Consider the following 57,671-nt stretch of genomic DNA (forward strand, 5'->3'; position numbering starts at 1 on the left):
CCGTGCTTATGGGCCGAGCCGTCGCGATCCACCCGGCGGGGCCTACCCGGCACATCGCAGGGACGTCTCAATAGAAAGCGCCCCCCATCAGCAAATACTGCCGGTGTTTACGCCACGGCTTTCAACGGTGCTTCATGCTTCGCACGCTGCAGTCGTGCCGCGGCGTCGCGCAGTGCGGTGCGCAGGCCTTCTTCGATGACGGGATGGTAGAACGGCATGTCGAGCATCTGCGCGACGGTGAGTTCTTGTTGGACGGCCCAGGCGAGTAAGTGGCCGATGTGTTCCGCAGCGGGGCCGACCATTTCGGCGCCGAGGAATCGACCGGTATCGACGGCGGCGTAGACGTGCAGCATGCCTTTGTTTTTAAGCATGACGCGTGAGCGGCCCTGGTCGCCAAAGTCGACTTCGCCGGTGACGTAATTGTTTTTGGGCAGGCGGGTATAGGGCGTACCGACGAGAGCAATCTGCGGGTCGGAGAAAACGACGCCAAGTGGGGCGCGACGCAGACCGGGTTGTACGTTGGGATATTGGGCGGCGTTTTGGCCTGCAATACGCCCTTCGTCAGCGGCTTCATGCAACAGGGGCACATCTGCGTTGGCGTCGCCGGCGATAAAGATCGACGAATTGCCTGCTTGCAGGGTGTTGCGGTCGAACTCGGGGATGCCACGGGCGTCTCGCACGAGGCTGGTATTTTGCAGGTCCAGATGATCGACGTTAGGACGGCGGCCGGTGGCGATGAGAGCGTAGTCGAAGCGCTCGGTGCGCTCCGTGTTGTCGAGGGCGATGTAGCGGATTTCGACTTGATCGCCAACGCGAGTGGTGGAGAGAACGCGAGCGTCGGGATCGAGGTAGAACTCGTCCTGGAAAGTGCGGCGTGCGCGTTGGCGTACGGCGGGATCGCTCAGGCCACCGAGGCTGCCGCTGACACCGAATACGCGGACGTTGACGCCCAGACGTGCGAGGGCCTGGCCGAGTTCGAGGCCGATCACGCCGGGGCCGAATACAGCGACGCTACGCGGCAGGTCGTCCCAGGAAAAGACATCGTCGTTGACGACAAGGCGGTCACCGAGGGCCAGGAATGGCTGCGGGATGGCCGGGCGCGAGCCGGTGGCGATGACGATGCTATGGGCGTGGATTTCGAGCGTGTCATCGACGCGCAAGACCGTGTCGGAGACGAATTTTGCGTAGCCGGGGATCTTGTCTTCGGCGGGGATATTTTCGACGCCTTCGAGTACGAAGCCAACAAAGCGATCACGTTCGCTGCGCACCCGGGCCATGACTTCGCGGCCGTCTACGCGGATGGCGCCGTCGACGTGAACGCCGAAGGGTGCTGTGTGGGCAGCGCTGTGGGCGGCTTCGGCGGCAGCGATCAGCAATTTGGAGGGCATGCATCCTACGCGGGCACATGTCGTACCGTAGGGGCCGCCTTCGATCAACAAGGCGCGTTTGCCGGCGGCGCGTGCCGCACGATAGGCCGCCAGCCCGGCGGTGCCAGCGCCAATGACGGCGATGTCGGTATGTTGAATTTTCATTTTTTCTCCTGCTACGAGACAGGCGCCGCACGCATGACGCAGGCGCGCCGAAAACAAACGCCCGCACAGCCGCCATGATGGGCAGCGCGGGCGTGGTGATACAGACGAATGGTGTCTTGGCCGTCTCGGGATATTTCCCCGAGACTCGCCGGCACGTTAGGCGAAGTGCGCCTTCAGGTCTTCCAGGCCGCCGATCAGTTGGCCGTTGATGAATACCTGGGGAGCGGTGGCTTTGCCAGCGACGGCGCCGATGACACGGCCACGAACTTTGTGTTCCAGGGGGATTTCAACTGCGTCGTAGCCCTTGGCGGTCAGCAGTTCCTTGGCTTCTATGCAGAAGGGGCAACCGGGCTTGGAAAACACCACGACCTGGTCGGGTTTCTTGGCGTCCGGGGCGAAGTAGGCCAGCATGGTGTCGGCGTCGGAGACTTCAAACGGATCGCCGTCTTTTTCCGGCTCGATGAACATCTTTTGAACCACGCCGTCCTTGACGAGCATGGAGTAGCGCCAGCTGCGCTTGCCAAAGCCAAGGTCGCGCTTGTCGACCAGCATGCCCATGCCTTCGGTGAAGTCGCCATTGCCGTCGGGCAGCAAGGTGATGTTGGCGGATTCTTGGTCCTTGGCCCATTCGTTCATGACGAAGGTATCGTTGACCGAGACACAAACGATGCTGTCGACGCCGGCGGCACGGAAGGCGGGAGCCAGTTCGTTATAACGCGGCAGGTGGGTGGACGAGCAGGTGGGCGTGAACGCGCCCGGCAGGGAGAAGACAACAACGGTCTTGTTCTTGAAGATATCATCGGTCGTCACTTGCTTCCATTCATTGCCTTCACGAACGGGAAAAGTGGCGTTAGGAACACGTTGGCCTTCACGATTTTGCAACATTCAATCATCTCCTGATGTAGTGGGTGGTCTCGAGCGACCATGTAAAGATGATAAATATTTACTATTAATAAGTCTAATTTAATTATTTTAATTGATTGATAGTTAAATTCAATCAAATTGAAATTTAGAAAATATAAAAACAATAGCCGAATAACACTCAGCCATTGTTTTGATGAAAAAGTTCACCAGGGACGGATCACTGGGATCTGATCGTATAGATTGGTCATTCGATCAGACCCGCAGGAGGCGGTCAGAGGGATCGGGTAACGTAGATCAGCCGACTTGCGCCTCGTAGCCAGCGTCGGCGATAGCCTGGCGCACGACTTCGAGGTCGGAGGTGCCCTCGACCATCACACGGTGGCCTGGTAGGTCGGTAGTCACGTTGGCGCCCGGCACGGCCTGCTGGATCGCTTTGGTGATCGTGCTTACGCAGTGACCACAAGTCATGTCGGGGACGTTGAATTGGATAGACATAGATGCTCCTGAGTCGTATGGGAAAAGAGATGCTGAGTTCACAGCATATGCGGTCTGTTGCGTCAGCAGTCTTTATAACCTGCTGAATTCACAGAACTTATGACCAGCATAAACCTTCCCATCATGGGAAAGTAAAGCCTACAATTAAGCTTGACCTTCCCATGATGTCAAGGATGAGACTATGGGCTGTGATCGATTTTGTCGGAGTTCGAGATGAGTGTCCCTGCCCTTACCCAAACTGAGTTCGCTATTAGCGGCATGACGTGTGCGTCGTGCGTCAAGCGTGTCGAGAAGGCATTGTCCGCCGTACCTGGCGTGAATGAGGCCAGTGTGAACCTGGCCACGGAGCGGGCGCGGGTGGCGTATGACTTGGGGTCGGCGGACGCACAGGCGTTGGTCGCGGCGGTGGCGCGTGTGGGCTATGAGGCGACGCCGATCACCGTGGATGATGGACATCAGGCGCGGCAGGCGCAGTCGCGTGCGGACGAGGCGCAGGCGCTGCGTCGTTCGTTTACGATCGCCCTCCTCCTGACGTTGCCGGTGTTTGTGCTGGAGATGGGCTCGCACATGATTCCGGCGTTTCATCATTGGATTACTGCCAATCTGGGCACGCAGAACAGTTGGTTACTGCAGTTCGTGTTGACGACGCTGGTACTGGCATGGCCAGGCCGAGTGTTTTTCGTGAAGGGACTGACAGCGTTGTGGCGGCGCGCGCCCGAGATGAATTCGCTGGTGGCCATGGGCGCGGGAACGGCGTGGGCGTACTCGACGGTCGCGACGTTTATGCCGGACTGGTTGCCCGAGAATGCGCGCTATGTGTATTTCGAGGCGGCGGCGGTCATCGTCACGCTGATCTTGTTGGGACGCATGCTGGAGGCCCGCGCCAAGGGACGTACGGGGGCCGCGATCAAACGCCTGATCGGCCTGCAACCGCGCACGGCGCGTGTGCTGCGCCAGGGCCAATTGCAAGACATCGCCATTGAGCAAGTCCAGGCCGGCGATCACGTGGTCGTGCGTCCCGGGGAAAAGATCCCCATTGATGGCGAGATCATTGAGGGCCGGTCGTTTGTGGACGAGTCGATGCTGACCGGCGAGCCCGTCCCCGTGGAAAAAACCGTGGGCATGCAAACCACCGGTGGCACGCTGAATACGTCGGGCAGTTTTACGTCGCGCGTGACGCACACGGGCGCCGACACGATGTTGGCGCGCATTATCAGTATGGTCGAGGCGGCCCAGGGTGCCCGTTTGCCGATACAGGCTCTCGTGGATCAAGTAACGGCGTGGTTTGTACCGGCAGTCATGGCGGCGGCGCTGCTGACTTTTGGGGCGTGGTTGATCTGGGGTAGTGCTCCGGTGTTGCCAATGGCGATTGTTCATGCTGTCGCGGTGTTGATTATTGCGTGCCCTTGCGCGATGGGCCTGGCCACGCCAACGTCGATCATGGTGGGTACTGGCCGCGCGGCGGAACTGGGCGTTCTCTTTCGTCAGGGCGATGCGTTGCAGGGACTGCGTGATGTCGACGTTGTCGCGTTCGACAAGACGGGTACGTTGACGCTGGGCAAACCCGCGCTGACGGATAGCCATGCGGTGGCGCCATTTGAAGAGACGCAGGTTTTGCGCTGGCTGGCCGCCGTACAAACACGTTCAGAACACCCTATCGCGCTAGCGATTGTCGCCGCGGCGAACGAACGCGGCCTGAACATCCCTTCGGCAGAGAATTTCGACGCCATTACGGGCGCGGGCGTGCAAGCCATGGTCGAGGGACACGCGATCCTGGCCGGCAGCGGTCGCCTGATGGCCCAACACGGCGTGGACGTCGCGGCATTGAGTGATCGCGTCACGGCGTGGGGTGAAGCGGGCAAGACACCCGTGTATGTGGCAATAGACGGCAAGGCCGCCGCCATCATGGCGGTGAGCGATCCGATCAAGCCGTCGGCCATCCATGCCATCGAAGCATTGCATCGCCAGGGCATCGAAACCGCGATGATTACCGGCGACAACCCGCACACGGCGCGGGGTGTGGCACGCCAACTCGGGATCGCCGAAGTCCGCGCGGAGGTGCTGCCCGATGGCAAGGTGGCGGCGATCCATGACTTGCGCAAAGGGGGACGCCGGCTGGCGTTTGTGGGCGATGGCATTAACGATGCGCCCGCCCTCGCCGCGGCGGACGTCGGGATTGCGATTGGGACGGGCACGGACGTGGCGATCGAAGCCGCCTCAGTCGTTCTCATGGCGGACGATCTGCATGCCGTGGCCGACGCGATGGCACTCAGCCGCGCGACGTTGACCAATATTCGCCAGAACCTGTTTTGGGCTTTCGCTTATAACGTCGCGCTGATTCCGCTGGCGGCCGGGGCGCTATATCCCGCATTCGGGATTTCGCTGTCGCCCATTTTTGCAGCAGCCGCGATGGCCATGTCGAGCGTGTTTGTGTTGGGCAATGCGCTACGCTTGCGGCGTTTTCATCCGACCCCGCGCTTGGCCAATGCCTAGGAGATTTTCATCATGAATATTGGAGAAGCCGCCCGCGCGACGGGCATCTCGGCCAAGATGATTCGCTATTACGAAAGTATTGGCTTGATCGATTCGGCCACGCGCACCGAGGCGGGTTACCGCGTCTATGGCGACAAGGAATTGCACACGCTGCGCTTTGTCCGCCGGGCACGTGATCTGGGGTTTTCGGTCGAGAAAATGCATGAGTTGCTGGCTCTCTGGCGCGACCGTGATCGCGCCAGCGCCGACGTCAAACGCATCGCGCTCAGCCACGTCGAGGGGTTGGAACGCAAGGCGGCAGAGCTACAACAAATGGCGGATACGCTGCGGCATCTGGCGCAGCATTGCAAAGGGAATAACCGGCCCGATTGCCCGATTATTCAGGAGTTAGAGGGAGACGCGGTTCGGCAATAGGGATGAGAAACAGTGGCGGAAGTAAATCGCGGCGGGCCATGGTTCGTAGAGTCGTACGCGGATGCAGCGCTACTATAACGCCGCACTCGTCGATCGACTCAGGTGTCCAGGCCGCCCATCAGGACGTACTTCACTTCTACGTATTCCTCGATTCCGTAATAGCTGCCCTCGCGCCCATAGCCGGATTGTTTAACACCGCCGAATGGCACCGAGGCCGTGCCCACCGAACCGGCGTTCAGGATCACCATGCCTGCCTGGATATCGCGCGAGAGACGAAACGCCCGCCCGACATCTCGCGTATAAGCATAAGCCACCAACCCGTACTCGGTGTTGTTTGCTCTCTCCACTACCTCCGCCTCGTCACGGAAGCGGTAGATGGGAAAGACAGGCCCGAAGATTTCGGTCTTGGCGATCGCCATATCGTCGTTGAGTTCACTCAGGACGGTGGGCTCATAAAATAGCCCGCCCAGGGCGTGCGGTTTGCCTCCCAACAGCACCGACGCGCCCTGCCGTTTGGTGTCATCAACCAGCTGCACCACCTTGTCAAAGCCGGTCTGGTTAATGAGCGGGCCCACGACGAACGCCTGTTGCATTCCGTGATCCACGCGGACTTGAGCAACCTTTTCAACCACGGCGGCAACAAAGCGGTCGTATATGCCCTCTTGCACATAGATGCGGTTAGGCGAAATACACACTTGCCCGGAATTTCGCAACTTGGCGGCCAGCAGGCCTGCCACGGCCTGGTCCAAATCCGCATCATCGCAGACGATGAATGGCGCGTTGCCACCCAGCTCAAGCGTCATTTTCTTGAGCGCCCGGCCGCTGGCAGCGGCCAGCAACTTGCCCACCGCGGTCGACCCCGTGAAAGAGATCTTACGGATGCGGTCGTCTTGGGTGAACAGCGTTCCGATAGCCTGCGGATTGCCTGTCACCATCTCGAAAACCCCTTCAGGAATGCCCGCTTTGCGTGCGTATTCCAACAGCTTGTATGCCGTCAGCGGTGTTTCTTCAGACGGCTTGATCACCATCGTGCAACCCGCCGCCAACGCGGTTGCCACTTTGCGCGTGATCATCATGAAAGGAAAATTCCAGGGCGTGATGGCCGCGGTCGGACCGGCGGGCTCTTTCGTGACCAGAATGGCGGCGTTGCCCGCGTGCGACGGAATGGTGTCGCCATACACGCGTTTGGCTTCCTCGGCGTACCACTCGATGAAACCAAGCCCGTAGTCAATTTCGCCCAGCGCTTCGGCAAGGCACTTGCCGTTTTCGCTGACCATGATCTCAGCGAAGATTTGCTTGTCGGCTTTTACGAGATCGAACCAGCGGCGCAGTATGTCGCCGCGTTCCTTCGCCAGTTTGCGCGACCAAGCGGGAAAGGCGCTGCACGTCCTGTCTATCGCTGTCTTTACCTGAGCGGCGTCCATTTCGGGGGCTTGCCCGACGACGGATCCGTCGGCAGGATTAATGACGTTGATCATGATGAGGGTGACTCCTGTGGATTTTCATACTTGGGCCATCAGAAATGAGGCTGGGCCCGGTCATTGAATAATAGATATAATGTGACCGACGTATCCATGGCTACTAGCCTCATATTCTTGCCTGATCCTATGACCTGCCATAATCTGACGTGACACGAGTAAGCTGTCAGACGTTTCACACAAAGGATGTCGTCTTGGATGCCACTGACAATGATGCGGCGCGCAGCACGCGTGCGCTGAAAGGGCGAATGGTGCCAATCCTGGAACGCCTGGCGCCTTGCGAGGGATACAACCTGACTGCCCTACCCGACGTCAGGTTCTTGCGCTCGAACCGCCCGTTGTCCGCCGTCCCGGTGCTGTACGATCCCGGCATCGTGTTCGTTTGCCAGGGCAGAAAGCGCGGGTTTTTTGGTGACCAGCTTTACGTTTACGACGACCAGCACTATCTGGCGGTCTCCGTTCCTGTACCGTTCACCATGGAGACAGACGCCAGCGCCGACGAGCCACTGCTGGCGATCTATATGCACCTGGACTTCAAGCTGGCCGCGGATTTGATGTTGCAGATCGACCAGCATGGCGGGATGGAACCCGCCCAACCACGCGGCCTGATGTCCACGCCGATGGACGACCGGTTATGCGAATCTCTGGTTCGTTTTCTGGAGGCCATGAGCGACCCTCTCGAGGCCCAAGTACTCGGGCCGGCACTGGTTCGGGAAATCTATTTCCATGTGCTCACCGGAGAACAGGGCGCATCGATGCGGGCGGCGCTGGCCATGCACGGACAGTTTGGCAAAATTGCTCGTGCGCTTCGTCGCATTCATGCATCATTCAATGCCGATTTCAGTGTCGAGCAGTTGGCGCGGGAAGCCGGAATGAGCGTGCCCACATTCCATACGCACTTCAAGTCGGTCACGAAGGCATCCCCCGTGCAGTACGTGAAATCGATACGCCTGCACCAGGCACGCTTGCATATGGTGCGCAACGGCGTGACAGCCGCGGCGGCCAGTGCCGAAGTGGGCTATGACAGCCCGTCGCAATTCAGCCGGGAATTCAAGCGCCTCTTCGGACGCAGTCCGGTTGAAGAAGTGAGGCGGATGAAGGCGGAGTTCGCCGTGCCGCCCGCGCATGCAGCTTCTATTTATGTGTCTTCACACTGAGAACGTTGCAGGTGTGGCGCTGACAGATTAACTCCCGCGCCGCCAGTCTAACGCCCGCCTCGACCTTAAGCGCCGCATTCTCCTGTTTGCGATAACCATTAGCCGTTAGGTCGTCTCTGACGCGCTAGCCGCAGCCGCTGCCTGTTTAGCGCGCAACGCCGCCGCGGCCTCCTCGGCGGCCAGCGCTTTCGCCAGACGTGTTTGTTCTTGCGCCGCCAGCACTTGCTCGGCTGGCAGCGACTCAAACACCGCGATCGACTCCACATGCCCGGTGTGCGGGAACATATTGATGACGCCCGCGCTCTTGAGTACGTAACCGCCTTCCTGAGCCAGAATAGAAGCGTCGCGCGCCAACGTCGCGGGATTACAGGATACGTAGACGATGCGTTGCGGACGTTCCTCGGGCGTTAAGAGCGATAGTGCCTGGGACACGGCCTGCGCGCCCTCGCGAGGCGGATCGATCAACATGCGATCAAAGTATCCCAGGCCCCGCAACCACTGGACGTCGACCTCGAACAAGTTCAACGTCGCAAAGCTTGTGCGATCGGCCAGGCCGTGGCGCTCGGCGGCCTCGAGGGCGCGATCGGTCAGGGCCTTGCTGCCCTCCACGCCGACGGCCTCGCGGCCCTTGGTGGCCAGTGGCAGGGTGAAGTTGCCCAGTCCACAGAACAGGTCCGCGACACGATCGGTCGGCTGCACGTCCAGCAGCATCAATGCGCGCGACACCATGGCGCGATTGATGTCGTGGTTGACTTGGGTAAAGTCAGTGGGCCGATAAGGCATGCGCAGACCAAATTCGGGCAAGGTGTAGGCCAGCGCATCGGCATGCTCGGGCTCGAGCGTGTGGACGGTCTCGGGGCCCTTGGATTGCAACCACCATTGCACATCGTGTTTAGCGGCGAATTGCCGCAGGATCGCAATATCGCCGTCCGTCAAAGGCTCCATATGGCGCAGCACCAGCGCCGTCACGCCCTCGCCCAGCGCGACTTCGATTTGCGGCAAGCGCGTGGGCTGGGACATGGCGCCGATCATCTCGCGCAGGGGCAGCAACAAATCGCTGACATGACGGGGCAAGACATGGCACTCACGCATGTCGGCGACGTAACTGCTTTTGCGTTCGTGAAAGCCGACGAGGACCCCGCCCTTTTTGGGGACAACGCGCACTGACAGGCGCGCGCGGAATCGATAGCCCCAGGTGGGGCCATGCAGCGGGGGCAACACGCGTTGCGGCCGCTGCTTGCCCACATGCCATAGCGTGTCTTCCAATGAACGCTGTTTGATCGCGACCTGCGCGCTGGGCTCCAGGTGCTGCATGGCACAGCCGCCGCAGACGCCAAAATGCGGGCAGCGCGGCGTCACGCGCAGGGGCGACGGGTGCAAGATTTCTTCGACGCGAGCGATTTCATACGACGGTTTACGGCGCACAGTGTGCGCGGTCACGCGCTCGGCGGGCAATGCGCCCTCGACAAAGACGACTTTGCCGTCGCGGCGGGCGATTCCCCGGGCCTCTAGGTCCAGGGACTCGATATTCAGTACTTCGGCCATTTTTTAGCAATCCAGGCTGATACGGGCAACCGGGCATTGTAAAAGAGGAATGCAAAGCACGCCTGCCGTGCAGCCTCAGAATGCCCGCGCGACCGAGAAAACAGCCCCGAGGCGGCCGGACGGATGGCCATTTTTGGTGGGTAGCCAGTTGTCTTTCGAGGCCCCGACAGCCGCTATACCCAATACCCAGCCGCTCAGGTCCTTGGTCACGCCCAGTTTGTAATCCACGTAATGACCAATGTCATCGCCGTCCATGTCTACCTGCTTCTTGAGTTTTTGGTAACCCACGTGCGCCACCAGGCCCCAGCCGTCGCCCAGGTCAAAATTCGCGGTGCCGTCCAGGTACCAAGTACCTTTGCTGTCTGGCGTACTAAAGAAATCGCTGGGGGTATACGAATACTTCAGTGAATAACTGTCATAGCTCAGGCCAACGTAAAGGTCGGTATTGTTGTAGTTGCCGTCTTTGGGCGAATCCGAACCGGGATAGTAGTAATACAAGGCACCGACATCCAGGCCAAACCCACCGCCGATATCCCCTTTCCAACCACCGTAAAAGTCCATTTCCAGATTGCCTTCCGGAAAGACGAAGTCCGAAACATTCGAATTCCAGTTACCTAGATAAAAGCCGGACGTATGCGACAAGTCAAAGCCTACCTGGATGGCGGGCCGGAAGTTGGTTTGGGAGTACCCACGAAACCGGTAATCGCTGACGATGGCGGCATTGCCGCTCAGCGAGAACCCGGCCCCCAACTCCGTCGGTTCAGCCTGTGCAGTCGTGGTAAGAGCGGTAGACAACACGAGAGGCAAAGCAAGCAGCGTGCGTTTCATGATGAAAATCCTGTGCGGGAAAGGAACGATTAGGAGGACTGCCGGTGTGTCGAGCCGGGTCATTTCAAAAAGATGACAGCAGCGCACTTCTCATCAAGCACTTTTCGTGCCAAGATTTCCGAGGTGATGCCCAGCCGTTGATGTGCCCCGGTAGGGGCGGGATTCTGCACCGTTGATGTGCAGCCAATACGGACGTCGGCACACATTCGATGCAATGTCGGTTCAGGATGGCGCCAACTTGGGGCGCAATACCGTGCACCCGGATACACCTAAGCGTGCGTCACGCTCATCACGACTTTTTTTTACCGTTCGCTGGACAGAAATCGTAGTCCGACCCCGGGCTCCGTGATGATGTACCGTGGCGCAGCGGCGTCGTCGTCGAGTTTGCGTCTGAGCTTACCCACCAGGATGCGCAAGTAATGCGCGTCCTCCTCGTGGGTCGGTCCCCACATTTCTCGCAGGAGCTGCGTCTGTGTGATGAGGCGGCCGGGTTGCGTGACCAGCAACGACAACAGCGAAAACTCCTTGCGGGTGAGTTGCACCGGCGCGCCTTTCAGATGCACCGCTCGCTTTGCGAGGTCTATTCTGAGGACACCGTCATCGTAGATCGGCGTGGCTTCGCCGCTAAAACCCGCAGTACGAAGAATGACGCGGATGCGGGCCATCAGCTCTTCAATACCGAAAGGCTTCGTCACATAGTCGTTTGCCCCACAATCCAGTAGCGCGACCTTTTGCCGCTCGTCCGATCGGACGGTCAGCACAATGACCGGGACGCGGGACCATTGCCGCAATTCCTTCAGTACGTCCTGCCCATCTCGGTCGGGCAGACCCAGGTCCAGAATCACAAGATCGGCGCCCTGACTGGCCAGAATGGAGAGCCCCTGCTCTCCGTTTTCGGCCAAAAAGGTTCTATAACCTTGCGATCGCACGCTGATGTCGATGAATTTTCGGATCTGCGGCTCGTCATCAATGATGAGCACGCGCGCCGCTGGCGTTGTCACCGATGAGTCGTTCACGGGATGCATTTCAAGTGCTCTTCAATGTGGGCTGTTCTGCCAAAGGGAGAGTAAGGCGAATGGTGGTACCCCGGCCCATTGGCCCCGGCAAGGCATCGACTTTTCCCATGTGCGCACCGACGATGCCTTGTACGATGGTCAATCCCAAGCCGGTTCCATGCCGCCCACGGTCGCCACGTTCGACACTGTAGAACATGTCGAATATCCTGCGTCGCTCGTCTTCAGGAATACCCGGACCGTTGTCGGAGACATCGATTTGAAGCTGCCCCTCGCCGTTACGCCGGACAGCCACCCGAATGGCTTCGCCTTCGGGTGAGAACTTGACTGCGTTCTCCATGACATTGAAAAGCGCCTGCTCAATGAGAGCGGGATGCGCGTGTACCAGAGGAAAGTCTGGCGCAATGTCGACGTCGACCTTGGCATGTGATACGTAACGTTGCAGACGACGAGAGGCGGCCCCGATCAGTTCGTCGACGCCGATCCAGTCGCGTGTCAAGGTCAATCCTTGCTGGCCCAGGCGTGTCATGTCCAACAGATTCTGGATGTAGCGATCCAGTCGTTCACCCTCGAGACTGATGGTTTCCAACAGGCTTTGTCGATCTTCCTGGCTCATGTCCTTGCCATAGCTAGCCAGACTATCTGCCGCACCGATCATTGATGACAATGGGGAGCGCAGATCATGTGAGACCGAGGATAGCAGAGCTGAACGCAGACGCTCGGTCTCGCCGGTCACCCGCGCCACCTCGAGGTCGGAGACCAAACGCGTGCGCAGGGCGGCCTGTCCGATGTCCTCGACCATGCTTTCAGCCAAACGTCGCTGCTCAAAGGTCAGGCGTGTCATCGCCGACGGAAACCTCAAGGCCACGACACCGAATGAGTCCTGGCCCGAGAGCACAGGTAGAAACCACCAGGCCGACTGCGTGAGGGTGTCGGTATAGCGACCGCTGGGCTGGCCATGCCGTTGTGTCCAGTCGATCGCGGCCTTGTCCTTCTCACTGATGTTCCGCTCGCAAGCCTGCGGGCCGGATTCGCCGTTGATGCGTATCCACGCCTCTGCTTGCAACGTCGCTTGCAGGACAGCGGCCCCTGCCCCGATGACCTGCCCAAGATCGGCAGCCGTGGACAACTGCCTGCCCAGGTTCTGCATGGCCGTCGCGTGAGTGTTGGCCGCGCGCAGGGCCACCACCTGCATGCGTAGTCGAGACGCGAGCCGGCCCGCGATGAGGGCTGCCGCGAGGAACAAGAGAACCGTCGCCACACCGCGCTGCGCACCGATGAACAGCGTAAAAAAAGGTTCGATGAAAAAAAAGTCATACGCCAGGAAACAGAGCACCGCCGTCGCAAACGCCGTGATCATTCGAGTGCGGGAGGCAACCAACAGAACCGCGACCAAGAACACCATGGACAGGTCTTCCAGGTCAAGGAAGCGTTTGCCCAGCGCCGCGGCACCAATGGCTCCCGCCGTCGCGAGAAGCACTAGAGCAGGCTCTCGGCGCGCCAGGCGTTCACGGTTGAAATCAGGCAAATGCCATGACCGCTGCTTGATCTGAGGCGTGCTGACGATCGTCAGCTCGTAGCGCGCGCCACGTTGTAGCAGTTGCTGCGTGAGCGTGCGATTGAAAATGCGTGCGATCGGCCGCTCCCGAGTGCGGCCGATCACGATGGAGCGGGCTCCCCGTGCCGCCGCCGCGTCCAGCAGTGCCTGCGCAATGTCCGTGCCGTGCAGGATCTCGGTAGCCCCTCCTAAGCTGCGAGCCAGTGCGAACGCCTTATCCAACTCCATCTGGCGCGCCTGCGCGGCGCGTTTGGCCGTATTCCGACGGCTGGAAATCTGATCGAGGTCGCTGGGTTGTGTGGCTGCCACGGACTTGCCTGTCTCGACGTTGACCACCGACCACGGTGCGCCCCGCCGTTCCGCGATCCGCCAGCCGGCGCGTACCAGATATTCGGATTGGCCTCGACCGTCGATAGCCACCAGCACGTGACGCTGAATGGCAATGTCATCTAGCCCTCGGGCTGTGCGGGCTTCCCTCAGATCCAAATCAACGTGATCGGCCACGGTCTGCATAGCCAACTCTCGTAATGCAGTCAGATTGGACGGTGAAAAGAAGGACCGCAGTGCCTGATTGGCCTGCTCCGGCATATAGACTTTCCCCTGATTGAGGCGCTCAATCAGCTCACGCGGGGGCAGGTCCACCAACCGAATGTCGCGTAACCGCTCGAATACGGCGTCCGGCACGGTCTCGCTGACGCGGATGCCGGTGATCTGGTGCACCACATCGTTCAGACTCTCCAGATGCTGGACATTAACGGTGGTGTACACATCGATGCCGGCGTCGAGTAGTTCATCGACATCCTGCCATCGCCGCTCATGGCGACTGCCCGGCGCATTACGATGCGCCAACTCGTCCACCAGCGCCACGGCGGGCCTGCGGGCCAGCAGCGCGTCGAGGTCCATTTCGTCGAGAGGCCGGCCTTGATACTCGATCTGCCTTCTTGAAATCGAAGGCAAACCGTCGATCAATGCCTGGGTTTCACTGCGCCCATGCGTTTCGACGATCCCGATGACGACGTCCATGCCTTGGCGTTGCAATTCGCGCGCACGGGTCAACATGGCGTAGGTCTTCCCGACCCCGGGCGAAGCGCCGAGAAACACGGTAAGCCTGCCCGCCGCCTGTCGGCGCAACTCGCCGATCAAGGCATCCGCCTGTTCTGTACGTTCAGATCCCATCGCCTCTCACCCGTTGCCACTTGCACCTTGCTGCCGCGTTCCGGGGTTTTTTCACCGAACCCCTCATCACCCATAGATTACGCCTTGCCGACGATACGGGCCCCGAGGCAGGTCTTGCCGCCACAGGTGACGGCAAGTATGCGCTCAGCGGGCTCATTGGGTGCGTGCCGGTAACCGGACGGGCGTATTGGCCGGCAGGCTATCCAGTGCGATGTTGAGTTCGAGCACATTCACACGCGGCTGACCCAACACGCCAAGCTGGCGCGATTCGGTGTGCTGCCCGACCAGTTTCACGACCGTCGCAGGACTGATGCCTCGGGCACGTGCCACGCGGTCGATCTGGATGGCTGCGCCCTGCGGACTTACGTGCGGATCGATCCCGGCGCCGGACTGAGTGACCAGGTCGCTGGGGACGACGGACGGCGCCACGCCATCCCTTTGTGCAACGGCAGCCCGGGTCTCATCGAGTCGCTTGCGCATATCGGGGTTGGTGCGCGCCTGGTTGCTGCCCGCCAGCGACATGGCACTATAGCTGGAGGCGGAAGGACGAGGTTGAAAATAGCGATCGCTCGTGAATGGCTGCGCCACTAAAGCGGAGCCGATGACCTTGCCATTAAGTTCGATCAGGCTGCCGTTGGCGGCGTTGGGGAAAAATGCCTGGCCCAACCCTACACCCACGAGCGAATATACGAAACCGAATCCGACGAGGACAATCACCGTCAGCCCCATAGCGGCCCGAAGCACACCCTTGTCGCAAACGCCGGACGCCGCTGACGAAGCCGTGAACACGGTGGGAGTCGTTGAAGTCGTCATGACATTCTCCTTAGACATTGAACAGCGCCGACAGCACGACGTCGATCAGTTTGATGGCGATGAAGGGAAGCAGGATGCCACCCACACCGTAGACCAACATGTTGTTGCGCAGCAGCGCTGTTGCGCTCGCGGGCTTGAAGCGCACACCGCGTAGCGCCAGCGGAATCAGCAACGGAATGATCACGGCGTTGAAGATCAACGCGGATAACACTGCGCTGGTCGGACTGGAAAGGCGCATGACGTTCAGGACGGCCATTTGCGGAATCGCGACCGCGAACAAGGCAGGCAGGATCGCGAAGTACTTTGAGACATCATTGGCCAGCGAAAAGGTGGTCAACGCGCCGCGGGTAATTAGTTGCTGTTTGCCAATCTCGACCACCGCCAACAGCTTGGTCGGGTCGGAATCCAAGTCCACCATGTTGCCGGCCTCTTTGGCCGCCTGTGTGCCGGAGTTCATCGCTAAACCGATATCGGCCTGAGCGAGCGCCGGTGCATCATTGGTGCCGTCGCCCACCATGGCTACAAGTCGCCCGCTCGCTTGCTCGGCGCGAATACGGCCGAGCTTGTCCTCGGGCCGGGCCTCGGCGATATAGTCGTCCACCCCCGCCTCGGCGGCAATACTGGCCGCGGTCAGTTTATTGTCGCCGGTGATCATCACCGTCTTGATTCCCATCTCGCGTAATCGTGCAAAGCGCTCTTTGATGCCGTGTTTAATCACGTCGGACAGTTCGATGACGCCCAGTACGTGGCGACCATCGCTGACCACCAGCGGCGTGGCGCCGGTGCGGGCAACCTGCGTCACGCGAGCTTGCAGTTCGGCGGGAATGTGCCCATCCAGGGATTGCACATGTTGAGCAATCGCATCCAGAGAACCCTTGCGGATCACACGCTCACCCGGTAGGTCCACGCCTGACATGCGAGTCTGGGCCGAGAACGGCACGAAGCGGGCGTTGTCCGGATCCGCGATCTGCTCGCCCTGCTCGCGGGCGAGCTTAACGACGGACTTGCCCTCGGGCGTAGGGTCGGCCAGCGACGCCAGCAGCGCGGCCTGGCGCAATTGGGAAGCATCCGTTGCGGCCAATGCATGAAAGGCAACGGCCTGGCGGTCACCGTAGGTGATAGTGCCGGTCTTGTCCAGCAGCAGCACATCCACGTCGCCCGCGACTTCCACGGCTTTGCCTGACTTGGCCAGCACATTGGCCTTGAGGGCGCGGTTCATACCCGCAATGCCTATGGCCGGCAGCAGGCCCCCGATGGTCGTGGGTATCAGGCAGACGAGCAGCGCGATCAGCAACACGATGTTGACCTCCACGCCCACAAAACCACCGATGAACGGTAATGTCACTACCACGATCGTGAAAGTCAGCGTCATCACCATCAGCAGGATGCCCAACGCAATCTCGTTAGGCGTTTTTTGCCGATTAGAGCCTTCGACCAGCGCGATCATGCGATCGAGAAAACTGTTGCCAGGTTCGGCCGTGATACGCACGACGATGCGGTCCGATAGCACCGTGGTGCCGCCGATGACGCCCGAGCGATCGGTGCCAGCTTCGCGCAGCACCGGGGCGGATTCACCTGTCACGGCCGCTTCGTTGATCGTGGCCAGGCCTTCCACAATCTCGCCATCGGCCGGGATCAATTGCCCCGCTTCGATCAGCACCTGGTCGCCCGCGCGCAAGTCGGACGCCGGAATACTCGTTTCTTTGCCCGACTCGTCGATGCGGCGCGCCATCAAGTTTTTGCGCGCCCGTCGCAGCGATGCCGCCTGGCCTCGACCGCGAGCCTCGGCAACCGCTTCGGCAAAGTTGGCGAACAAGACCGTGATGAACAGAATGACCGTCACCGCCCAACCGAAACCGGGCGTCGCGAAACCCGCCAACGTCGCACCTGCCGTCAGCACCGTACCGGCCCAGACCAGGGCCATCACCGGATTTTTAACGATGTGCTGCGGGGCGAGTTTCACGAATGCGTCGATCAACGCCGGTTTGAGACTAGGCTCGATAGTTTTACCCGAACGATTGAAGCGTTCGTTATCGTTTGTCGTATTCAATTTGGGTTCCTTCAACGTGCCAGTAGCGGCATCAGGGCCAGATGGTCGGCAACGGGGCCAAGGACCAGCACGGGCATGAACTGCAACAGCGTAAGAATGACGACAATGCCAATCAGCGTGATGGCAAAGGTGGGCGTTTCCACCTGCAGGCTGCCCGAACTCTCGGGTGCGCGACGCTTGCGCGCCAGCATGGCGGCAATCGCCAGTGGAATGACCAGCGCGGGATAGCGCCCCGCGGCCAGCACAAAGGCGCAGGTGACGTTCCACCAGAGGGTCGCATCGCCGAGGCCTTCAAAGCCGGAGCCGTTGTTGGCAAAGGCAGAGGTGTATTCATAGAACACCTGGCTGATGCCATGGAACCCGGGGTTGGAATTGCCCGCCAGGCCGGGCACCGCCAGCGTGACGGCGGTAAAGCCCAGGATCACCAATGGCTGCCAGAGCACCAGGACGGCAAGGAGCTTGACTTCCGGTCCCTCGATTTTTCGACCGAACAACTCGGGCGTTCGGCCCGTCATCAACCCCGCGATGAACACACTCAGCAACAGATACACGATGAATTGCTGCAGCCCGCAACCGACACCGCCCCAAATGGCGTTGATCAACATATTGGACATCGCCACCATGCCCGTCAGCGGCGCCGCCGAATCCAGCATCAGGTTGACCGAGCCGTTGTTGACCTGGGTGGTGGCAGCGGCCCACAAAGCGGAGGCATCCGCCCCCAGGCGCACCTCCTTACCCTCCATCAGGGCACTGTCCGACGCGGTGTTGTAAGCCTCCGACCACAGCGACAATCCCATGGAGACCACGGATAGGGTCAACATCGTCCCGAAAACCATGGCGCCGAACTTCTTGCGACCGGTAAAGGCGCCGATCATGAAAATGATCGATACCGGAATGAGGGCGATGGCAAGCAGTTCCAGAAAATTCGATAGCGGCGTCGGGTTTTCCAGGGGAACCGTACTGTTTGGGCCGTACCATCCCCCGCCATTGCTACCCAACTGCTTGATAGCCACCATCGGCGCCACCGGACCGAGCGGGATTTTCTGTTCCTTGAACTCCGCGGGCGCATCGATCGGACTGGCCACGGGGCCCGCCTGCAGCGTGGCCGGCACGCCTTGGGAAGTGAGCAGCACCGACAGAATCAGGCACAGCGGTAACACGAAGCGCAGCGTCGCACGCGTCACATCTGTCCAGTAGTTGCCGACATCGATCGCGACAGTGGAATCACCCGTAACCTGTGACATGCCGGCTTGACGACCACCGAATAAACCACGCAAGGTAGCCGCGACCACCGCCAATCCCATCACGGGCGTGATGACCTGCAGGCCGACGATTCCCGTCATCTGCGAGAAGTAGGAGAGTTGGGCTTGACCAGAATAGTGCTGCTGATTGGTATTCGTCAGAAAGGACACCATCGTGTGCAGCGCCAAGTCCCAACTCATGTTGGGGATGCCGTCCGGATTCAACGGCAGCCAGGCTTGGGTCATGAAAATCACCCAGACCGCCAGCGCAAGCAACAAATTACTCAACAGAAAGGCGCTGGCATAGCCGCGCCAGCTCATGCCGGTCTCAGAGCGAGTGCCCAGCAGCCCATAAATGGGGCGCTCGATCCAGCGAAATAGGAAGTCACTGCGCATGGGTGCGCCGCGCATGACCGCCGCCAGGTAGCGGCCCAGAGGCCACCCCAGGACAATCACCAGCACCAGAAACAATAAGAACTCAATCATGATGGGAAACTCCGTCGACACCTATGTGCCGGATGGGCGTGCGCGGCGCAGCACATCGGCGCCGTGGGTGCCGCCGAGCCTCGCGCTGTTCATATGCCCCAGGGCCAACCGGCCGAGTATTCTTGAAAAGCATGCTTGTTCTTCGCTAATAAATGGCGAAATAGCCATGCTCAAGTATTCAACTAAGTCCCGTAAATTCTCTATTCAAGGAAGGGCTTTTTGCGTAAATTCTGCGTAAATCCCGCAGATCGCGCGGCCAATAACCGCGTCGGCGTGTATTCACTGCAAACCAGCACGAATAGCACCGCCTTGGGACGCAGTGCACGACGACAGTGGTAAAGTTTTCACCTCGAAGGCACGACCATAATCAACCTGAGCCTATACCGATATGACCCGGGCGCTTGATGCCGACCATGGCCACACAGCGGACTTTCCCACATTCGAATCCACGGATTTTGCGGGCGAAGGATCGTTTTATTTCGATTTGGTCAGACTGCAAAGCCGACCGGAGATCCCGCGCGGCTTTCCGCACCGCCACGCCTACTATCACATCTTGTGGATGACGCAGGCTCACGGTACGCACATGCTGGATTTTCAGCATCTCGATGTGCGTGATCGCTCGGTATTTTTCCTGGCGCCGGGACAACTGCACGCCTGGAGTTCGTCGGTGGCGCCGCAAGGCTATGTCTTGAATATCAGCACGGCGTTCTTTACGCATATGTTTCCGCGTGCCGACGATATCGCCAAGTTTCCCTTTTTCCACCCCACCAGCGGCCACCCGGTGCTGTATCTCAGCGCGGAACAACACGACGACATGTTGCCGCTGTTGCAGGCCATGGAGCAGGAAGTGCAAGCACGTCAATTGGGCCGCTATGACGTCGTGCGCTCGTACCTGCTTATCTTGCTGACTCAGTTGCGCCGCTTGTATCCGGTGGATGAACGCACGCTCACCGCCGGCCCCAGCTATTCGCTGGTCAAGCGATTCACCTTGCTGATCGAAGAACGTTATCTGACATTCGGCAGCATCCGCGATTATGCTGATGCCCTGTTTGTCAGCGAACGCCAGCTCAACGAAGCCGTCAAGCGTACGATGGGCCGCACTGCCGGCCAACTGATCCAGGATCGCGTGGTACTCGAGGCCAAGCGCTTGCTGAGCAATACCGAAGCCGGCATTGCCGAGGTCGCCTTTCATCTGAATTTCGAGGATCCGGCCTACTTCACCCGCTTCTTTAAAAAGCACACGTCGCTGACGCCGGGCGAGTTTCGCCGCACCTTTCTCAGCCTGCGCGACTGACGCCGCGAAAAAGTGCAATTCAAGCACTGATCCGTCCTAACGGTCATCTTCCTATCCTGCGTACAGTGTCTTCAAGCCGAATGCCTGCCGCCACGCGGCGTGGCATCCATGACCGCTTACCCACGGCCACCCTCGAATGGCCGGGCACAATCGGAGACATATATGAACCAGACCCTTGCGCGCCTGTTGCGCCCCTTGCTGGCGACGACGCTGGCGATGTCCTGCGGTGTTGCTGCCGCCGCCTTCCCTGAACGACCGCTTCGCATTATCGTCCCGTTCGCGGCCGGTGGCGCCACCGATGTCATTGCCCGGACCGTGGCCGACGAAATGGCCAACAAGCTCGGACAACCCGTTATTGTGGAAAACCGCGCGGGCGCCAACGGCAATATAGGTGCCAGTGCGGCAGCCCGTGCCGATGCGGACGGCTATACGCTACTGATGGCGACGTCCAGTCACGCCATCAATGCCACCCTGTACCGTAACCTGGACTACAGCCTGACCAAAGACCTGACTGGCCTGTCCAACCTGGCGTCCGTTCCCTTGCTGTTGGTGGTCAATACCCAGGTGCCCGCCGGCACCGCCGCCGAGATGTCGGCTTACGTGAAGTCCCAGGGCGACAAAATCGCCTACGCCTCGGGAGGCACCGGAACGGCTGCGCACCTGGCCGGCGCACAATTCAATTCGCTGTCCGATGGACACGCCATCCACGTTCCTTACAAGGGTGGCGCGCTCGCGCTCAATGATCTGATTGGCGGACAGGTCCAGTTCATGTTCGCCAACCTGCCCGAAGTCCTGTCGCAGGTACAGGGGGGACGCCTCAAGCCCATCGCCGTAACGGGCAAACAGCGGCACACCGCACTGCCTGACGTGCCCGCTTTCAGCGAAACGCCCTTCGCTGACATGACGGCGCGCTCGTGGTTTGGTCTGTTCGTGCGCGCCGGCACACCGCCCGATGTCGTCGAACGCCTATCCACCGCCATTACCGAAAGTGTGGCCGCACCCGCCGTGCAAGACAAACTCAAGAGCCTGGGCGCCGATCCCATCGGTGACGGCCATGCCGCGTTCCAACCCTATGTGGAACAGGAAGTGGAGCGCTGGCGCGCGCTGGTAGAAGCCTCTGGCGCTTCGGTCAACTGACGGATAAATAATGAGCGACCATTCCAGACTGCGCACCGGCGGACAACTGATTGTCGATGCCCTGCTTGCACAACATACCGATACGGTCTTCTGCGTGCCGGGCGAGAGCTATCTCGATGTCCTGAACGCGCTGTATTCCCATCAGGACGCGATACGTGTCGTCGCCTGCCGCCACGAAGGCGCCGCCGCCTTCATGGCCGAGGCACACGGAAAACTGACGGGCCGGCCCGGCGTCTGCATGGTGACCCGGGGACCGGGCGCCACGAACGCCAGCATCGGCGTGCACACCGCTTTCCAGGACTCTACGCCGATGATCCTGCTCGTGGGCCAGGTCGGCCGCGATATGATTGAACGCGAGGCCTTTCAGGAAATCGACTATCGGCGCATGTTCGGCCCCTTTGTGAAGTGGGTGGCCCAGATAGACGATGCGGCGCGCGTCCCTGAATTGATGGCCCGCGCATTCGCGGTCGCGCAGTCCGGTCGGCCCGGGCCTGTCGTGCTGGCGTTGCCCGAAGACATGCTGACGGAATCGGCATTCCCGATCGACACCGCGGTGGCCATCGTACCGCAGGCACATCCGGCGCCCGACGCCATGCAACGCCTGCACGCCTGCCTGGCGCAGGCCCAGCGCCCATTACTGCTGCTCGGTGGCACAGGCTGGGATCTGTCCGGGCGCGAAGCCATCACGCAATTTGCCATACGGAACGATCTGCCCGTGGCCTGCGCATTCCGTCGACAAGACCTGTTTGACAACCGTCATTCCCATTACGTCGGCGAGGTTGGCATCGGCGTCAATCCGGCGCTGGCCAATGCCGTGCGCGAGGCCGATGTCCTGATCGCCGTCGGGACGCGGCTGGGAGAAATGGTGACCAGCGGCTATACGCTGCTCGACGTACCTGTGCCGCGTCAGCGGCTCGTCCATGTGCTGACGGCGGCCGAAGAACTGGGCCGCGTCTATCAGGCGGAAGTCCTGGTGCAAAGTGACATGAATGCCTTCGCACAAGCCGCGGCCGCCCTGCCCTCGGTCGACTCGACACCGCGCCGGGCATGGCGCGAGACGTTGCGCGGCAACTACGAACGCTATGTCGTACCGACGCCTCGCGACGCGCGGCTGGACCCGGCCGAGGTCATCGTGACGTTGCGCGATACTCTGGCACCGGATGCGATTCTGACCAATGGCGCTGGCAACTACAGCGCCTGGGCACATCGCTACTACCCATTCTCGCACCCGCACAGCCAGCTTGCTCCCACCAGCGGTGCCATGGGATATGGTGTGCCGGCGGCGATCGCTGCCAAGTTGCATCACCCCAATCGGCAGGTCGTCTGTCTGGCGGGCGATGGCTGTTTTTTGATGACCTCGCAAGAACTGGCTACGGTACGCCGATATGGCCTGGCCATCGTGTTCATCGTCTTCAACAACGGCATGTACGGCACGATCCGCATGCATCAAGAGAACAATTACCCCGGCCGCCCCATCGGAACCGATCTGTGCAACCCGGATTTCGTCATGTACGCGCAATCGTTCGGACTACAGGCCGAACGGGTGAGCCATAGCGCCGGGTTCGCGCCGGCATTGCAGCGCGCGCTGGCCTCATCTGGTGCAACCTTGATAGAGCTTGAAATCGAGCCCGAGATCCTGACGCCGCGCGCCACCTTGAGCGAACTTCGCGAACGCGCGTTGCGCGCCGCCGTGTAAACAACGTGTGCGCCCCCACAGGGCCACCGTAGAAAAGCCGTAACAAGCGGCATATAACCACCACAAAAAAGGAGACAGTAATGCACAAGACCTCAGCTCACCCACTTATCCGTCTGATGCTGACGGCAAGTCTGGCGTTGACATCACTGGCGGGGGCACAGGCCGCCACCACACTCAAGCTAGCCCATTTCGCGGCCGAATCACATCCCGCCCATACCGCCGCGCTGCAACTGAAGAAAAACGTCGAGGCACGCACGAACGGCGACGTATTGATCGAACTGTATCCCGCCAATCAATTAGGTTCGCCGCCCGATCAACTGGAGCAAACCACGATGGGCGTCATTGACATGAATCTGCCCACGCAGGGCGCCCTGGACAAGTACGAGAAAGCCTTCGCGACCGTCATGACGCCGTATGCATTCTCGAGCTACGCCGATGCACACCGGGTGCTGGATGGCCCCTTCTATAATTGGGTCGCGCCGCGCCTCGAGAAAAAGGGTTTGGTGCTGCTGTCGACCTGGGAATACGGTTTTCGCAATGTGACCAATTCGAAGCACCCGATCAATACGCCCGAGGATATGAAAGGCCTGAAGCTGCGGACCCCTCCGGAATTGCAGATCATGGCGGCACTGGAGGCGGCAGGCGCCACAACCACGCAGATCGCTTTTCCGGAACTGGTGGCGGCGCTGAACCAGGGCGTTGTCGACGGCCAGGAGAATCCCATCGGCGTGATCTATCACTTCAAGCTCTACGAAGTGCAGAAAAATCTGGCGCTGACTCAGCATGTCTACAACAGCATGACACACGTGATCAGTCGTTCAAGCTGGGAAAAGCTGACACCTGAGCAACAAACCATCCTGCGTGAAGAAAGCCGATCCGCCGGCCTGCTCATGCGCAAGCTCGTCGCCGAACAAGAATCCGCCGAAATCGCCAAGATCGAGGCCGCGGGCGTGAAGGTCACACGCCCCGACATCGCCAAGTTCCGTGCGCTCATGCAACCCGCCTATGACCGGGTGGCCGACTACGCCGGTCAAGAAAACATGAAGACTTTCCTGGACATGTTGTCGAAATAAGTGCGTCGCGCGGACGGCGCACGCAGCGCCGATCCGCCTCGCCGCAACACAAAGGGAAATCCTATGCAAGCCGTATTCGTCGTGGGCGGCCTCCTGGCCCTCATCATGTTCGGAGTGCCCATCGCGATGGCGCTGGGTGTCACCGCGATCATCAGCTATATGCTGGCAGGCGAGCTACAAGCCCTGACCATGATTGCGCAGCGCATGTACTCTGCCTCATCGGGCTTTACATTGCTGGCCATTCCGTTCTTTATTCTGGCCGGTTCGCTGATGAACACGGGCGGCATCACCGACCGGATATTCCGGTTCGCACATGCCCTCGTTGGCCACTTCACCGGTGGACTGGCGCAGGTCAATGTCGTGGGCAGCCTGATTTTCTCGGGCATGTCGGGCACCGCCGTGGGCGATGCCGCCGGGATGGGTCAGGTCGAGATAAAGGCAATGAACGATGCGGGCTTCGAGCCCAAGTTCTCGGCCGCCGTCACGGCCGCGTCGGCAACGATCGGCCCAGTCTTTCCGCCCAGTGTTCCCATGGTGATCTTCGGTGGCCTGACGGGCGTCTCGGTCGTGCAGCTGTTTATTGCGGGCATCGTACCCGGCCTGTTGTTGACTGCCGCCTTGATGATTGCGATCTGGTTCATCTCGCGGCATCGGCGGTACCCCGTTGAACGCCGCGCCAGTCTGCGTGAATTGCGCGAATCGTTCATGGGCGCGCTGCTTCCCATGCTGGCGCCGGTCATCATCATCGGTGGTCTGGCCAGCGGTTATTTCACGCCCACCGAAGGCGGCGTCATCGCCGTCCTTTATTGCCTGGCACTGGGACTGTTCGTCTACAAAGAATTCCGCGTGTCCGATCTGCCAGGCATCATCTGGACGGCGCTGCAGCACACGCTGCGCGTGCTGTTTATCATCGCCTCGGCCGGCTTCCTGACCTGGTTCCTGGTGCATAAACGCATTCCCGACGCGATGATCCAGGCCATCATGTCCGTGTCGACGGTACCCTGGGAAATCACTGCGCTGGTCGTCCTGGTGTTGATAGCCCTCGGTCTGTTCCTCGAGGGCGTGGCCGTCATCATCATCACGGTACCCATTTTCATGCCCATCATCACCCAGATCGGCATGGATCCAGTTCAGTTCGGCATGTTGATGGTCATGTGTTCGATGATCGGGCTGCTGACACCACCGGTCGGTATTTTGCTGTTTGCGGTCAGCAGTGTGTCGGGGGTCAAAGTGGGAGAGATCGTGGCTGAATTGTGGCCACTGTTGATCGCCATTGCGGCCATCACTCTGATGGTGGCCTATTGGCCCGCCGTCTCACTGTGGCTGCCGAGGACGCTGCTATGAAAGACACGTTGCTCATTCGCCTGGATCGCGCCATCGGCGCGACGCTACGGCTCTTTACCATCGCCTGCCTGGTCAGCCTGACAGTTTTACTGGCTATCAATATCATCGGCCGTGCAACCGGCTGGTTCGGAATCGCCTGGTTTGACGAAGTCGTCACCACGCTTTTTGCCTGGATGGTTTTTATCGGCGCCAGCGCGCTTTGGCGTGAGTGTGATCACTTCACGATCACCTTGCTACCCGACTATCTGGCCGGCAAGTCCGGGCAACGGCTGCATCGACTGATCGTCGCACTGGTGGGACTGCTATTTGCCGGCGTGCTGCTGGTGTATGGCGCCCGCTTCGTTGCCCGCACGGCCGCGACGACGCCCGTACTCGAGTTACCGCAGGCGTGGGCCTATGCCTGCCTGCCGATCGCTGGCCTGCTGATGACGCTATATGCACTACGCGACGTCTGGCTCGCCATTCGGGCCACATCGCCCAAACCAGCCCCAACCGTCACCGAGACACGCCTGCAGTAGCCGGCGCAGATCGATTTCATCCCCCCAACACCGGAGCGTTTCTATGCTTTACGACGTCAGAACCTATACGTGCCATCCCGGCAAGATCAAGAAACACTTGGCGCTATATGCCGAGCACGGCTTTGATGTGCAACGCCGCCATCTGGGCGAACCCCTGGCCTACATGCAGACCGAAACCGGCGACGTCAATAGCTACGTGCACATCTGGGTTTACGAAGACGCCGCCGATCGCGCGCGCAAGCGCGCCGCGCTGCAGTCCGATCCCGAGTGGGCCCAGTACCTGATCCGCAGTGCCGAAGCCGGTTGCCTGTTGGCACAGCGCAATCAACTGATGACGCCGGTGTCTTTCTTTACCCCGAAAGCCTGACCGCGAACGGGCCAGGTCCAAGGCCTGCTACCCGTTCCTTACCTTATCCGCCATACGAGTATCGATCATGCAGAACTACCGTCAACTTTTTGATCTGACCGGCAAGATTGCCGTCGTGCTGGGCGCCGGATCAGGCATCGGCCAAGCATCGGCCCATGCACTGGGTGCACTGGGTGCGCATGTGGTGTGCGCCGATCGCGATGCGCAGGCCGTGCAGGCCACCGCGGAACAAATCGCTCTATCGGGTTCAGCCGAATGGCATACGACAGACGGGGCCAGCGGTGCCGACATTGCCGAGCTGGCCTCGCGCACGCTATCCGCGCACGGCCGGGTCGACATTGCGGTCACCACGCCGGCGCTGAATATCCGCAAACTGATCGTGGACTACACCGAAGATGAATTCGACCAGGTCATGAACCTGAATCTCAAAGGCGCGTTTCGCTTTCTGCGCGCGTTCGGCGCGCCGATGATGAAACAGGGCAGTGGCAGCCTGGTGCTGTGCTCGTCGATGCGCGCAGTCACGATCGAGCCGGGCCTGGGCATCTACGCGGCATCCAAGGCCGGTATTGCCCAGATGATCAAGGGATTCGCCGCCGAAGCCGGCGCCTATGGTGTACGGGTCAACGCCGTCATGCCCGGCGTTATCGAAACACGGCTCACCGCGCCCCTGAAAGAACGCCGCGACATCTACGACACCTACGCATCCCATACCGTGTTCAACCGTTGGGGCCAGGCCTCGGAAGTTGGTTCGGCCGTGGCCTTCCTGGCATCGGACGCGGCCAGCTACATCACCGGCACTTCGCTGGCCGTCGATGGTGGCTGGACAGCGATCGACGGCGCCCCAACGGGGCTGACCGCCACGCGTCCGTCAGAGTAAGAAGGCGGCCTCCTCACGGTGGCGCTTTTAAGTTGCGTGTGCAGCGGCCGATGAGTGTATCGGCCGCACCGCCAACCGTAGTCCCATCGCCTTGAGAATAGCCGTCAGGCTACTCAAGGCGGGATTCCCCTTGGGTGATAGCGTCCGATAAAGCTGTGTCGGGTTCAGGTGTGCCTGTTCCGCCACCATCTGTACGCCGCCGAACGCCTGCGCAAGCTGTCGCAGCACAGTCAGCAACTCCGCCTGATTGTCGTCTTCAAGCACGCCATTGATCACATCGAGAGCAAGGGCCGGATCGCTGCGATACAGCTCGGCCATCGCCTCATCATGTCCCCTGCTTCTCATCGTCATTTCTCCCTTGCCAGTCCTGCCAATAACTCACAGCCCCAATTCAAATAATGATCGTGCTGCTCGTTAGCGGTCAGATAATGTTCAATTCGGTAGGAAGTCATTTTCGTTTATTAACGAATAACAGTCAATCAGATCGAATTACTGGATAGGCTGAAGACCAGGCAGAAGGCTTACTCGCTAAAACCTTACTCGCTAAAACATTACCTACCGCATCGGTGTCGCGACCGCGTTCCGTGTTGATGTTCATGTCGTTGATGCTATCGTCGCCAGGCGAAATACTGGATATTTAGCCAGTTATATAAAAATATCAGACCTGTCCTACGCACTGACAACGATGCCTCTTCGACTCCCGGCGTGGACATGAGAATCCGAACGGATGAGCTCCATCGCTGCGACATCAGTGCTGCCTTCACCCATATACCCCACGGCCCGTGCAGTCACGACAAACGGGGCAGTCGCTGTTAAGCAACTGCCCCGTACGGGCTACCAGATCAAGGGTAATTAATCAGGCATTAATTGGCTGAGGTAGCCGGAGCGGGTTTGGCTTCATCTGCCGCCTTGGCGTCGTGGCGGGCCTGGCGTTGCGCCAGCCGCTCTTGCCGCTTGGCCTTGCGCGCTTCCAATTTGGTTTGGCGCTCTTTGACCCACTCGGTCACTTGCTGATGCTGGGTGCTGTTGAGGCTATCCCAGGCAGCCAGCCATTTGCCGCGGACTTCGGTGGATTGCTCGCGGAATTTTTCGCGGCGAGCGTCTTCGTCGGCGATCAGGGCATGCGGATCGAGCTTGCCGTCCTGGAGCTGTGTCGACAGCAGTTCGTGACGCTTGCCACCATGTTCGCGCATGGCTTTGAACATGTCGGTCTGCGCTTGCTTGGCCTCGTCAAAGGACGCTTGTTGCTTGGCATCGAGCTTAAGCGACTCGACCTGCGTCTTGGACAGCGGGCCTACACCAGGCACAAAAAACCCGTCGCGCATTTCGGCACGGTGATGATAGCCATGCTTGCCACCATGACGATGGCCGTGTTTATCACCATAATGACCATGACGCTCGCCAAGCTTGTCGGTATTTTGTTTAGTCTCAGCCGCAGTCGGTGCGGTTTCGGACGCGGCCATGACGGTACCGGACATGCCGGTAGCGGCAACGATGAAACCCAGGGCAGCCAGAGAGGAACGGATCGCGTATCGGGACATATTGTGAACTCCTGAAAGAGTGGAACGCGAAGCCATTGTCCGGTTTGAGCCGTTACAAGCGAATTTCGGATCGGCGGGGAATATTTCAGTCGATTGCGCGGCAGAGTCGCTTTGGTTTGACATGGCACGCGGCTTTGACAAAACGCCGCGGTCTGGCACCACCCCGCTGTACCGCCCTGCCCGCTAGCGCAGTCTCAGGACAGGCTCACAGCGCAGGCTCAGGGCGTCGAGGGCGTCGCGTCCCAGGTCGCCAGGTATTCCTGCCAGTGCGGCGCATTGCTGGCCTGCAGGGTCTCGCGTACCAGGTCGATCTCGGCTTGATAGGACGCTGTGTCGAGCTCGCCGCGCAAGAAACGGAATCGGCAATACACGAGCCAGGTGTTGACGACGTCGGTTTCGCAATACGCGCGGACCTCGTCTGCGCGACCGGCTTGCCACGCGGGCCATACCTGTCCGCCGTCCATGCCCAGTTTGCCGGGAAAACCGCAAAGCTTGGCAAGCTCGTCGAGTGGCGCATTGGCACGCCCGTTGTACTTGGCCAGCAGGTCCATCAGGTCGATATGACGGTTGTGATAACGACTGATGTAGTTGTTGTACTTGAAGTCGCGGTCCTCGTCACCGGTATCCCAATAGCGCGGCGCGGGCACACCATGAATCAGACTACGATAGTGCAACACCGGCAAATCAAACCCCGAGCCGTTCCAGCTGACCAGCCTGGGCGTATAACGCTCGATGGTTTTAAAGAAGCCATTGATCAGGGTGGCCTCGGGGTCGTCGGGTTGCCCCAGGGTTTTGACACGAAAGCCCTGGTCATCGCGAAACACGCAGCCGATGACGGCGATGCGTTGTAGATGCAGTGGCAGAAAATCGTGCCCGACGGCCTCGCGGCGCGCCTGAAAGGCACGCTCGGCGACCTCATCGTCGGGCACGTCGGGCCCCCATCCATTGAGCTTGCGCAACCCGTCTATGTCGGGCAGCGTTTCCAGGTCAAAGACGAGTGTCGGGGTCATCGCGCCGGCAGGTACTTCAGCGGGTCAACCGGGGTGCCCTGACGGCGGATCTCGAAATGCAGTCGCGGCGACGTGGTGTCGCTCTGGCCGATTTCGGCGATCTTGGAGCCGCGCTTGACGGCCGCACCCGTCTTCACCAACAGAGTCTGGTTATGTGCGTAGGCGGTAATAAACCCATTTTGGTGATTGATGATGATCAGGTTACCCAGACCACGCACGCCGTTGCCGCTGTACATCACCTTGCCGTCGGCCGCGGCGACCACGGGAGCGCCCAGCGAGCCGCCGATGTCGATGCCCTTGGCGGCGGTGGTAAAGGATTGCGTGATCGGGCCGCTGGCGGGCCATCCCCAGCTAATCAGGTTGGCATCGTCGGCACGCGGAGGCGGGGGTTCGGTGCTGGCAGGCGGCGTGGAGGGTGTCGTCGCCGTGGCGGGCGGCGTCACAACAGGAGGCGTCGTATCCGGCGGTGTCGTGCCGGGTGTCGTATCGGACGGAGTGGTCGGCGACGTCGTGCCCGTGGCACTGTCCGGCAGGGGCACCGGCTTTGTAGTGGTGGACGAGGACGGCGCGGACGACGATGGCGTCGTCGAGGTCGCGGCGCTCGCGGTCGTCGTGCCCGTCAGCGTGAGGACCTGTCCGACGCTCAGTTGATTCGCATCGTTGATGTTGTTCAGGCTCTTGAGCGTGTTGACGTCGAGATTGTAGCTGCGAGCGATCTGGTACAGCGTATCGCCGGGCTTGACCACGTAGGTCTGGCCGGGTTGCGCGGTGCCGACGCCGCCGGACGATCCGCCCTTGGACAAATCGACGACCGGCGCGCGCGTCGTGGTGCTCGAGCACCCCGCTATCAACGCCAAGCCAAAGACACCGGCTACCCATGCCGCGCGACGCGTCAGCCGAGCAAACGACACCTGGGGAAATGATTGTTTGGTCAGTGATAACTGCCGGTTGAGCATGTAGTTCTCCTGGTTGCTCAAGATTGTATTCCGGCCCGAAGCGGTACAAAACGTACCGCCTCTAACTCGGTGCGCTTCCAAGCCGAAGTACCAGTGCGTTCAATCAACACCAATCTCTGGTTGGACGTGCCCTCGGGAGCGATCAGACGGCCGCCCGGCGCCAACTGTGTCAACAACGCCTGGGGGATAGCCAGCCCGGCCGCAGCCACAACAATAGCATCGAACGGCGCGATGCCGGGTAACCCTATCATGCCATCGCCGTGAATCAAGCGTACGCGCGTGGCCAAACGCAAAGCACGCAGATTGCTGCGAGCCAATTCAAAAAGCCCGCGAATGCGTTCGATCGCGTGCACTTCCCGGACAAACTGGGCGAGAACGGCTGCTTGATAGCCGCAACCGGCACCGACCTCCAGCACACGGGTCGGCTCGCGGTCTTCGCACACGGCGGCGATCATCCGCGCCACGATCTTCGGTTGAGAAATCGTTTGCGAGTGCCCGATCGGCAACGCGGCGTCTTCGTAAGCACGACTCGCCAAAGCCTCATCCACAAAGACATGGCGCGGCACTGCCGCCATCGCGTTGAGCACACGCTCGTCGGTGATCCCGCCATCGCGCAGGCGTTGCACCATGGCCTGGCGCAAACGATCGGAATTCAGGCCCAGATTGCTGGCCTTGCCCGCAGGTTGGCCGGCAGGCGCAGGTCGAACCAGGGTGGCGGGCGAAATACGCGTGTTGCTATTGGTCGCGGTAAAGCCGGGCGCCAACCCCGTCTTGTTGTAACTCGCGGTCGTCCTGGGACGACCCGGCTGATCTGGCGGAATTACAGGCTTGCGCATAGTGGCTCCGCCCAGCCTCGGATCTCGTCCAGTTGGCTGTGTTGGGTCAAGTCCAGGCGCAAGGGTGTTACCGACACTTGCCCCTGGAGAATCGCGTGAAAATCCGTTCCTGGCGAGGCGTCAGCCGCCAAGCCGACGGGGCCAATCCAGTACACCGTATCGCCATAGGGTGTCGTTGTGCGAACGACGGGCTCTGACGGATGGCGTTTGCCCAGGCGGGTGACTTGCAAGCCGCCCATCTGCTCGAAAGGCCGGCACGGAATATTGACGTTAAGCAAGACTGGCGCGGCCAGCGGCTGCGCGATTTGTCGTTCCACCACGACACGAGCGGCGCGCGCGGCAGATTCCAGGTGTTCCCACCCTTTTTCAACTAACGAAAAGGCAATCGCGGGAATCCCGAACAAATAGGCCTCGGCAGCGGCCGCAACGGTGCCCGAATACAGGGTGTCGTCGCCCATGTTGGCGCCATTGTTGATCCCCGATACCACCAGATCGGGCCGGGCATCTACCAACCCCGTCAATGCCACGTGAACGCAATCGGAGGGCGTGCCATTGACGCAGACAAAGCCATTGGAGGCGGTGCGCACCGTCAAGGGGCGGTTAAGGGTCAGGGAATTTGACGCGCCACTGTGATTGGTCTCGGGAGCGACGACGGTGATCTCGCCTAGCCCTTGCAGCGCGTCAACCAGCGCTTCGAGCCCAGGGGCGCTATAACCATCATCGTTCGACACCAGAATTCGCATTGTGTATCCAAAAAAATCACACGAAGTAAAACGCCGTCGATTGTACCGCTGGAGAATGTCCGCCCGAAAGCGGCATGCGGATTGTGCCTGGTCTTGACGCATATGGATAACCCGCAGACGCGCCCGTGCCGCTCGCGCGGTAGAATCCGCAGCCACGACCCTTATGCAATGGATGCTTTCTCATGGTGCAGACCGCTCCCTCGTTCCTGTTCAGTGCCTCGCTGATTGCGCTGGCGTATCTGATTGGTTCGATTCCATTCGCCGTTATCGTCAGCAAGCTGATGGGGTTGCAAGACCCCCGCAGCTACGGATCGAAAAATCCCGGCGCGACGAATGTGCTGCGCAGCGGCAATAAAGTGGCCGCGGCGCTAACCTTGGTGGGCGATGCCGCCAAAGGCTGGTTTGCGCTATGGCTGGCCCACAAACTGGCGCCGGGCCTATCGTGGAATGGCTACGCCTTCGTGGCGCTGGCCGTGTTCCTGGGCCATTTGTACCCGATTTTCCTGAAATTCAAGGGCGGCAAGGGCGTGGCCACCGCGCTGGGCATCCTCTTGGCCATACATCCGATGCTGGCGCTGGCCACGGCGCTGACCTGGGTGATCATTGCCGTTTTCTCGCGCTACTCGTCGCTCGCCGCTCTGGTGGCAGCCTTTTTTGCGCCGGTGTATTACCTGTTTGGCTCGGGCGTCGCCTGGTATGCCCAGGCCCCCGTAGGCATTGCCCTGGCCGTCATCAGCCTGCTGTTGTTTTATCGCCACCGCGCCAATATCGGCCGCTTATTGACCGGCAAAGAAAGCCGCATCGGCGGGAAAAAGGGCCCCCACGCGGCGCCGTAGGCTTGCTGCCCCCCAAGGGGGCGTTTTTTGCCTTGGGCCGGCCCGGCGGCAAAAAGGCCCCCACGCGGCGCCGTAGGCTTACTGTCCACCTCGCGGCACGCTGCCTACGCCGGCGTGCTCACGCAGATATCGGCCAGATCCCAGCGCGGGCGTACGGTAAAGGCATGGTCACCAGCCTGTAATGACACCAGTCCGGCTTTGACGCGCTCGGAGGCTGCGAACGCAATCATCGCGCCGTTATCCGTACACAAGGCCAGCGGCGGAAAATAAGCCTGCGCGCGCAAGGGCCGCATGGCCTGCGCCAACTGGGCGCGCAGCAATGCATTGGCTCCCACGCCACCGGCGACGACCAACCTTTTCAGGCCGGTTTGCCGGAGCGCCTTGACCGCCTTGGAGACCAGCACGTCGACAATCGCCGCCTGCGTCGCGGCGGACAAATCGGCGCGTGTTTGCTCGTCCAAGCCCGAGCCTGAGCGCTCGGCCTCTCTGACGCGGGTCAATACCGCCGTTTTGAGGCCACTAAAGCTGAAATCGAGATCCGCGCTGTGCAACATGGGACGCGGCAAACTAAAGCGCTGTGCGTCGCCCTGGGCCGCCATGCGCGACAGCGCGGGACCGCCGGGATAGCCCAGGCCCAACAGCTTGGCCGACTTATCAAAAGCCTCCCCCGCCGCGTCATCCAGTGTCTCGCCCAACAAGGCATACTGCCCCACGCCATCGACCCGCATCAATTGTGTGTGCCCGCCGGACACCAGCAGGGCAACGAACGGGAACTTGGGCCGAGGATCGTCCAGCAAGGGCGACAGCAGGTGCCCCTCGAGGTGATGAATCGGAATGGCGGGCAGCCCGCGCGACCAGGCAAATGCCTGGGCTACGCTCGCGCCTACCAACAAGGCCCCCGCCAGCCCCGGGCCGGCGGTATAGGCAACGGCGTTCACATCCTGCAGCGTCAACCCCGCCTCGGCGAGCGCTTGTCGCGCCAGCGGCACCGCGCGGCGGATATGGTCGCGCGACGCGAGCTCCGGCACCACGCCCCCGTATTCCTGGTGCATGGCGATCTGAGAATGCAAGGCATGCGCAAGCAAGCCACGCTCGGTACACACGACGGCAACGCCGGTTTCGTCGCACGAGCTTTCAAAACCTAGAATGATCATGGCCGCGAGTTTACATCTGGTGCGAAAATGGCGGCGTTATCCACCCACAAGATCAACTACCGGGGTCAGACGATGCTGGAGAAGCTATTTAAATTGCGCGAACACGGTACCAACGTCCGTACCGAAGTCGTTGCGGGTTTAACGACATTCCTGACGATGTCCTACATCATCTTCGTCAACCCGGACATTCTGTCGTCCACCGGCATGGATCGCAACGCCGTCTTCGTGGCCACCTGCCTGGCCGCGGCGCTGGGGTCATTCATCATGGCCATGGCGGCCAACTGGCCCATCGGCATGGCGCCAGGGATGGGCTTGAACGCCTTCTTTGCCTTCACAGTCGTCAAGACCATGGGCTACACCTGGGAGCAAGCCCTGGGCGCGGTCTTTATCTCGGGCGTGATTTTCCTGCTGTTGACCGTTACCGGCGTGCGTTCCTGGCTGATCAAGGGCATTCCGCATTCGTTGCGCAGCGCCATCGCGGCCGGTATCGGGCTATTTCTCGCGATCATTGCGCTGTCCACCGCCAAGATCGTCGTCCCGCATCCGGCGACGATGGTAACGCTGGGCGATCTGCGCGAACCCGGGCCCTTGTTTGCCATCTTGGGCTTCTTCATTATCGCGTCGTTGGATGCCCTGCGTGTGCGAGGCGCGATCCTGATCGGGATCCTGATCATCACGCTGCTGTCGATGGCCCTGGGCTACAACGAATTCCACGGGGTATTTTCGGCGCCGCCCAGCCTGGTGCCAACGTTCCTGCAACTGGATATCCTCGGCGCCCTGCATACGGGCTTCGTCCACGTCATTCTGGTCTTTGTCCTGGTCGAGGTCTTTGACGCGACGGGCACCCTGATGGGGGTTGCCAAGCGTGCGGGCCTGGTGCCCGAAAACAAGCCCAACCGTCTGGGCCGCGCCTTGTTCGCCGATAGTACGGCGATTGTGGCGGGCTCGCTACTGGGCACCAGCAGCACCACCGCCTATGCCGAAAGCGCCTCGGGCGTACAGGCGGGCGGCCGCACCGGGCTGACCGCCCTGGTGGTGGCACTGCTGTTCCTGGCCGCCCTGTTCATCTCGCCATTGGCGGGTTCTGTGCCGGGCTATGCCACGGCACCCGCGTTGCTGTATGTCGCGGGCCTGATGATGCGCGAGCTGGTCGAAATCGACTGGAGCGACGTCTCCGAGGCGACGCCGGCCGCCCTGACCACGCTGGTCATGCCTTTCACGTACTCCATCGCCGATGGCCTCGCCTTTGGCTTTATCAGCTATGTCGTCCTGAAAACAGCCACCGGCCAGATCCGTGTTGTGCATCCCGCGACTTGGCTGGTGGCGGTGTTGTTCGTCATACGCTACGCGTTTTTTCCGGGTTAACCCGACCTTGTCTTCTCACGCCGACGACGGGGACCCTTTCACTGACTGGAACCCCGCGTTCTAAATTGATTAATTGAAGTGCACTTCGACTGCGTTGAAAATGACCCGATAACGATAAATCGGAGACATAGATGCGCAACTGCAGCCACAGCTTGCGGGCGATGCTTATCGCCTGTTCACCTTCGGTAATGAGAGCCTCTTGGATAGTTGCATGCATCGCTCTCGCCAGCTGGATTACCGCTTCACCAGTCCTTGCACAAGACAAACAAATCATCAAACTCGGTTGGACCACGACGGATGGCGTAGAGGATCCCTATGCCATTGGGGCCCGGGCGTTCAAGGCCGCTCTTGAGGCGGAGCCAAACGGAAAAAACTTTGATGTCCAGCTCTATCCCAATCGCCAGCTCGGAGACGAAAAGCCGCTGCTAGAAGGGATTCGAATGGGAATGGCGCAGGCCGGTATCATCACTAACGCGGTAGTGGCACAGATCGAGCCTGCGTATCAGCTCAATGATCTGCCCTTCCTTTACTCCTCCTCCGAGCAAGCCTATCAACTGATGGAGGGCGAAGTCGGAAAAAAATTAACCAAGAAGCTTGAAGACAAGGGCATCGCGGTGTTGGGCTATATGGGCGGCGGTTTTCGCAATATGATCAACAACGTCCGACCGGTCAAAACGCCCGAAGATGTGGTCGGCGTCAAGTATCGCGTGATGCAAAGCCCCATCTACATCGGCATGTATAAGGCGCTAGGCGGCAGCCCCGTTCCGATGGCATGGGGCGAGACGTATACCGCAGTACAACAGGGCGCGCTGGACGGATTGGAAATCCCGCTTTCGGTGATCGACTCCACGAAGTCCTATGAGATCACCAAGTACCTGTCGCTGACTCAGCACACGTTCTCCATCATAGAGTTTGTTTTCAACAAACGGTGGCTTGACAAACTGGAGCCTGCTCAGCGTGATGCCGTTATCAGCGCGGCAAGGAAAGCCACGCTCGAACAGCGGCAAGTCACGGAGGAAAACTCGAAAAAACTCGCGGCCGCTCTCGAAAAGAAAGGCATGACGCTCAACACCATTACCGACCCCGCCGCGTTCCGCAAGAAAGTCCAGCCGGTATACGAAGAGTTCAAGCCTCGCATAGGGAGCGACATTCTTGATGCCGCCTTAGCGCAAGTGAACTAAGTGCGTGGCGTGATCAGCGTACTGAAGCTATGTAACGCCATCATTAGCCAGGTGGTGAAAGCCGTCGTGGTTGGCCTGGCCTTCCTGATGGTGATCACGATCTGTTGGCAAGTCGCGATGCGTTTTGCCTTCAATGATCCTCCCTCCTGGACAGAGGAATTCGCCCTGCTGTTATTCAGTTGGTCGATGTTGCTCATGTTGGCGGTGGGCGTCAGAGAGGCATTTCATGTCCGCATGGATATTCTCGTTGAGCGAATGCCGGCAGGTGGCCGTCAGTGGCTGGAATCTCTAATCTGCGTCGCAACGTTAGCGTTTGGCGTCTATCTCGCAATAGCCGGCGTTGATTATGTACGCGAAATGCGCGGATCCAGCTCTGCCGCGATGGGATATCCGATCGCGTTGCTGTATAGCGCGGCGCCCGTCTGTGGCGGATTGATCTGCCTGTTCAGCCTTGAAAGGTTGCTGTCTTTCGTCGCGCCGGGAGACAGCGCATGAGCACGAGCGCCTGGATTTTGACAGTGGGCTTTGCCGGCATGGTGGTGCTCGGCGTCCCGTTCGTCTTTGCAATCGGCCTGGCGGTGACCGCAGTCATTGTTGTCGCCGACATTCCGCTCATGCTGCTTCCGCAGACCATGGTGGCGGGTACGCAATCGTTCAGTCTCTTGGGTATCCCGTTCTTCATGCTCGCGGGAGAGCTGATGTCCGCAGGCGGATTGTCACGCCGGCTGATCGCCGTCGCTGATGTGTGCGTTCGACATTTACTGGGTGGGCTCGGGCACGTCACCATTGTCGCGGCGTGCATTTTTGCGGCGATCTCGGGCTCAGCGCCTGCCACGACCGCTGCCATTGGTAGCACCATGATCCCGGCGATGGCCGAGCGCGGCTATGCGAAATCCTACGCCACGTCGCTAACGGTCAGCGCGGGCGTATTGGCCCCTCTGATTCCCCCCTCCATTGCATTCATCATCTGGGGAGTGATCGCGGAGCAATCCATCTCGAAGCTTTTCCTTGCGGGCATTATTCCGGGACTGCTGATGGCGCTGGGACTGTCAGCGCTCGTGGCGTGGCGGGCTCATGGCGACAAGATACCGCGACTCCCCCGCGCCAGCGCAGCCGAAGTCAGGAGCGCATTGCGCAAAGGCGTTTGGGCATTGCTGGCCCCCGTCATTGTGCTGGGCGGGATCTACGGGGGTATCTTTACGCCCACTGAAGCGGCCGCGGTCGTTTGTCTATATAGCCTGGTGGTCGGCCTTTTTATTGAAAAGCGGCTGCGCTTTGCTCAACTCCCCACCGTGTTCCTGAAAGCCATGACGATCAGCGCTATCGTCATGGGCATTGTTGCCGTATCAGGGGGTATGGGCGTCCTGGTGGCCCAGGAACAATTTGCCACCCGTTTGGCGACCTTTCTGAATGCGTCGATTCACCAGCAATGGATCATGTTGATGATCCTCAATCTAGGATTTTTCTTGCTGGCCGCGGTCATGGACGAGATCGCACTCATGCTGATTTTTGGGCCCATGCTCATTGCCATTGGCCACCAATTTGGAATCGACCCCATTCATTTCGGGGCGATGATCGTCACGAATGTGGCCATCGGCATGGCGGCTCCCCCGATTGGATATTGCCTCTTCGTCGGGGCCGCCATCAGTGGAGAGCGCTTGATCAACATAGCCAGAGCGATTTGGCCCCAGATCGTGATGATGGTTCTGGTCCTGATCCTGGTGACCTATGTTCCCGCATTTTCTTTGTATTTCGTCCGATGACTCACTTGATGTGCGCCGCGGAGACACGTTGGTTTTGCCCGCTATATACCCGCTTCATTGACCGCTAAACAAAGGGTTTCGTCATGAACACTTCGAAGTTGAACGTACGTGCCTCGGTTTCCGACGCAGAATGGGAAACTCGAGTCAACCTGGCCGCCTGCTACCGCCTGATGCCCATGTTCGGCATGAGTGACCTCGTCTATAACCACATCACGGCACGCGTGCCGGGCGATGAGGACCGACTGCTTATCAATCCCTACGGATTCATGTATGAAGAGATCACGGCGTCCAGTCTGATCACTATCAATCTGGCCGGGGATGTGCTCCTGAATCCGCATGACCATTACGATGTCAATTTGGCTGGCTATGTTATTCACAGCGCCGTCCACGGGGCCCGCCATGATGTCCAGTGCGTGATTCATACGCACTCGCGTGCCGGCATGGCGGTTTCCGCGCTGGACTGTGGCTTGCTGCCGTTAACACAAACCGCGATGCGCTTTGGCGCCATTGCCTATCATGAATATGAGGGTCCCGCGGTAGACACCGACGAGCAAGTACGGTTGACAAAAGATCTCGGTAAAAATGACGCCATGGTCTTGCGAAACCATGGCTTGCTCGTCGCGGCGGTGGACATCGCACAAGCCTTCAATACGATGTATTGGCTCGAGATGGCCTGCCGCGCCCAAATCGACGCCATGGCGTGCAATACCGATCTGCGTTACCCCTCGAAAGAAGTGATTGCAAAAACCGCTCATTTGTATAGACCTGAAACGCGACGCCCCTATGGGGTGATGGAATGGCCGGCGATGCTGCGCATGCTGGACCGTCGCGATCGCTCATATCAAGACTGACGCGAGCCAGGGTTGGGCTTTTTGCCGCCGGGCCGCCCCAAGGCAAAAACACCGATTGACGTTAGCTATCAACCCGATCGACCGCAAGGTTGATCGGGTTTTCCCTTGATTTCGCCTATACACTCCCCAAATATTAGTTAAACGCGTAGCCCAGCGGCGCGCCTCGCCCGTTACTTCTGGAGTTTTTCTACATGACCGAGTTGGCTCGCGTACCCTTTTCCGTATTGGATCTCGCCCCGATTGTTCAGGGCGGTGATCCGACCAGCGCGTTCCGCAATACTGTCGACCTGGCCCAACACGTGGAGCGCTGGGGCTACCAGCGATTCTGGTTGGCCGAGCATCACAACATTAATGGCATTGCCAGCAGCGCCACGGCGGTCCTCATTGGCCACGTCGCCGCGCATACCAAGACCCTGCGTGTCGGCTCGGGCGGCGTGATGCTGCCGAATCATGCGCCGCTGATCATCGCAGAGCAGTTCGGCACGCTGGAAAGCCTGTTTCCCGGCCGTATCGACCTCGGCCTGGGCCGCGCGCCCGGCAGTGACGGCGCAACGCAACAAGCGCTGCGTCGCGGCCCCCGCAGCGGTTTTGATTTCCCCGAGTTGCTGGCCGAACTGCGCGCTTTTCTCGCACCGGCCGCGCCGGATCAGGCGGTACGCGCCATTCCGGGCGCCGGCCTGGACGTCCCGATCTGGCTCTTGGGGTCGAGTGATTTCAGCGCGCGACTGGCTGCGGAACTAGGCCTGCCCTTTTCGTTTGCCGGCCATTTTTCGCCGGAAGGCATGGCCGCGATGCGCTTGTATCGACATTTGTTCAAGCCCTCCGCGACACTGTCCCGTCCGTACGCGATGATCGGCGTGCCGGTGATTGCGGCAGATACGGACGAGCAGGCACACCATTTGTCGACAACGCAGCAGTTGAAGTTCTTGTCGCTGATTCGCGGCAATCGCCTGCAGTTGCAACCGCCGGTGGAAAGCATGGAGGGCCTCTGGAACGAGTGGGAACGCCAAGCTGTGCATCAAAAGTTGGCCGCGTCTATTGTGGGCGGCCCCGAAACGGTCAAACAAGGACTGCAATCTCTTATCGCGCGCACTGAGGCCGACGAGGTCATGATTGTGTCGGACTTCTTCCGTCACGAGGACCGTCTGCGTTCGTATGAAATCCTGGCCTCTCTGAAAAATGAAGGAATCTGACATGAGTAATACTGTTGAACTGACGCAAGCTTCTTTTCAGGACTCGATCAAGCCGGACAATACGGTGATTGTCGATTTCTGGGCTCCCTGGTGTGGTCCGTGCAAGGGTTTCGCACCGGTGTTTGACCAAGCGGCCGAGCAGCATCCAGATGTCATGTTCGCCAAGGTCAATACCGATGTTGAGCAGGAGCTGGCGGGCGCACTGGGAATTCGTTCTATTCCTACGCTGATGGTTTTCCGCGAACAGGTACTGTTGTTTTCGCAACCGGGGGCTTTGTCTGCCGGGCAGCTTGCGGAGCTGCTGGAGAAGATCAAGTCTGTCGATATGGCGAAGGTTCACGAAGAGATCGCCGCGGCGGCTAAGGAATCTGGGTCTGGTTCTGGCGAACAGGCTTAAGTTCTGATGTAGCAGGTATCGCGTTTTTGCGCGGCAAGGTTGCTTGTTGCCTCGGTGTTTGTACTTTAGACGCAGAGGGCCGGTGCGTGTGAGTGACGCCGGCCTAATCACCNCGGCTCGGCCCAACCAGGGGCCTCGGNCCCGCTNCGCGGGACTACCCGCGGTTCAAAAGGCCGGCGTCACTCACACGCACCGGCCCTCTGCTCGCAATATCATTATGCATAGCGTGTTGGGCGCATTTGCGTTTGGCGATTTGTTTGCTTGTCAGCGGCCGAATGTTGGTATCCGTGGCAAAGCATAAACAACGCTCGCAAGAACCAACAACCGTGACGAACGAGCTATCGCCGTAAGGACTCCCAGGATTTCATCAGCCGCTTCACTGACACCGGCATGGGCGTGCGTAATTCCTGTGCGAATAAGGCGACGCGCAGTTCTTCGAGTAGCCAGCGGAATTCGTCCAATGCGGGGTCCGGTGCGCCTTTGAGGGCTGAGCGGGTGCGTTGGTATTGGGTGAGAAGTGGCGCCATGTCGGACATCAGGCGCGCGTCTCGTGTGGGATCGATCCGTAATTTGTCTATGCGTGCCACGGCAGCTTTCAGGTAGCGTGCGAAATGCGTGAGGTGTGTGTACGGAGTATCGCGGATGAACCACTTGGGCACTAAGGTACCGATCTGCTGTTGTAAGTCGGCATAGGCGGCTGCGTGCGGCTTGGCCTGCGGCAGTTTGCGCTGCAGGGCTGCGTATTCGATCAGCACCGCGTGAGACAGGCGGGCGACCTCTTGGGCCAGGAGGCCCAGGCGGCCTTTGCCGTCTTGGCGGCGGGCTTCGAAGGCTTGTTCATTGGCGGGCCACGGGTCCGTCAGGCACGCCTGGGCAAGCGCGCAGTCGATAATCTGGTCGCGCAGGTCGTCCTGGGTTCCCAGATTCATATACAGCATGCTCATTTTGGTAAGGTCGGGCAAGTTCTTTTCCAGGAACTTGACCTGTTCGCGCAGGCCGATACGGAATAGGCGCAATAAGCCAGCGCGGTGGTGGCGCTTGGCTTCGTCGGGATCGTCGAAGACGTCCAGATCGCAGTGGGTGCCACGGTCGATGAGGGCTGGGTAGCCGATTACGGATTGGCCTTTGCGTTTGATCTCCATGATTTCGGGCAAGGGGCCGAAGGACCAAGAGGTCAGGTTTTCGTGGGCCAGGGCTTGAGCGACGCCGGCATCGCGTACGGCCAGTTGCTGGAAAGTGGCTTGTGCCTGTTTGCCGAATTCGGCTTTTAGCTGGGCCAGATTACGGCCTGCGGCCAGCATGCGGCCATGTTCGTCGACCACCCTGAAGTTCATGAACAGATGGGCGGGCAAGGTTTCGAGCTTAAAGTCACCGACGGCCGGGCGTACCTGTACCTGGTCCCACATGTCGGCGATCAGCGCATCGACCAGGCCGCGTTGCGGGTCGGCCTGGCGCTCATACCAGCGGTCGTAGAAGCCGGCGGCATAGTCCGGCAAGGGGACGCAATGGCGACGCAGTTTTTGCGGCAACGACTTGAGCAGCAGGTGTGCCTTTTCTTTCAACATGCCTGGCACGAGCCATTCGCAGCGGGCAGGGTCGATCTGGTTGAGTGCGAACAGCGGGACGGACAGTGTGACGCCGTCGCGCGCGGAACCGGGCTCGAAATGGTAGTCGAGCGACATGACGACGCCCTGCCATTCGACCTGTTTGGGAAACACATCGGTGGTGACGCCTGCGGCCTCGTGACGCATGAGTTCGTCACGGGTCAGCATCAAGGCGGCAGCCGCTTGTTTGTCCAGGCCGTGGACCCATTTTTCCAGGGTGGCTGTTTGCGAGATGCCTTCTGACAACTGGCGGTCGTAGAACGCGTAGATCAGTTCTTCGTCGACCAGGATATCGGGGCGGCGTGTCTGGTGCTCCAGTTTTTCGATGCCCGCGATAAGCTTGCGATTGTGGGCGACGAAGGGCAAGCGTGTGTCGATTTCGCTCGGCACCAGAGCCTGCCGGATGAAGAGCTCGCGCGCGTGTTGCGGATTGACGCGGCCGTAATGAATACGGCGGCCGGCATAAATAATCAGTCCGTACAGCGTGGCGCGTTCGTTCGCGACCACCTGCCCTGCTTTCTTTTCCCAGCGCGGATCCGACCAATTGCGACGCAACAGATGTGCGGCCACGCGTTCGAGCCAGACGGGCTCGATGCGCGCCACGCAGCGAGCGTATAGCCGCGTGGTCTCGACCAGCTCGGCGGCGATAATCCAGCGTCCGCCTTTTTTCGCCATTCGCGAGCCGGGATGAATGTGAAACCGAATATCACGTGCACCGCGGTAATGCCCCCCTTCGTCGCTTTTGAAACCGATATTGCCCAGCAAGCCGGCCAACAGCGCCATATGCAGCTGTTCATAGGTGGCTTCAGTTTGGTTGACGCGCCACCCTTGCTCGCCCACGACGGCGGCCAATTGCGTATGCACGTCGTGCCATTCGCGCAGGCGGATAGGCGACAGGAAGTTCTGGCGCAACAAAGCCACCAGCTTACGTTGCGACGCCTTGTGTTGCACCTGTTCACCGTACCAGCGCCAGAGTTTCAGAAAGGAGATGAACTCCGATTTGTCGTCCGCGAATTTGGCGTGTGCCGCTTCGGCGGCTTCGCGCTCGGCCATGGGGCGGTCACGTGGATCTTGTACGGATAGGGCCGACGCGATGATCAACATCTCGGCCAGACATTGCTGCTCGCGCGCGGCCAAGATCATGCGACCGATGCGGGGGTCGACCGGAAGCTTGGCCAGCTCGTGCCCGATGCTTGTCAGCACATATGAGGACCCCGTGCGGGTCGCATCACCGGCTTCAGTGGCTTCGTCATCCTCAGACGCCGAGGCCAACTCGATCGCGCCGAGTTCTTGCAGCAGATGGTAGCCATCCGCGATAGCGCGTCCCGGTGGCGCCTCGACAAACGGAAACTGCTCGATGTCGTCCAGTTTCAGGGACTTCATGCGCAAGATCACCGAGGCTAGCGATGAACGCAGCACTTCGGGGTCGGTAAACGCCGCGCGCCCGTTGAAGTCCAACTCATCATAGAGCCGAATACATACGCCCGGACCCACGCGGCCGCAGCGGCCGGCGCGCTGATTGGCCGAGGCGCGACTAATGGGCTCAATGCGCAGTTGCTCGACCTTGTTGCGCCACGAATAGCGCTTGATACGCGCCAGCCCGCTGTCGATCACAAAACGAATACCGGGCACGGTCAACGAGGTCTCGGCGACGTTGGTGGCCAGGACGATGCGACGCGCATTCGTGCGTGGATGAAAGATTTGCTCTTGCTCGGCCTGTGAGAGCCGGGCAAATAATGGAAGAACCTCGGTGCCCGCCGGATGCTTTTTGCGCAGGGCCTCGGCCGATTCACGAATCTCGCGCTCACCGGGCAGAAACACCAGCACGTCACCCGGGCCGTGGCGCGCACATTCGTCGACAGCGTCAACAATGGCATCGATCAGGTCGCGCTCTTCGTCGCCCGCCAAACGCTCGCGGTTCGGCTTGTTGCTGTTGGGGGCTTGCTCGTCGTCTGTCTCGTCGCGCACCGGACGATAGCGTACCTCGACGGGATACAGGCGTCCCGATACCTCGATGACCGGCGCGAGGCGGTCTTCCGAGGCGGCGAAATGGCGGGCAAAACGCTCAGCGTCGATGGTCGCCGAGGTGATGATGACTTTTAGATCGGGGCGCCGCGGCAGCAGTTGCTTGAGGTAACCGAGCAGAAAGTCGATATTCAGGCTGCGCTCGTGCGCCTCGTCGATGATCAGGGTGTCATAGCGGCGCAATAGCGGGTCGCGCTGCGACTCGGCCAGCAAAATACCGTCGGTCATCAACTTGACCGACGCGTTCGGGCCCGTGCGATCGTTGAATCGCACTTGATAGCCGACAATTTCCCCTAACGAGGTCTTCAGCTCTTCGGCGATCCGCTTGGCAACCGAGGTCGCGGCCAGACGGCGCGGCTGGGTATGGCCGATCATGCGTTGACGGCCCCGACCCAGCTCCAGACAGATCTTGGGTAACTGGGTCGTCTTGCCGGACCCGGTCTCGCCACTGACAATCACGACCTGATGGCCCGCGATCGCACGCGCGATTTCCTCGCGTCGAGCACTGACGGGCAAATCCTCAGGATAGGTGATGACGGGAATGGGCCGCTCGGGGCGCGGCGTCTTGCCGCGCGCGGGCGCAGGGGAAACTTCAGGCATGTAAGATTTGTCCTTTGATCCCCTATTATAAAAAACTGTTGCTCGCGTGCTGCTGAGCCCAATTGATCCACCGCGCGTACCCGCTCGCGGTCATATAATTTCGCGCAGCGCCGCGTTCTGCAGCGCCAACCACGCCCACCCCGCGTGCCCTCGTCATACAGGAACAACGACCGCCCATCATGTCCGACCAGGAATACGATACCGTCTCCGCCCAAGATGCCCCCGAATTCGCCGCCGCACAATTCGTCCGATGGTTCCGCGATGTGGCGCCATACGTTCATGCGTTCCGAGGCAAGACCTTCGTGGTCGCCTTTGGCGGAGATCTGGTGCAGGTCGGCGCGCTCAACACCCTGGTGCAAGACCTGTCGCTGCTGTCGGCGCTGGGTGTACGGCTGGTCCTGGTGCACGGATCGCGTCCCCAGGTCAATGAGCAACTGCGCCTGAAAGGCTACACCCAGCAATTCGATCGCGGCCTGGCGCCCACGGACCCCGCCGCGCTAGAGTGCGCCAAAGAGGCCGCGGGCGAAATCCGGCTCGATATCGAGGCCGCTTTCAGCCAGGGGTTGCCCAACACCCCGATGTCGCATTCGCATATCCGGGTGATTTCGGGCAATTTTGTCACCGCCCGCCCCACTGGCGTGCTTGACGGCGTCGACTACCAACACACCGGGCAAGTACGCAAAATCGACGTCGACGCCCTAAAGTTCGCCATCGAAAAAGGCACGATCGTGCTGTTGTCGCCGCTGGGTTTTTCCCCTACGGGCGATGCCTTCAACCTGGCCATGGAAGACCTGGCCACCAGCGTCGCAGTTGCCCTGCGTGCCGAAAAGCTGATTTTTCTGTCCGGTTCGCCAGGCGTGCTGGCGCCCGACGGCTCGGTCGATACGGAATTGGCGCGCATTGACGCCGATACCCTGCTGCAACAAGAAGGCGATCTGGACGAGGACACGGCTTTTTATCTGCGCCATGCGTCCTTAGCGGTCAAACGTGGCGTCGCCCGCGCTCATCTGGTGCCATATGCGCTGGACGGCAGCGTGCTGCTCGAGATCTTTACCCACGATGGCGTGGGCACGATGGTGGTCGAAGACACCCTGGACGATCTGCGCCCGGCCACCCTGGACGACGTCGGCGCCATTCTGAGCCTGATCGAACCGCTCGAGGCCGATGGCACTCTCGTGCCGCGCCCCCGCAGCGTCATCGAGCGCGAAGTCGAACACTTCACTGTGCTCGAGCACGACGGCGTTATTTACGGTTGTGCCGCGCTACACCCGTATCCGGAAGAGCACATGGCCGAAATGGCCTGCCTGATTGTGCACCCGGAGTGGCAAAGCTCGGGCGAAGGCGAAATGTTGCTGCGCCACATGGAGTCGCGCGCCCGCGCCATGGGTGCGCGCCGACTGTTTGTGCTGACCACACGTACGTCGCACTGGTTCATCAAGCGCGGTTTTGTACAGGGCGGCATCGCGGATCTGCCGCGCGACAAGCAAAACCACTACAACCGGTCGCGCAACAGCCTGGTATTCATCAAAAAACTATAAGCTACGGCGCGGGACAGGCGTCATCATGACGCCCCCCGCCCCACTGAAGCGCCATGCCCGCTAAAATGGCGGGTCTACTATTGAAATCGGCAGTCAACCATGTCCCGTACCGTCAACTGTGTAAAACTGAAACGCGAAGCCGAAGGGCTGGATTTCCCGCCCTATCCTGGCGAAATGGGCACGCGTATCTGGCAAAGCATCTCGAAAGAAGCCTGGGAAGAATGGAAACAGGTCCAGACGCGCCTGGTCAACGAAAATCGCCTGAATCTGGCCGATGCCCGCGCCCGCAAATACCTGCAACAGCAGATGGAGCGCTTTTTGTTTGAAGATGGCAGCGTCGAAGCCCAGGGCTTTGTCCCGCCGTCAGAATAAGCCGCAACATGAAAATGAGCCCACCGCGTGTTGCGGTGGGCTCATTCAGCCAAGCTCAATAACGATTACGCGTCGCTGCTCGAGGCGGAGGTCGTTTCGCTGTTCGAGGCCGACGTCGCCGACTCGTCGGCATCAGTTTCACCGCGCGCCTCGCGCTCGGCATTCTTGGCGCCGGTGTGGCGCACGTCCGCCCCTCTAACCAGATAGATCACCCGTTCCGCCATATTTTTGGCATGATCGCCGATACGCTCCAGCGCACGGGCGATAAACACCATGTCAATAGCGCGCGAAATCGTGCGCGGGTCTTCCATCATGTAGGTAATCAGGTTACGCAGCGCGCCCTTCCACTCACGGTCGACTTCCTTGTCGCTGCGCACGACGTGCGCGGCCAGGATGGGGTCCAAACGCGCAAAGGCGTCCAGCACATCATGCAACATGCGGCCCACGCTGTTGGCCATATGGCGCAATTCGATCACCGGCATAAAGCGCTGATCCGCCTCGTACATGCGGCGCACGGTATTGGCGATTTTCTCGGCCTCGTCGCCGCAGCGTTCCATATCGGTCAGCATCTTGGAGACCGCCAGCATGGTCCGCAGATCAATCGCGGTCGGCTGGTGGCGCGCCAGGATCAGGCCAATGCGCTCGTCAATCTCGACTTCAAAGCGATTCACCTGTTTCTCGCGCTCGCGAACCTTGTCCACCAGATCCATGTCGCCGGTAGGTACCGAGTCGATGGCTTCCTGGATCATCGCCTCGACCAGACCGCCCATTTGCAGAAATTGCGAACGGACGCTTTGCAGATCGGCGTCAAATTGCTTGTTGGTGTGCTCGGTCATCCGGGCTCCATGCGTAGGTGTATTCATAACTTTACCGTTTGTTCGCGATGCATAAGGGGCGTACCGACTGCGAAGCATATGACTTGAATGTGACAAGATTATGAATCGGGTACCGTCCTACGGCAAACCGCTACGCGAATCCGACGCGGCGAGACGAAAAATAGCCCGTCAAGGGCGTTCGAGCCGCTGGATACCGTTCTGGGTCGCCAGGAGCGCCACATGGGCGCCTACCCGGGCAAACAGCCCGCAAGTCACGACCCCTGGCAAGTTATTGACGAGGATCTCGAGGGCGGGCGCGTCGTCAATGTACAGGTCCGACACGTCCAGGATCAGGTTGCCGTTATCCGTGGTCACGCCCTCACGCAGCTTGGGCTGCCCACCCAGGGCGGCCAACGAGCGCGCCACCGACTCACGGGCCATCGGGATGACTTCGACCGGCAACGGAAAACGGCCCAGACGTTCGACCAACTTGGACTCATCCGCGATACAGATGAATCGCTCGGCCACCGATGCGACGATTTTCTCGCGTGTGTGCGCCGCGCCACCGCCTTTGATCATCTGCAAACGGGCATCGATCTCATCAGCGCCGTCCACATAGACCGGCATGGTCGTCACGTCGTTCAGATCCAGTACCTTGAGCCCATGGCCCGCCAAGCGGGCCGCGCTGCGCTCGGAACTGGCCACCGTCCCCCCCAATTTCCCCCGAAACCGGGCTAATCCGTCAATGAAAAGGTCGGCGGTCGATCCCGTGCCCACCCCGATAATCACGTCGGGGCCGACCAGGGGTTCAATGAGGGCCAGCGCCGCGTCGGCGGCCTGCTGCTTAAGTTCTTGCTGCGTAAGCATGATGCGTCAGCGTGCCAAAGCACGCGAAAAGTCAATGAAAAAACCGGTATCCGCAGATACCAATGAATAAGGTGAATGCCAGCGCTGCAATTTAGCAGATACCTGGCCATGCCCGGGCCAAAATCACCTTCAGGTCCAGGCCCGCGGGCAATTCGCCAATGATTCCGCCGCGCTGGATAACCCGACTGCGCACATAGGCATCTGCCACGGCGGCGGGCGCGGATTGAATCAACAAGGCCGCCTGCCACAGTCGGGCCAGCCCGGCGGTGATGTGACGCGCCTGCGCCGGGTCGACGGACGCCGAGGCATCACCGGCCGAAGGGGCCGACGCCGACGTCCCCCGAGGCAGTTGGCCCCCCACCTGTGTCAACCATTCATCCAGTGCATGATCATAGGCGGGCCATTCCCCCCTCGAGGGCTCCAGCTCCGCCCGCAACGCCGCCAGGCACCCGGGGTCGCGCTGCAACGCACGCAAGACATCCAGCGCCATGATGTTGCCCGACCCCTCCCAAATTGAATTCACGGGAGCCTCTCGGTACAAGCGCGCCAGCGGGCCCTCTTCGACATACCCATTGCCGCCCAGGACCTCCATGCATTCGGCGATCGCCGTAATGGCGCGTTTGCACACCCAGAGCTTGGCGGCCGGGGTTCCGACCCGCACCAACGCCCGTGCGCCCGGCCCATCCAGTGCGTCGTCACGCTGATCGACCGCGCGTGCCAGGCGCAGGGCCCACGCGGTCGCGGCCTCGCTCTCCAGGGCCATATCCGCCAACACCTGACGCATCAAGGGCTGTGACGCCAGGGCTTGGCCAAACGCTTGCCGATGCTGAGTATGATGGGCGGCCTGCACGACTGCCTGCCGCAACAGCGCCGCACTTCCCAGCACACAATCCAGCCGCGTCGTCGCCGCCATCTGTAACAGCATCGGCAACCCCCGGCCGGGTTCACCGATCAGCATGCCCCAGGCACGTTCGAACTCCACCTCGCCGCTGGCGTTGCTTCGGTTCCCCAATTTGTCCTTTAATCGGCGCAGTCGCACAGGGTTGCGCGGCCCCTCCGGTATCCAGCGAGGCACAAAGAAACACCCTGGCCCCTCCTCCGTATTGGCCAGCACCAAGTGCGCATCGGCATGCGGCACCGAAAAAAACCATTTATGACCCGTCAAGTGGTACACCCGGCCGCGGCCGCCCCGACGCTGTCGCACGGCCTCAGTGGTAATCGCGCTGAGGTCCGATCCCCCCTGCTTTTCGGTCAATCCCATTCCGATCAACGCCCCCTTCTTGGCGGATATCGGGGCGTCGACCGGGTCGTACTCTTGGGAAAACAGGGCGGGTAACCAGTGCTCCGAAAAATCAATGGCTCCCGGCGGTTCGCCCTGCAACAGCGGTACGGCGGCAAATGTCATCGTCGTGGGGCACAACGTACCGGCTTCGACCTGCCCCTGCATCAAATACGCGGCTGCGCGGGCAGCGTGTGCTCCCGGCCGTATCGGTGCTTTCGCGGTCGTCGAGGGCGCTGCCGACGATTGTCGCCAGGCATGGCTATGTAAACCGCGCGCCACGATCCCCGACATCAAGCCATGCCACGCCGGATGAAACTCCACCTGATCGACACGATGGCCATTGCGGTCGTACCCGAGCCAGCGCGGTGAGTAACGATTGGCCTGCTCTCCGGCCGCCAAGGTAGACGCGCGCCCCAGCCAGGCCCCGTGCTCGCGCAACGCCGCAACCCACTCGCCCGCCCCCTCGCGCTGCACCGCCTGCTGCAGGACGACATCTGTCTCGTAGAGGGAATAATCCTCTAGCGGCGCCACTTGATTCAACACAGCATGCGTCTGAAAAGCCGACTTCCCCGCTCTCGACCTCATACCCTCTCCTTTGAACCAGGCCTGAAATCAGCCCTCGTCGCCCAATACCCGTTGCGCATCTTCGTCCGGCAACGCCTCGACAGTCTTTAGATTGCGCAACATCGCCCGAGTACGGACCTCAGTCTGTCCCAGCTTGGTGCTGGCGGTCTCTAATGTCTTTTTCACGCTTGCCAATGAATCGCCAAACCTCGCAAACTCGGTTTTCACCGCGCGCAGCACCTGCCACACCTCGGACGAACGCTGTTCAATCGCCAGTGTCCGAAAGCCCATCTGCAGACTGTTGAGCATGGCGGCCAGATTGCTCGGCCCGGCCACATTTACCCTCAGGCTCTGCAGCTTATCCAGCAAACCGGGACGCCGCAGGATCTCAGCATACAGCCCCTCCGTGGGCAGGAACATGATCGCGAAATCCGTCGTATGCGGTGGCGCCACATATTTGGCGGCGATCTGGCGGGCCTGTAACTCCACCGCTCGCGCCAACGCCGCTCCGGCCACCCGTTCGCCCTCGGGATCCACCGCGTCATACGCGTCCATCAAGCGCTCGTACTCTTCTTTGGGAAATTTAGCGTCGATCGGCAGCCACACCGGTTCAGCCCCGGTCTCGCGCCCGGGCAAACGAATCGCGAACTCCACAACGGCGTCGCTACCTGGCACCGGTTTGACGTTAGCGGCGTACTGGTCAGGGGTCATGACGTCCTGAATCAGGCGCGCCAGTTGCACCTCTCCCCACGTCCCTCGCGACTTCACATTCGTCAGCACCCGCTTCAGGTCTCCCACGCCGGCAGCCAGCGACTGCATTTCTCCCAGCCCTTTGTGAACCGCCTCGAGCCGATCGGACACCAGCTTGAACGACTCGCCCAAACGTTGCTCCAGCGTGGCATGCAGTTTTTCGTCGACCGTGCGGCGCATCTCGTCCAACCGCTTGCTGTTGTCGGCCTGCAACGCCTGCAGTCGTTGATCAACCGTCTGGCGCACGTCCTGCATCCGACGGTCATTCAGCGCGACCAGACCCTCCAGACGCTCGCTGAACTGCGCCGAAAAACGCGTCAATGATTCCGCATACTCGACGCGGGCCGCCTGGGCATCGCGCGACAGCACCGTACGCAGCGCCTCGTGGCCTTGGGCCAGTTCGGTGCGCAGGCCCCGCGTCGACTCCGAAAATTCCGTTCGCAGCCCACGCTGGCTCTCATCCAGATCCGAACGCAGCGCACGCTCCAGGCGATCCAGACCATCCATCAATTGTTCCATCTGCGCGTCGCCAGACGGACGCAACCATAGACGCAAGACAATCAATAACACCAGCACCGCCACGATAGCGGTCATCCAGGGCAAAGCATCCACCCAAGGGAAAGCGTCGATCAAGGGCAATCTCCCGAAAACATCATTGTAGGCCGGGGCATGCCGCCGCCCGGGCCCTTAGGAGGCGGTCGGTTTTGACAACACGCCCGCCCTGTTTTCCCCCAAAGCATTACCCCAAGTTGCGAAAATTTCGCTTAACTTCGACAATCCGGATAGCAGAAATATTTCTTATCATCGTTTTGCAACAAATTTTGTCTACAGTCGATGCCCCGTTTGGCACAGGCCAGTCCTTTTCACCGCTCGATGCAGGCGTGATCGACTCCTGTTTGCGCCCCGGCAACTTTGCCACCGTGTTCGGTCCGCTGGACCTCGCCGGCGCGCAGGTCCTCGCCCGGGGCGCAGATCGCTACGTTTTCCAACACCCTCACGAGCCCTCCCTGCTGATTAAAGTCATCAACATGGAGGCCTACGCGGCCTATCTGGAACGCAAACCGCTCAAGCGGTTCTACAAGCAGTTCCAACGCGAAAGCGCCTATCGGGTATATCTCAACGAGTTGTCCGAATACGTCACAACGACGACAGTGCCCTCCGGGGTATGGAGCATCCCGATGTCCCGCGTCGTCGGTGTGGCGCAAACCACGCTGGGGCTGGGTCAACTCGTCGAAAAAATCACGGGTGACGACGGCCAACTCGCCCCCACGCTGGCCGAGATCATCGCCCGCGAGGGCATCTCTCCCGCCCTGAGTGCGCAGTTGGATGCCTTTTTCGCCGACCTGATCGACTCGCATATCGTCATCAACGATTTGTCGACCAAGAACATCGCCCTGGGCCGCAACGCGGATGGCAAAGAAGGAATGTTTCTGATCGATGGGTTCGGCGTGCTGCCGTTGATCCCGCTATACGCCTGGAGCAAGCGGCTGAATGCGCAGCGCATGCGCCGCAAATACACCGCGTGGCGGGCCCGCATACAGCGCCAATACGACGAAGCCCGGGCGACGGCTCAGGCCAGGATCACGCCGTAACGATCCGTCCAGTCGTAATGTTCACCGACCGCTTGCCCACGACGCAACGGGTTGCGGGTACAAAAGGCCGCATAGGACGGATCGACATAGCGGTAACGCAAATGCTCGTCACGGCCCGCCGGAATACCCAGACGTGTCGTGCTGATCAGCCGCTCGGGAGACGATCCCACGTCCTCGACGAAAAACACGGTCGGGTCGAAAGACCGTGCATCCCACTCCGGGACTTTCAACCCCAGGGCACGGCACAGCAGGGTTTGTCCCCCACATAATCGTCCTTGCGGCCGAGGCTGCCCACGAGCGTCGGGATTGAGTGCTTGCATGACGGCCAATGCATCGGGTCCGGAGACCGTATCAACCCACGGATGCGCCGATTTGATCAGCACCGCATTGCCTGGCCCGCCCGCACTGAAATTCAGGGAATCGCCGCCACGGGCGTAGTACATGTACACCGTGCCGCCACCCATAAACAAGGCACGGCGCTTGTGGGTATAGCCCAGTGACGCGTGGCTGCCCTTCTCTGCCAGGTAATACGCCTCGGTCTCGATGATGCGGGCCGACAGCCACACCCCATTCAGACGGCGGCGAATCACCTTGCCCAACAGTTCACGCGCCAACTGGCTCGCATCGCGGTCAAAGAACGCGTCGGGCAGCGCCGGCCCGGGATGCCCCGACATACTCAGGCGAAGCGCTCGCCGTAACGTTTTTCCGAGAAGCCGACGGACACCTCGCCATCGGGGGTCACCGTAACGGGCCGGCGCACCAAGGCCGGATAATCGGCGATCAGTTGCGTCCACTCGGCATCGGATTGTGCGGCCTTGCGCTCATCAGACAGGCCGCGCCAAGTCATCGAGGCACGGTTGACCAGCTTTTCCCAGCCGCCCACCTTTTTCGACCAGGCCTTTAAGGTAGCGGCCGGCACGGGATGATCGCGGTAATCAATAAACTCGTGCTCGACCCCTTGGGCCGATAACCAATCGCGTGCCTTGACGCAGGTGCTGCATTTATTCAAGCCATATAGAGTTGCCTGGTGCTTCATGTGGAATCTGACTCCTTGCGCTGTTGCAGACGATTGAGCACGATGACGCAAATGCCTACCGCCAGGATAAACAACGTCGCCAGCGCGTTGACCTCGGGCTTGAGCCCCAGGCGTACGCGCGAAAAAACTTCCATGGGCAAGGTCGTGGACCCAGGGCCGGACAAGAACGACGCCAATACGACGTCATCGAGCGACAGGGTAAAGGCCAACAACCAGGCCGATATCAACGCCGGCGTGATCAAGGGCAACGTGATACGGAAAAACACCGTCAACGGCGTCGCCCCCAGATCCAGCGCGGCCTCTTCCAGTGAACGATCCAGATCCCGAATCCGGGCCTGAATCACTACCGCCACATAGGCCACGCATAGTGTGACATGGCCCACCCAGATAGTAAAAATGCCATTGTCGGCGGGCCAACCCAGCAAGCCGCGCATTTCCACAAACATCAGCAGCAGCGAAATCCCCAACACCACCTCAGGGATCACCAGCGGCGCACTGAGCATTCCCAAATACAGCGTAAAGCCCCTGAACCGCCCCATGCGGCCCAACACATAGCCCGCCCAGGTTCCGATGATAACGGCCGCCGTCGCGGTCAATCCGGCAATCTTGAACGATAGCCAGGCCGCGCTCAGCAAGGCGCTATCGTTGAACAGCGCCGTATACCAGCGAAACGAAAAGCCGCTCCACGAGGTCACCAGAGGCGAATCGTTGAACGAAAAAACCATCAGGCTGACGATGGGGGCATACAGAAAGAAATAGCCCAGCCCCAACGCCAGACCGCGCGCGGTGTTGTTGGGCGCTGTCATGCCGCCCCCCGCGTGGCCATTTCCTGCTGACGCACCTGGCTGTACTGAAAGAGTGCCAGCGGCACCAACAACAGCAGCACCATGACGCACGTCACGGCAGATGCCATCGGCCAATCGGCATTATTAAAAAACTCGGTCCACATGACGCGACCCATCATCAGGGTATCGGCGCCGCCCAGCATTTCGGGGATGACGTACTCGCCGACAGTGGGGATGAACACCAGCATGGCACCTGCGATCACGCCCGGACGCGACAGCGGCAGGGTTATGCGCCAGAACGCCTGCCACGGACGCGCGCCCAGATCGTAAGCCGCCTCAAGCAAGCGCAAATCCATCTTCACCAGCGTGGCATACAGCGGCAGGATGAAAAAGGGCAAATACGCATAGACCAGGCCAATATAGACCGCCAGATCGGTACGATAAATTTCCAGAGGGCTGGAAATAATGCCCAGACTCATCAAGAACTTGTTCAACAAGCCGTCGTTACGCAAAATGCCTACCCAGGCATACACGCGCAACAGCAGTGACGTCCAAAATGGCAAAATCACGCCCAGCAGCAGGAGATTGCGTACCGCGGGCGACGAGCGTGCGATGTAGTACGCCATCGGATAGCCAATCAACGCGCAACACACCGTCGTCACCGCCGCCATCTTGAGCGAACTCAGGTACGTGTGCAGATACAGGCTGTCGGTAAACAGGCGGATATAGCCGGCCAGGTGCAAGCTGAATTGCACCGCCTCGTCTTTGAACTCCGTTAACGCCGTATACGGCGGAATGCCGAACTGCAGTTCAGCAAAACTGATCTTGAGCACCAGCAAAAATGGGACTAACAGGCACAGCGTCAGCCACAAAAACGGCGGCACGATGGCCAGCGTTCGCCCTGATGGGATCCAGTCGCGGGGCGCGGACAGCTTCATGACGCCAGCACCGTCGCACTGTCTGCGCTCCAGCTGACGTAGATTTCCTCGTCAATGCCGGGCGCGTCGGCCTGGGCCAGTTGCAGGCTGGGCACGCTGGCCTCAACGATTTTTCCGGAGTCCAGTCGTATCTGGTAAAGCGCATAGCTGCCCATCCACGCCATGTGACTGACCATGCCGTGCGCCCAGTTGTATTCCCCCTGGGGTTGCACCTTTGACACAACCAGTCGCTCGGGCCGGATCGAAACGTGTACTTCCATCCCGAGGGGTTCGTTGACGCCATGACTCACATACAACGGCCGCGTGAGGTCTTCGCTCTCGATGGCGACGTGATCGGGCTCATCGACCACGATCGTGCCCGTAAATAAATTCGCCGAGCCGATAAAGCCCGCGACAAAACGCGAGTTGGGAAACGCGTAGACGTCTTGTGGCGTTCCGCATTGCACGATCTGGCCCTCGGTCATGACGGCCAGGCGGTGTGCCATCGTCATGGCTTCTTCCTGGTCGTGCGTGACCATCATGCAGGTCACGCCCACTTGCTCCAGAATCTTGACCAGTTCGATCTGCGTTTTCTGGCGAATCTGCTTATCGAGCGCTGACATGGGTTCGTCCAGCAGCAACAGTTTGGGCCGTTTGACCAGGCTGCGCGCCAGGGCCACGCGCTGTTGTTGGCCCCCCGACAACTGATGCGGTTTACGGCGCGAATAGCCGGCCATCTGCACCAGATTCAGGGCCTCGAACACCCGATCGTTGATCTCGGCGCGCGCGACACCCTCTTGTTTCAGGCCGAACGCCACGTTGGCTTCGACCGTCATGTGCGGGAACAGCGCATATGACTGAAACATCATGTTCACCGGACGCCGGTACGGCGGCACATTGGTGATGTCCTCGCCATCGAGCATGATCTGACCGGACGTGGCGTCTTCGAAGCCGGCCAGCATGCGCAGCAAGGTCGATTTGCCACAACCCGAACTGCCGAGCAAGGCAAAGATCTCGTTGCGTTTGATAGCCAGATTGACGGATTGGACCGCGACGACGTCGCCAAAGATCTTGACCAGATCGGTGATCCGGACGAACTCGTCTGGATCACCGGAATGCTGTGCCGCGTAACGGCTGTCACTCATGATGCTTATCGCCCCGATTTCAGTTCCGCCCACATGCGAGTCTGCAGGCGCTGGATTTTCATCGGCTGGGCCTTGATCACATAGAGTGTCTTGGCCACGTCGGGCGGCGGGTAAATCATTGGATTGTCAGCCACGTCCTTGATCACGAACTCGCGCGCCGCCTTGTTGGCGTTGGGATAGAACATGGTGTTGGTGATGGCCGCGTGAACCTTGGGGGTCTCGATGTAGTTAATGAATGCGTGCGCGGCATCGACATGGGGTGCGTCTTTGGGGATCGCCATGACATCAAACCACGCCGGGGCGCCACCCTTGGGGATGAAGTAGTTGATGTCGTAGGGTTTTTTGGCATCCTGGGCACGCTTGCGGGAGATCATGACGTCGCCCGAAAAGCCGTAGACCATGCAGAGATCGCCGACCGCCAGTTCGTCAATGTAACCGGACGAGCTGAATTGACGGATGTAGGGACGAATCTGCTTGAGCAGATCGAGCGCGGCTTGGTAGTCG

Annotated in this window: 51 protein-coding genes (1 of these 51 running past the window's edge); 22 read left to right on the plus strand and 29 right to left on the minus strand. The window is 60.3% G+C overall.

Annotated features, from left to right (window positions below):
• Positions 1-107: 107 nt before the first annotated feature.
• The 3 genes from ACNAZS_RS22995 to ACNAZS_RS23005 all read right to left on the minus strand — a co-directional run bounded on the left by ACNAZS_RS22995 (position 108) and on the right by ACNAZS_RS23005 (position 2,891).
• Positions 108-1,532, minus strand: coding sequence for a dihydrolipoyl dehydrogenase (locus tag ACNAZS_RS22995; protein WP_415792856.1), 1,425 nt, complete (start codon positions 1,530-1,532; stop codon positions 108-110).
• Between the two features lie 156 nt (positions 1,533-1,688).
• Positions 1,689-2,417 (minus strand): glutathione peroxidase, encoded by a 729-nt coding sequence (locus ACNAZS_RS23000; protein ID WP_415792857.1) that lies wholly within the window; start codon positions 2,415-2,417, stop codon positions 1,689-1,691.
• Positions 2,418-2,690: 273 nt separating this feature from the next.
• A complete protein-coding gene (locus ACNAZS_RS23005; RefSeq protein WP_415792858.1) occupies positions 2,691-2,891 on the minus strand; it encodes a heavy-metal-associated domain-containing protein in 201 nt (66 codons plus the stop codon).
• A 213-nt stretch (positions 2,892-3,104) separates the two neighbouring features.
• Between ACNAZS_RS23005 and ACNAZS_RS23010 the strand changes: the two genes are divergently transcribed.
• Both ACNAZS_RS23010 and cueR read left to right on the plus strand, forming a co-directional pair.
• A complete protein-coding gene (locus ACNAZS_RS23010; protein WP_415792859.1) occupies positions 3,105-5,384 on the plus strand; it encodes a heavy metal translocating P-type ATPase in 2,280 nt (759 codons plus the stop codon).
• A 12-nt stretch (positions 5,385-5,396) separates the two neighbouring features.
• Positions 5,397-5,798, plus strand: a complete 402-nt coding sequence (cueR, locus tag ACNAZS_RS23015) for a Cu(I)-responsive transcriptional regulator (protein ID WP_415792860.1) — start codon at positions 5,397-5,399, stop codon at positions 5,796-5,798.
• Positions 5,799-5,896: 98 nt separating this feature from the next.
• Here the strand turns inward: cueR and ACNAZS_RS23020 are convergent, their stop codons facing one another.
• Positions 5,897-7,276, minus strand: coding sequence for an NAD-dependent succinate-semialdehyde dehydrogenase (locus ACNAZS_RS23020; RefSeq protein ID WP_415792861.1), 1,380 nt, complete (start codon positions 7,274-7,276; stop codon positions 5,897-5,899).
• Positions 7,277-7,524: 248 nt separating this feature from the next.
• Here ACNAZS_RS23020 and ACNAZS_RS23025 point away from each other — a divergent pair, with 248 nt between their 5' ends.
• Entirely contained in the window at positions 7,525-8,433 is a 909-nt protein-coding gene (locus tag ACNAZS_RS23025; protein ID WP_415792982.1) for an AraC family transcriptional regulator, read from the plus strand.
• Between the two features lie 105 nt (positions 8,434-8,538).
• Here ACNAZS_RS23025 and rlmD read toward each other — a convergent pair whose 3' ends face one another.
• The 7 genes from rlmD to kdpA form a co-directional block, all read right to left on the minus strand.
• The gene (gene rlmD / locus ACNAZS_RS23030; protein ID WP_415792862.1) at positions 8,539-9,978 is read right to left on the minus strand and encodes a 23S rRNA (uracil(1939)-C(5))-methyltransferase RlmD; all 1,440 of its coding nucleotides are present in this window, start codon (positions 9,976-9,978) and stop codon (positions 8,539-8,541) included.
• Positions 9,979-10,053: 75 nt separating this feature from the next.
• A complete protein-coding gene (locus tag ACNAZS_RS23035) occupies positions 10,054-10,806 on the minus strand; it encodes a TorF family putative porin (RefSeq protein ID WP_415792863.1) in 753 nt (250 codons plus the stop codon).
• Positions 10,807-11,108: 302 nt separating this feature from the next.
• Positions 11,109-11,831, minus strand: coding sequence for a response regulator (locus tag ACNAZS_RS23040; RefSeq protein ID WP_415792864.1), 723 nt, complete (start codon positions 11,829-11,831; stop codon positions 11,109-11,111).
• A gap of 1 nt (position 11,832) precedes the next feature.
• Positions 11,833-14,553, minus strand: a complete 2,721-nt coding sequence (locus ACNAZS_RS23045; protein WP_415792865.1) for an ATP-binding protein — start codon at positions 14,551-14,553, stop codon at positions 11,833-11,835.
• A 153-nt stretch (positions 14,554-14,706) separates the two neighbouring features.
• Positions 14,707-15,366 (minus strand): potassium-transporting ATPase subunit KdpC, encoded by a 660-nt coding sequence (gene kdpC, locus ACNAZS_RS23050; RefSeq protein WP_415792866.1) that lies wholly within the window; start codon positions 15,364-15,366, stop codon positions 14,707-14,709.
• A 10-nt stretch (positions 15,367-15,376) separates the two neighbouring features.
• Positions 15,377-17,416 carry a potassium-transporting ATPase subunit KdpB gene (kdpB, locus tag ACNAZS_RS23055; RefSeq protein ID WP_415792867.1) on the minus strand — a complete coding sequence of 680 codons (2,040 nt, stop codon included), beginning with the start codon at positions 17,414-17,416 and terminating at the stop codon, positions 15,377-15,379.
• 11 nt (positions 17,417-17,427) lie between these two features.
• A complete protein-coding gene (gene kdpA, locus ACNAZS_RS23060; protein ID WP_415792868.1) occupies positions 17,428-19,143 on the minus strand; it encodes a potassium-transporting ATPase subunit KdpA in 1,716 nt (571 codons plus the stop codon).
• 388 nt (positions 19,144-19,531) lie between these two features.
• On the opposite strand from kdpA, the gene ACNAZS_RS23065 reads away from it, so the two are divergent.
• From ACNAZS_RS23065 to ACNAZS_RS23100, 8 genes are all read left to right on the plus strand, one after another.
• Positions 19,532-20,437, plus strand: a complete 906-nt coding sequence (locus ACNAZS_RS23065) for a helix-turn-helix domain-containing protein (protein WP_415792869.1) — start codon at positions 19,532-19,534, stop codon at positions 20,435-20,437.
• Between the two features lie 162 nt (positions 20,438-20,599).
• A complete protein-coding gene (locus ACNAZS_RS23070) occupies positions 20,600-21,574 on the plus strand; it encodes a tripartite tricarboxylate transporter substrate binding protein (RefSeq protein WP_415792870.1) in 975 nt (324 codons plus the stop codon).
• 10 nt (positions 21,575-21,584) lie between these two features.
• A complete protein-coding gene (locus ACNAZS_RS23075; protein ID WP_415792871.1) occupies positions 21,585-23,270 on the plus strand; it encodes a thiamine pyrophosphate-binding protein in 1,686 nt (561 codons plus the stop codon).
• Positions 23,271-23,350: 80 nt separating this feature from the next.
• Positions 23,351-24,343: a TRAP transporter substrate-binding protein gene (locus ACNAZS_RS23080; protein WP_415792872.1), complete on the plus strand. Its 993-nt coding sequence runs from the start codon at positions 23,351-23,353 to the stop codon at positions 24,341-24,343.
• Positions 24,344-24,406: 63 nt separating this feature from the next.
• Entirely contained in the window at positions 24,407-25,687 is a 1,281-nt protein-coding gene (locus ACNAZS_RS23085) for a TRAP transporter large permease (RefSeq protein ID WP_415792873.1), read from the plus strand.
• Entirely contained in the window at positions 25,684-26,205 is a 522-nt protein-coding gene (locus tag ACNAZS_RS23090) for a TRAP transporter small permease (RefSeq protein WP_415792874.1), read from the plus strand. Before ACNAZS_RS23085 ends, ACNAZS_RS23090 begins: the two co-directional genes overlap by 4 nt.
• A gap of 43 nt (positions 26,206-26,248) precedes the next feature.
• Positions 26,249-26,572: an NIPSNAP family protein gene (locus ACNAZS_RS23095; protein WP_415792876.1), complete on the plus strand. Its 324-nt coding sequence runs from the start codon at positions 26,249-26,251 to the stop codon at positions 26,570-26,572.
• Between the two features lie 67 nt (positions 26,573-26,639).
• A complete protein-coding gene (locus ACNAZS_RS23100) occupies positions 26,640-27,449 on the plus strand; it encodes an SDR family NAD(P)-dependent oxidoreductase (protein ID WP_415792877.1) in 810 nt (269 codons plus the stop codon).
• Between the two features lie 27 nt (positions 27,450-27,476).
• On the opposite strand, the gene ACNAZS_RS23105 is transcribed toward ACNAZS_RS23100, so the two are convergent.
• The 6 genes from ACNAZS_RS23105 to surE all read right to left on the minus strand — a co-directional run bounded on the left by ACNAZS_RS23105 (position 27,477) and on the right by surE (position 32,535).
• Positions 27,477-27,794 carry a helix-turn-helix domain-containing transcriptional regulator gene (locus tag ACNAZS_RS23105; protein ID WP_415792878.1) on the minus strand — a complete coding sequence of 106 codons (318 nt, stop codon included), beginning with the start codon at positions 27,792-27,794 and terminating at the stop codon, positions 27,477-27,479.
• Positions 27,795-28,312: 518 nt separating this feature from the next.
• Positions 28,313-28,990, minus strand: a complete 678-nt coding sequence (locus ACNAZS_RS23110; protein WP_415792880.1) for a hypothetical protein — start codon at positions 28,988-28,990, stop codon at positions 28,313-28,315.
• Between the two features lie 218 nt (positions 28,991-29,208).
• Entirely contained in the window at positions 29,209-30,000 is a 792-nt protein-coding gene (locus tag ACNAZS_RS23115) for a 3'-5' exonuclease (protein WP_415792881.1), read from the minus strand.
• Positions 29,997-30,956: a peptidoglycan DD-metalloendopeptidase family protein gene (locus tag ACNAZS_RS23120; protein WP_415792983.1), complete on the minus strand. Its 960-nt coding sequence runs from the start codon at positions 30,954-30,956 to the stop codon at positions 29,997-29,999. The genes ACNAZS_RS23115 and ACNAZS_RS23120 overlap by 4 nt, the downstream gene beginning before the upstream one ends.
• 17 nt (positions 30,957-30,973) lie before the next feature.
• Positions 30,974-31,792, minus strand: a complete 819-nt coding sequence (locus tag ACNAZS_RS23125; RefSeq protein WP_415792882.1) for a protein-L-isoaspartate(D-aspartate) O-methyltransferase — start codon at positions 31,790-31,792, stop codon at positions 30,974-30,976.
• A complete protein-coding gene (surE, locus tag ACNAZS_RS23130) occupies positions 31,777-32,535 on the minus strand; it encodes a 5'/3'-nucleotidase SurE (protein ID WP_415792883.1) in 759 nt (252 codons plus the stop codon). Before surE ends, ACNAZS_RS23125 begins: the two co-directional genes overlap by 16 nt.
• A gap of 182 nt (positions 32,536-32,717) precedes the next feature.
• On the opposite strand from surE, the gene plsY reads away from it, so the two are divergent.
• Positions 32,718-33,371 (plus strand): glycerol-3-phosphate 1-O-acyltransferase PlsY, encoded by a 654-nt coding sequence (gene plsY, locus ACNAZS_RS23135; RefSeq protein WP_415792884.1) that lies wholly within the window; start codon positions 32,718-32,720, stop codon positions 33,369-33,371.
• Positions 33,372-33,475: 104 nt separating this feature from the next.
• Here plsY and tsaD read toward each other — a convergent pair whose 3' ends face one another.
• Entirely contained in the window at positions 33,476-34,525 is a 1,050-nt protein-coding gene (gene tsaD / locus ACNAZS_RS23140; protein ID WP_415792885.1) for a tRNA (adenosine(37)-N6)-threonylcarbamoyltransferase complex transferase subunit TsaD, read from the minus strand.
• Between the two features lie 72 nt (positions 34,526-34,597).
• Here tsaD and ACNAZS_RS23145 point away from each other — a divergent pair, with 72 nt between their 5' ends.
• From ACNAZS_RS23145 to trxA, 7 genes are all read left to right on the plus strand, one after another.
• The gene (locus ACNAZS_RS23145; protein WP_415792984.1) at positions 34,598-35,890 is read left to right on the plus strand and encodes an NCS2 family permease; all 1,293 of its coding nucleotides are present in this window, start codon (positions 34,598-34,600) and stop codon (positions 35,888-35,890) included.
• A 131-nt stretch (positions 35,891-36,021) separates the two neighbouring features.
• The gene (locus ACNAZS_RS23150) at positions 36,022-37,071 is read left to right on the plus strand and encodes a TRAP transporter substrate-binding protein (RefSeq protein WP_415792886.1); all 1,050 of its coding nucleotides are present in this window, start codon (positions 36,022-36,024) and stop codon (positions 37,069-37,071) included.
• Positions 37,072-37,080: 9 nt separating this feature from the next.
• Entirely contained in the window at positions 37,081-37,566 is a 486-nt protein-coding gene (locus ACNAZS_RS23155; RefSeq protein ID WP_415792887.1) for a TRAP transporter small permease, read from the plus strand.
• Entirely contained in the window at positions 37,563-38,834 is a 1,272-nt protein-coding gene (locus tag ACNAZS_RS23160; protein WP_415792888.1) for a TRAP transporter large permease, read from the plus strand. Before ACNAZS_RS23155 ends, ACNAZS_RS23160 begins: the two co-directional genes overlap by 4 nt.
• Positions 38,835-38,917: 83 nt before the next feature.
• The gene (locus ACNAZS_RS23165) at positions 38,918-39,685 is read left to right on the plus strand and encodes a class II aldolase/adducin family protein (RefSeq protein WP_415792889.1); all 768 of its coding nucleotides are present in this window, start codon (positions 38,918-38,920) and stop codon (positions 39,683-39,685) included.
• A 191-nt stretch (positions 39,686-39,876) separates the two neighbouring features.
• Positions 39,877-40,878 (plus strand): LLM class flavin-dependent oxidoreductase, encoded by a 1,002-nt coding sequence (locus tag ACNAZS_RS23170; protein WP_415792890.1) that lies wholly within the window; start codon positions 39,877-39,879, stop codon positions 40,876-40,878.
• A gap of 1 nt (position 40,879) precedes the next feature.
• Positions 40,880-41,275 carry a thioredoxin gene (gene trxA, locus ACNAZS_RS23175; RefSeq protein ID WP_415792891.1) on the plus strand — a complete coding sequence of 132 codons (396 nt, stop codon included), beginning with the start codon at positions 40,880-40,882 and terminating at the stop codon, positions 41,273-41,275.
• A gap of 338 nt (positions 41,276-41,613) precedes the next feature.
• Here trxA and hrpA read toward each other — a convergent pair whose 3' ends face one another.
• The gene (hrpA, locus tag ACNAZS_RS23180; protein WP_415792892.1) at positions 41,614-45,504 is read right to left on the minus strand and encodes an ATP-dependent RNA helicase HrpA; all 3,891 of its coding nucleotides are present in this window, start codon (positions 45,502-45,504) and stop codon (positions 41,614-41,616) included.
• A 179-nt stretch (positions 45,505-45,683) separates the two neighbouring features.
• Here hrpA and argA point away from each other — a divergent pair, with 179 nt between their 5' ends.
• Both argA and ACNAZS_RS23190 read left to right on the plus strand, forming a co-directional pair.
• Positions 45,684-47,042, plus strand: coding sequence for an amino-acid N-acetyltransferase (gene argA, locus ACNAZS_RS23185; RefSeq protein ID WP_415792893.1), 1,359 nt, complete (start codon positions 45,684-45,686; stop codon positions 47,040-47,042).
• A 99-nt stretch (positions 47,043-47,141) separates the two neighbouring features.
• Positions 47,142-47,414 carry an oxidative damage protection protein gene (locus ACNAZS_RS23190; protein ID WP_415792894.1) on the plus strand — a complete coding sequence of 91 codons (273 nt, stop codon included), beginning with the start codon at positions 47,142-47,144 and terminating at the stop codon, positions 47,412-47,414.
• 65 nt (positions 47,415-47,479) lie between these two features.
• Here the strand turns inward: ACNAZS_RS23190 and phoU are convergent, their stop codons facing one another.
• The 4 genes from phoU to ACNAZS_RS23210 form a co-directional block, all read right to left on the minus strand.
• Complete coding sequence (gene phoU, locus ACNAZS_RS23195) at positions 47,480-48,250, minus strand: phosphate signaling complex protein PhoU (RefSeq protein ID WP_415792985.1); 771 nt, start codon at positions 48,248-48,250, stop codon at positions 47,480-47,482.
• Between the two features lie 168 nt (positions 48,251-48,418).
• Entirely contained in the window at positions 48,419-49,096 is a 678-nt protein-coding gene (gene rpiA / locus ACNAZS_RS23200) for a ribose-5-phosphate isomerase RpiA (protein WP_415792895.1), read from the minus strand.
• Between the two features lie 91 nt (positions 49,097-49,187).
• Positions 49,188-50,963, minus strand: a complete 1,776-nt coding sequence (locus ACNAZS_RS23205; RefSeq protein WP_415792896.1) for an acyl-CoA dehydrogenase family protein — start codon at positions 50,961-50,963, stop codon at positions 49,188-49,190.
• 27 nt (positions 50,964-50,990) lie between these two features.
• Positions 50,991-52,286: a DNA recombination protein RmuC gene (locus tag ACNAZS_RS23210; RefSeq protein WP_415792986.1), complete on the minus strand. Its 1,296-nt coding sequence runs from the start codon at positions 52,284-52,286 to the stop codon at positions 50,991-50,993.
• A gap of 287 nt (positions 52,287-52,573) precedes the next feature.
• On the opposite strand from ACNAZS_RS23210, the gene ACNAZS_RS23215 reads away from it, so the two are divergent.
• A complete protein-coding gene (locus ACNAZS_RS23215) occupies positions 52,574-53,284 on the plus strand; it encodes a YrbL family protein (RefSeq protein WP_415792987.1) in 711 nt (236 codons plus the stop codon).
• Here ACNAZS_RS23215 and ACNAZS_RS23220 read toward each other — a convergent pair.
• The 6 genes in view from ACNAZS_RS23220 to ACNAZS_RS23245 are tightly spaced (at most 5 nt apart) and all read right to left on the minus strand, a layout consistent with a single transcriptional unit that may run on beyond the window.
• Positions 53,263-53,958: a DNA-3-methyladenine glycosylase gene (locus tag ACNAZS_RS23220; RefSeq protein ID WP_415792897.1), complete on the minus strand. Its 696-nt coding sequence runs from the start codon at positions 53,956-53,958 to the stop codon at positions 53,263-53,265. The two genes, ACNAZS_RS23215 and ACNAZS_RS23220, sit on opposite strands and share 22 nt — an antisense overlap.
• 2 nt (positions 53,959-53,960) lie before the next feature.
• On the minus strand, positions 53,961-54,320 hold the full coding sequence (locus tag ACNAZS_RS23225) for an arsenate reductase (protein WP_415792898.1): 360 nt from the start codon (positions 54,318-54,320) through the stop codon (positions 53,961-53,963).
• Positions 54,317-55,126 carry an ABC transporter permease subunit gene (locus tag ACNAZS_RS23230; RefSeq protein WP_415792899.1) on the minus strand — a complete coding sequence of 270 codons (810 nt, stop codon included), beginning with the start codon at positions 55,124-55,126 and terminating at the stop codon, positions 54,317-54,319. Before ACNAZS_RS23230 ends, ACNAZS_RS23225 begins: the two co-directional genes overlap by 4 nt.
• Entirely contained in the window at positions 55,123-56,043 is a 921-nt protein-coding gene (locus ACNAZS_RS23235) for an ABC transporter permease subunit (protein WP_415792900.1), read from the minus strand. Before ACNAZS_RS23235 ends, ACNAZS_RS23230 begins: the two co-directional genes overlap by 4 nt.
• Positions 56,040-57,167 (minus strand): ABC transporter ATP-binding protein, encoded by a 1,128-nt coding sequence (locus tag ACNAZS_RS23240; protein WP_415792901.1) that lies wholly within the window; start codon positions 57,165-57,167, stop codon positions 56,040-56,042. The genes ACNAZS_RS23235 and ACNAZS_RS23240 overlap by 4 nt, the downstream gene beginning before the upstream one ends.
• 5 nt (positions 57,168-57,172) lie before the next feature.
• Positions 57,173-57,671, minus strand: partial view of a polyamine ABC transporter substrate-binding protein gene (locus ACNAZS_RS23245; RefSeq protein WP_415792902.1) — the 3' end only. The gene runs 602 nt beyond the window's last position; only the last 499 of its 1,101 coding nucleotides appear in the window; the start codon falls outside the window, past its right edge; the stop codon is at positions 57,173-57,175.

The sequence above is a fragment of the Bordetella tumulicola genome, assembly GCF_965138755.1.
Lineage (GTDB): Bacteria > Pseudomonadota > Gammaproteobacteria > Burkholderiales > Burkholderiaceae_B > Bordetella_A > Bordetella_A tumulicola.

Excerpts from the sequence above, each read along its gene's own strand:
- argA (WP_415792893.1), top strand. The coding sequence starts at position 45,684 with ATGTCCGACCAGGAATACGATACCGTCTCCGCCCAAGATGCCCCCGAA.
- ACNAZS_RS23205 (WP_415792896.1), bottom strand. The coding sequence starts at position 50,963 with ATGAGGTCGAGAGCGGGGAAGTCGGCTTTTCAGACGCATGCTGTGTTG.
- surE (WP_415792883.1), bottom strand. The coding sequence starts at position 32,535 with ATGCGAATTCTGGTGTCGAACGATGATGGTTATAGCGCCCCTGGGCTC.
- ACNAZS_RS23100 (WP_415792877.1), top strand. The coding sequence starts at position 26,640 with ATGCAGAACTACCGTCAACTTTTTGATCTGACCGGCAAGATTGCCGTC.
- ACNAZS_RS23045 (WP_415792865.1), bottom strand. The coding sequence starts at position 14,553 with ATGGGATCTGAACGTACAGAACAGGCGGATGCCTTGATCGGCGAGTTG.
- ACNAZS_RS23160 (WP_415792888.1), top strand. The coding sequence starts at position 37,563 with ATGAGCACGAGCGCCTGGATTTTGACAGTGGGCTTTGCCGGCATGGTG.
- rlmD (WP_415792862.1), bottom strand. The coding sequence starts at position 9,978 with ATGGCCGAAGTACTGAATATCGAGTCCCTGGACCTAGAGGCCCGGGGA.
- ACNAZS_RS23020 (WP_415792861.1), bottom strand. The coding sequence starts at position 7,276 with ATGATCAACGTCATTAATCCTGCCGACGGATCCGTCGTCGGGCAAGCC.
- ACNAZS_RS23105 (WP_415792878.1), bottom strand. The coding sequence starts at position 27,794 with ATGAGAAGCAGGGGACATGATGAGGCGATGGCCGAGCTGTATCGCAGC.
- ACNAZS_RS23125 (WP_415792882.1), bottom strand. The coding sequence starts at position 31,792 with ATGCGCAAGCCTGTAATTCCGCCAGATCAGCCGGGTCGTCCCAGGACG.
- kdpC (WP_415792866.1), bottom strand. The coding sequence starts at position 15,366 with ATGACGACTTCAACGACTCCCACCGTGTTCACGGCTTCGTCAGCGGCG.
- ACNAZS_RS23035 (WP_415792863.1), bottom strand. The coding sequence starts at position 10,806 with ATGAAACGCACGCTGCTTGCTTTGCCTCTCGTGTTGTCTACCGCTCTT.
- cueR (WP_415792860.1), top strand. The coding sequence starts at position 5,397 with ATGAATATTGGAGAAGCCGCCCGCGCGACGGGCATCTCGGCCAAGATG.
- ACNAZS_RS23115 (WP_415792881.1), bottom strand. The coding sequence starts at position 30,000 with ATGACCCCGACACTCGTCTTTGACCTGGAAACGCTGCCCGACATAGAC.
- ACNAZS_RS23000 (WP_415792857.1), bottom strand. The coding sequence starts at position 2,417 with ATGTTGCAAAATCGTGAAGGCCAACGTGTTCCTAACGCCACTTTTCCC.
- ACNAZS_RS23025 (WP_415792982.1), top strand. The coding sequence starts at position 7,525 with ATGGTGCCAATCCTGGAACGCCTGGCGCCTTGCGAGGGATACAACCTG.
- ACNAZS_RS23240 (WP_415792901.1), bottom strand. The coding sequence starts at position 57,167 with ATGAGTGACAGCCGTTACGCGGCACAGCATTCCGGTGATCCAGACGAG.
- ACNAZS_RS23090 (WP_415792874.1), top strand. The coding sequence starts at position 25,684 with ATGAAAGACACGTTGCTCATTCGCCTGGATCGCGCCATCGGCGCGACG.
- kdpA (WP_415792868.1), bottom strand. The coding sequence starts at position 19,143 with ATGATTGAGTTCTTATTGTTTCTGGTGCTGGTGATTGTCCTGGGGTGG.
- ACNAZS_RS23190 (WP_415792894.1), top strand. The coding sequence starts at position 47,142 with ATGTCCCGTACCGTCAACTGTGTAAAACTGAAACGCGAAGCCGAAGGG.
- trxA (WP_415792891.1), top strand. The coding sequence starts at position 40,880 with ATGAGTAATACTGTTGAACTGACGCAAGCTTCTTTTCAGGACTCGATC.
- ACNAZS_RS23165 (WP_415792889.1), top strand. The coding sequence starts at position 38,918 with ATGAACACTTCGAAGTTGAACGTACGTGCCTCGGTTTCCGACGCAGAA.
- ACNAZS_RS23065 (WP_415792869.1), top strand. The coding sequence starts at position 19,532 with ATGACCCGGGCGCTTGATGCCGACCATGGCCACACAGCGGACTTTCCC.
- ACNAZS_RS23220 (WP_415792897.1), bottom strand. The coding sequence starts at position 53,958 with ATGTCGGGGCATCCCGGGCCGGCGCTGCCCGACGCGTTCTTTGACCGC.
- ACNAZS_RS23085 (WP_415792873.1), top strand. The coding sequence starts at position 24,407 with ATGCAAGCCGTATTCGTCGTGGGCGGCCTCCTGGCCCTCATCATGTTC.
- ACNAZS_RS23145 (WP_415792984.1), top strand. The coding sequence starts at position 34,598 with ATGCTGGAGAAGCTATTTAAATTGCGCGAACACGGTACCAACGTCCGT.
- ACNAZS_RS22995 (WP_415792856.1), bottom strand. The coding sequence starts at position 1,532 with ATGAAAATTCAACATACCGACATCGCCGTCATTGGCGCTGGCACCGCC.
- rpiA (WP_415792895.1), bottom strand. The coding sequence starts at position 49,096 with ATGCTTACGCAGCAAGAACTTAAGCAGCAGGCCGCCGACGCGGCGCTG.
- ACNAZS_RS23095 (WP_415792876.1), top strand. The coding sequence starts at position 26,249 with ATGCTTTACGACGTCAGAACCTATACGTGCCATCCCGGCAAGATCAAG.
- ACNAZS_RS23070 (WP_415792870.1), top strand. The coding sequence starts at position 20,600 with ATGAACCAGACCCTTGCGCGCCTGTTGCGCCCCTTGCTGGCGACGACG.
- ACNAZS_RS23150 (WP_415792886.1), top strand. The coding sequence starts at position 36,022 with ATGCGCAACTGCAGCCACAGCTTGCGGGCGATGCTTATCGCCTGTTCA.
- ACNAZS_RS23120 (WP_415792983.1), bottom strand. The coding sequence starts at position 30,956 with ATGCTCAACCGGCAGTTATCACTGACCAAACAATCATTTCCCCAGGTG.
- ACNAZS_RS23080 (WP_415792872.1), top strand. The coding sequence starts at position 23,351 with ATGCACAAGACCTCAGCTCACCCACTTATCCGTCTGATGCTGACGGCA.
- hrpA (WP_415792892.1), bottom strand. The coding sequence starts at position 45,504 with ATGCCTGAAGTTTCCCCTGCGCCCGCGCGCGGCAAGACGCCGCGCCCC.
- ACNAZS_RS23170 (WP_415792890.1), top strand. The coding sequence starts at position 39,877 with ATGACCGAGTTGGCTCGCGTACCCTTTTCCGTATTGGATCTCGCCCCG.
- ACNAZS_RS23075 (WP_415792871.1), top strand. The coding sequence starts at position 21,585 with ATGAGCGACCATTCCAGACTGCGCACCGGCGGACAACTGATTGTCGAT.
- ACNAZS_RS23210 (WP_415792986.1), bottom strand. The coding sequence starts at position 52,286 with ATGACCGCTATCGTGGCGGTGCTGGTGTTATTGATTGTCTTGCGTCTA.
- phoU (WP_415792985.1), bottom strand. The coding sequence starts at position 48,250 with ATGACCGAGCACACCAACAAGCAATTTGACGCCGATCTGCAAAGCGTC.
- ACNAZS_RS23235 (WP_415792900.1), bottom strand. The coding sequence starts at position 56,043 with ATGAAGCTGTCCGCGCCCCGCGACTGGATCCCATCAGGGCGAACGCTG.
- tsaD (WP_415792885.1), bottom strand. The coding sequence starts at position 34,525 with ATGATCATTCTAGGTTTTGAAAGCTCGTGCGACGAAACCGGCGTTGCC.
- plsY (WP_415792884.1), top strand. The coding sequence starts at position 32,718 with ATGGTGCAGACCGCTCCCTCGTTCCTGTTCAGTGCCTCGCTGATTGCG.
- ACNAZS_RS23005 (WP_415792858.1), bottom strand. The coding sequence starts at position 2,891 with ATGTCTATCCAATTCAACGTCCCCGACATGACTTGTGGTCACTGCGTA.
- ACNAZS_RS23110 (WP_415792880.1), bottom strand. The coding sequence starts at position 28,990 with ATGTCCCGATACGCGATCCGTTCCTCTCTGGCTGCCCTGGGTTTCATC.
- ACNAZS_RS23010 (WP_415792859.1), top strand. The coding sequence starts at position 3,105 with ATGAGTGTCCCTGCCCTTACCCAAACTGAGTTCGCTATTAGCGGCATG.
- ACNAZS_RS23040 (WP_415792864.1), bottom strand. The coding sequence starts at position 11,831 with ATGCATCCCGTGAACGACTCATCGGTGACAACGCCAGCGGCGCGCGTG.
- ACNAZS_RS23230 (WP_415792899.1), bottom strand. The coding sequence starts at position 55,126 with ATGACAGCGCCCAACAACACCGCGCGCGGTCTGGCGTTGGGGCTGGGC.
- ACNAZS_RS23225 (WP_415792898.1), bottom strand. The coding sequence starts at position 54,320 with ATGAAGCACCAGGCAACTCTATATGGCTTGAATAAATGCAGCACCTGC.